61 protein-coding genes (2 of these 61 cut by a window edge) are annotated in these 55,499 nt (G+C 69.1%); 37 read left to right on the top strand and 24 right to left on the bottom strand.

All coding sequences use genetic code 11. The annotated features are described in order from the left end of the window. The 7 genes from ABIE44_RS09155 to ABIE44_RS09125 form a co-directional block, all read left to right on the top strand. Positions 1–390, top strand: the 3' portion of a protein-coding gene (locus ABIE44_RS09155; RefSeq protein WP_354437960.1) for a GspE/PulE/PilB domain-containing protein. 165 nt of this gene lie to the left of the window's left edge; the window shows 390 of its 555 coding nt (coding positions 166–555); the start codon falls outside the window, past its left edge; the stop codon is at positions 388–390. After that, positions 365–1,579: a GspE/PulE family protein gene (locus ABIE44_RS09150; RefSeq protein WP_354437959.1), complete on the top strand. Its 1,215-nt coding sequence runs from the start codon at positions 365–367 to the stop codon at positions 1,577–1,579. Before ABIE44_RS09155 ends, ABIE44_RS09150 begins: the two co-directional genes overlap by 26 nt. Positions 1,580–1,581: 2 nt before the next feature. Continuing rightward, entirely contained in the window at positions 1,582–2,787 is a 1,206-nt protein-coding gene (locus tag ABIE44_RS09145) for a type II secretion system F family protein (protein WP_209719166.1), read from the top strand. Continuing rightward, entirely contained in the window at positions 2,787–3,266 is a 480-nt protein-coding gene (locus ABIE44_RS09140) for a type II secretion system protein (protein WP_209719169.1), read from the top strand. Before ABIE44_RS09145 ends, ABIE44_RS09140 begins: the two co-directional genes overlap by 1 nt. Then, positions 3,263–3,910 carry a PulJ/GspJ family protein gene (locus ABIE44_RS09135; protein ID WP_209719172.1) on the top strand — a complete coding sequence of 216 codons (648 nt, stop codon included), beginning with the start codon at positions 3,263–3,265 and terminating at the stop codon, positions 3,908–3,910. The genes ABIE44_RS09140 and ABIE44_RS09135 overlap by 4 nt, the downstream gene beginning before the upstream one ends. 477 nt (positions 3,911–4,387) lie before the next feature. Then, positions 4,388–6,049 carry a hypothetical protein gene (locus tag ABIE44_RS09130; protein ID WP_354437958.1) on the top strand — a complete coding sequence of 554 codons (1,662 nt, stop codon included), beginning with the start codon at positions 4,388–4,390 and terminating at the stop codon, positions 6,047–6,049. Further along, on the top strand, positions 5,962–6,837 hold the full coding sequence (locus tag ABIE44_RS09125; protein ID WP_354438380.1) for a prepilin peptidase: 876 nt from the start codon (positions 5,962–5,964) through the stop codon (positions 6,835–6,837). The genes ABIE44_RS09130 and ABIE44_RS09125 overlap by 88 nt, the downstream gene beginning before the upstream one ends. Before the next feature lies 1 nt (position 6,838). On the opposite strand, the gene ABIE44_RS09120 is transcribed toward ABIE44_RS09125, so the two are convergent. The 4 genes from ABIE44_RS09120 to ABIE44_RS09105 form a co-directional block, all read right to left on the bottom strand. Beyond that, positions 6,839–7,021 (bottom strand): hypothetical protein, encoded by a 183-nt coding sequence (locus ABIE44_RS09120; protein WP_209719183.1) that lies wholly within the window; start codon positions 7,019–7,021, stop codon positions 6,839–6,841. An 81-nt stretch (positions 7,022–7,102) separates the two neighbouring features. Further along, positions 7,103–7,264 (bottom strand): hypothetical protein, encoded by a 162-nt coding sequence (locus ABIE44_RS09115; RefSeq protein ID WP_209719186.1) that lies wholly within the window; start codon positions 7,262–7,264, stop codon positions 7,103–7,105. A gap of 67 nt (positions 7,265–7,331) precedes the next feature. Then, positions 7,332–7,910: a hypothetical protein gene (locus ABIE44_RS09110; RefSeq protein WP_354437957.1), complete on the bottom strand. Its 579-nt coding sequence runs from the start codon at positions 7,908–7,910 to the stop codon at positions 7,332–7,334. A 261-nt stretch (positions 7,911–8,171) separates the two neighbouring features. Next, positions 8,172–8,765, bottom strand: coding sequence for an RNA polymerase sigma factor (locus ABIE44_RS09105; RefSeq protein WP_209719192.1), 594 nt, complete (start codon positions 8,763–8,765; stop codon positions 8,172–8,174). A 420-nt stretch (positions 8,766–9,185) separates the two neighbouring features. Between ABIE44_RS09105 and ABIE44_RS09100 the strand changes: the two genes are divergently transcribed. The 4 genes from ABIE44_RS09100 to ABIE44_RS09085 all read left to right on the top strand — a co-directional run bounded on the left by ABIE44_RS09100 (position 9,186) and on the right by ABIE44_RS09085 (position 12,423). After that, a complete protein-coding gene (locus tag ABIE44_RS09100) occupies positions 9,186–9,683 on the top strand; it encodes an FBP domain-containing protein (RefSeq protein WP_209719195.1) in 498 nt (165 codons plus the stop codon). Between the two features lie 103 nt (positions 9,684–9,786). Further along, complete coding sequence (locus ABIE44_RS09095) at positions 9,787–10,344, top strand: hypothetical protein (protein ID WP_209719197.1); 558 nt, start codon at positions 9,787–9,789, stop codon at positions 10,342–10,344. A gap of 37 nt (positions 10,345–10,381) precedes the next feature. Next, a complete protein-coding gene (locus ABIE44_RS09090) occupies positions 10,382–11,800 on the top strand; it encodes a sensor histidine kinase (protein WP_209719200.1) in 1,419 nt (472 codons plus the stop codon). Continuing rightward, a complete protein-coding gene (locus ABIE44_RS09085) occupies positions 11,797–12,423 on the top strand; it encodes a response regulator (protein WP_209719203.1) in 627 nt (208 codons plus the stop codon). The genes ABIE44_RS09090 and ABIE44_RS09085 overlap by 4 nt, the downstream gene beginning before the upstream one ends. A 129-nt stretch (positions 12,424–12,552) precedes the next feature. Here the strand turns inward: ABIE44_RS09085 and ABIE44_RS09080 are convergent, their stop codons facing one another. From ABIE44_RS09080 to ABIE44_RS09045, 8 genes are all read right to left on the bottom strand, one after another. Next, a complete protein-coding gene (locus ABIE44_RS09080) occupies positions 12,553–12,951 on the bottom strand; it encodes a GatB/YqeY domain-containing protein (protein ID WP_209719206.1) in 399 nt (132 codons plus the stop codon). A 209-nt stretch (positions 12,952–13,160) separates the two neighbouring features. Further along, entirely contained in the window at positions 13,161–13,301 is a 141-nt protein-coding gene (locus tag ABIE44_RS09075) for a hypothetical protein (protein ID WP_354437956.1), read from the bottom strand. A 2-nt stretch (positions 13,302–13,303) separates the two neighbouring features. Further along, the gene (locus ABIE44_RS09070; RefSeq protein ID WP_354437955.1) at positions 13,304–13,759 is read right to left on the bottom strand and encodes a hypothetical protein; all 456 of its coding nucleotides are present in this window, start codon (positions 13,757–13,759) and stop codon (positions 13,304–13,306) included. Further along, entirely contained in the window at positions 13,752–14,288 is a 537-nt protein-coding gene (locus ABIE44_RS09065) for an RNA polymerase sigma factor (protein ID WP_209719212.1), read from the bottom strand. Before ABIE44_RS09065 ends, ABIE44_RS09070 begins: the two co-directional genes overlap by 8 nt. 60 nt (positions 14,289–14,348) lie before the next feature. Continuing rightward, positions 14,349–15,578 (bottom strand): lipase family protein, encoded by a 1,230-nt coding sequence (locus tag ABIE44_RS09060; RefSeq protein ID WP_209719215.1) that lies wholly within the window; start codon positions 15,576–15,578, stop codon positions 14,349–14,351. A gap of 10 nt (positions 15,579–15,588) precedes the next feature. Continuing rightward, positions 15,589–16,179: an RNA polymerase sigma factor gene (locus tag ABIE44_RS09055; RefSeq protein WP_209719217.1), complete on the bottom strand. Its 591-nt coding sequence runs from the start codon at positions 16,177–16,179 to the stop codon at positions 15,589–15,591. A 102-nt stretch (positions 16,180–16,281) separates the two neighbouring features. Next, positions 16,282–16,542, bottom strand: coding sequence for a hypothetical protein (locus tag ABIE44_RS09050; RefSeq protein WP_209719220.1), 261 nt, complete (start codon positions 16,540–16,542; stop codon positions 16,282–16,284). 6 nt (positions 16,543–16,548) lie between these two features. Continuing rightward, positions 16,549–17,910: an RNA polymerase sigma factor gene (locus ABIE44_RS09045; protein WP_209719222.1), complete on the bottom strand. Its 1,362-nt coding sequence runs from the start codon at positions 17,908–17,910 to the stop codon at positions 16,549–16,551. Positions 17,911–18,108: 198 nt separating this feature from the next. On the opposite strand from ABIE44_RS09045, the gene ABIE44_RS09040 reads away from it, so the two are divergent. After that, complete coding sequence (locus tag ABIE44_RS09040) at positions 18,109–18,429, top strand: hypothetical protein (RefSeq protein ID WP_209719225.1); 321 nt, start codon at positions 18,109–18,111, stop codon at positions 18,427–18,429. 20 nt (positions 18,430–18,449) lie between these two features. Continuing rightward, positions 18,450–19,880: a DUF7933 domain-containing protein gene (locus tag ABIE44_RS09035; RefSeq protein ID WP_502912758.1), complete on the top strand. Its 1,431-nt coding sequence runs from the start codon at positions 18,450–18,452 to the stop codon at positions 19,878–19,880. Here the strand turns inward: ABIE44_RS09035 and ABIE44_RS09030 are convergent. Beyond that, positions 19,864–20,445: a hypothetical protein gene (locus ABIE44_RS09030; protein WP_209719232.1), complete on the bottom strand. Its 582-nt coding sequence runs from the start codon at positions 20,443–20,445 to the stop codon at positions 19,864–19,866. The two genes, ABIE44_RS09035 and ABIE44_RS09030, sit on opposite strands and share 17 nt — an antisense overlap. A 71-nt stretch (positions 20,446–20,516) precedes the next feature. Between ABIE44_RS09030 and ABIE44_RS09025 the strand changes: the two genes are divergently transcribed. From ABIE44_RS09025 to ABIE44_RS09015, 3 genes are read left to right on the top strand one after another with little or no spacing between them, the layout of a single operon-like run. Continuing rightward, positions 20,517–21,140: a maleylpyruvate isomerase family mycothiol-dependent enzyme gene (locus ABIE44_RS09025; protein WP_209719234.1), complete on the top strand. Its 624-nt coding sequence runs from the start codon at positions 20,517–20,519 to the stop codon at positions 21,138–21,140. A 38-nt stretch (positions 21,141–21,178) separates the two neighbouring features. Continuing rightward, entirely contained in the window at positions 21,179–22,009 is an 831-nt protein-coding gene (locus tag ABIE44_RS09020) for an MMPL family transporter (protein ID WP_354437954.1), read from the top strand. Then, positions 21,921–23,378, top strand: a complete 1,458-nt coding sequence (locus ABIE44_RS09015) for an MMPL family transporter (protein WP_354437953.1) — start codon at positions 21,921–21,923, stop codon at positions 23,376–23,378. The genes ABIE44_RS09020 and ABIE44_RS09015 overlap by 89 nt, the downstream gene beginning before the upstream one ends. Before the next feature lie 234 nt (positions 23,379–23,612). On the opposite strand, the gene ABIE44_RS09010 is transcribed toward ABIE44_RS09015, so the two are convergent. Genes ABIE44_RS09010 through ABIE44_RS08995 form a run of 4 tightly spaced genes read right to left on the bottom strand, consistent with a single transcriptional unit; the run spans position 23,613 to position 26,917 of the window. Further along, positions 23,613–24,362 (bottom strand): hypothetical protein, encoded by a 750-nt coding sequence (locus tag ABIE44_RS09010; RefSeq protein ID WP_209719240.1) that lies wholly within the window; start codon positions 24,360–24,362, stop codon positions 23,613–23,615. Between the two features lie 33 nt (positions 24,363–24,395). Beyond that, positions 24,396–25,685, bottom strand: coding sequence for an MFS transporter (locus tag ABIE44_RS09005; RefSeq protein ID WP_209719243.1), 1,290 nt, complete (start codon positions 25,683–25,685; stop codon positions 24,396–24,398). 48 nt (positions 25,686–25,733) lie between these two features. Further along, positions 25,734–26,630, bottom strand: a complete 897-nt coding sequence (locus ABIE44_RS09000; protein ID WP_209719246.1) for an SDR family NAD(P)-dependent oxidoreductase — start codon at positions 26,628–26,630, stop codon at positions 25,734–25,736. After that, on the bottom strand, positions 26,627–26,917 hold the full coding sequence (locus ABIE44_RS08995) for a GNAT family N-acetyltransferase (protein WP_209719249.1): 291 nt from the start codon (positions 26,915–26,917) through the stop codon (positions 26,627–26,629). Before ABIE44_RS08995 ends, ABIE44_RS09000 begins: the two co-directional genes overlap by 4 nt. 156 nt (positions 26,918–27,073) lie before the next feature. On the opposite strand from ABIE44_RS08995, the gene ABIE44_RS08990 reads away from it, so the two are divergent. The 6 genes from ABIE44_RS08990 (at position 27,074) to ABIE44_RS08965 (ending at position 35,590) form a co-directional block, all read left to right on the top strand. After that, positions 27,074–32,062 carry an ExeM/NucH family extracellular endonuclease gene (locus ABIE44_RS08990; protein ID WP_209719252.1) on the top strand — a complete coding sequence of 1,663 codons (4,989 nt, stop codon included), beginning with the start codon at positions 27,074–27,076 and terminating at the stop codon, positions 32,060–32,062. 56 nt (positions 32,063–32,118) lie between these two features. After that, positions 32,119–32,682, top strand: a complete 564-nt coding sequence (locus ABIE44_RS08985) for a nitroreductase family protein (RefSeq protein ID WP_209719255.1) — start codon at positions 32,119–32,121, stop codon at positions 32,680–32,682. Positions 32,683–32,691: 9 nt separating this feature from the next. Next, positions 32,692–33,108, top strand: a complete 417-nt coding sequence (locus ABIE44_RS08980) for a hypothetical protein (protein ID WP_209719258.1) — start codon at positions 32,692–32,694, stop codon at positions 33,106–33,108. 118 nt (positions 33,109–33,226) lie between these two features. Beyond that, complete coding sequence (locus ABIE44_RS08975) at positions 33,227–34,744, top strand: fatty acid desaturase (RefSeq protein ID WP_209719261.1); 1,518 nt, start codon at positions 33,227–33,229, stop codon at positions 34,742–34,744. Next, on the top strand, positions 34,741–34,932 hold the full coding sequence (locus tag ABIE44_RS08970) for a ferredoxin (protein ID WP_209719264.1): 192 nt from the start codon (positions 34,741–34,743) through the stop codon (positions 34,930–34,932). The genes ABIE44_RS08975 and ABIE44_RS08970 overlap by 4 nt, the downstream gene beginning before the upstream one ends. A 4-nt stretch (positions 34,933–34,936) precedes the next feature. Beyond that, entirely contained in the window at positions 34,937–35,590 is a 654-nt protein-coding gene (locus tag ABIE44_RS08965; RefSeq protein WP_209719266.1) for a TetR/AcrR family transcriptional regulator, read from the top strand. On the opposite strand, the gene ABIE44_RS08960 is transcribed toward ABIE44_RS08965, so the two are convergent. Both ABIE44_RS08960 and ABIE44_RS08955 read right to left on the bottom strand, forming a co-directional pair. Then, a complete protein-coding gene (locus tag ABIE44_RS08960) occupies positions 35,579–36,061 on the bottom strand; it encodes an SRPBCC family protein (protein WP_209719269.1) in 483 nt (160 codons plus the stop codon). The genes ABIE44_RS08965 and ABIE44_RS08960 overlap by 12 nt on opposite strands. Continuing rightward, complete coding sequence (locus ABIE44_RS08955; RefSeq protein WP_354437952.1) at positions 36,058–36,435, bottom strand: ArsR/SmtB family transcription factor; 378 nt, start codon at positions 36,433–36,435, stop codon at positions 36,058–36,060. The genes ABIE44_RS08960 and ABIE44_RS08955 overlap by 4 nt, the downstream gene beginning before the upstream one ends. Positions 36,436–36,562: 127 nt before the next feature. Here ABIE44_RS08955 and ABIE44_RS08950 point away from each other — a divergent pair, with 127 nt between their 5' ends. Then, the gene (locus tag ABIE44_RS08950) at positions 36,563–37,741 is read left to right on the top strand and encodes a M15 family metallopeptidase (protein WP_209719272.1); all 1,179 of its coding nucleotides are present in this window, start codon (positions 36,563–36,565) and stop codon (positions 37,739–37,741) included. 34 nt (positions 37,742–37,775) lie between these two features. On the opposite strand, the gene ABIE44_RS08945 is transcribed toward ABIE44_RS08950, so the two are convergent. Continuing rightward, a complete protein-coding gene (locus tag ABIE44_RS08945; RefSeq protein WP_354437951.1) occupies positions 37,776–38,417 on the bottom strand; it encodes a TetR/AcrR family transcriptional regulator in 642 nt (213 codons plus the stop codon). A gap of 65 nt (positions 38,418–38,482) precedes the next feature. On the opposite strand from ABIE44_RS08945, the gene ABIE44_RS08940 reads away from it, so the two are divergent. Continuing rightward, entirely contained in the window at positions 38,483–39,244 is a 762-nt protein-coding gene (locus tag ABIE44_RS08940) for an SDR family NAD(P)-dependent oxidoreductase (protein WP_209719278.1), read from the top strand. Positions 39,245–39,291: 47 nt separating this feature from the next. Continuing rightward, positions 39,292–39,612 (top strand): Imm51 family immunity protein, encoded by a 321-nt coding sequence (locus tag ABIE44_RS08935; RefSeq protein WP_209719281.1) that lies wholly within the window; start codon positions 39,292–39,294, stop codon positions 39,610–39,612. 60 nt (positions 39,613–39,672) lie between these two features. On the opposite strand, the gene ABIE44_RS08930 is transcribed toward ABIE44_RS08935, so the two are convergent. Further along, positions 39,673–40,233: a sugar O-acetyltransferase gene (locus ABIE44_RS08930; protein WP_354437950.1), complete on the bottom strand. Its 561-nt coding sequence runs from the start codon at positions 40,231–40,233 to the stop codon at positions 39,673–39,675. A gap of 45 nt (positions 40,234–40,278) precedes the next feature. After that, positions 40,279–41,037 carry an ABC transporter permease gene (locus ABIE44_RS08925; protein WP_209719284.1) on the bottom strand — a complete coding sequence of 253 codons (759 nt, stop codon included), beginning with the start codon at positions 41,035–41,037 and terminating at the stop codon, positions 40,279–40,281. A 46-nt stretch (positions 41,038–41,083) separates the two neighbouring features. Here ABIE44_RS08925 and ABIE44_RS08920 point away from each other — a divergent pair, with 46 nt between their 5' ends. From ABIE44_RS08920 to ABIE44_RS08880, 9 genes are all read left to right on the top strand, one after another. Further along, on the top strand, positions 41,084–42,061 hold the full coding sequence (locus ABIE44_RS08920) for an NADPH:quinone oxidoreductase family protein (protein ID WP_209719287.1): 978 nt from the start codon (positions 41,084–41,086) through the stop codon (positions 42,059–42,061). Between the two features lie 39 nt (positions 42,062–42,100). Then, positions 42,101–42,565, top strand: a complete 465-nt coding sequence (locus ABIE44_RS08915) for a hypothetical protein (RefSeq protein ID WP_209719290.1) — start codon at positions 42,101–42,103, stop codon at positions 42,563–42,565. A 48-nt stretch (positions 42,566–42,613) separates the two neighbouring features. Continuing rightward, positions 42,614–43,081, top strand: a complete 468-nt coding sequence (locus ABIE44_RS08910; protein WP_209719293.1) for a hypothetical protein — start codon at positions 42,614–42,616, stop codon at positions 43,079–43,081. Between the two features lie 44 nt (positions 43,082–43,125). Next, positions 43,126–43,599: a hypothetical protein gene (locus ABIE44_RS08905; RefSeq protein ID WP_209719296.1), complete on the top strand. Its 474-nt coding sequence runs from the start codon at positions 43,126–43,128 to the stop codon at positions 43,597–43,599. Between the two features lie 81 nt (positions 43,600–43,680). Then, on the top strand, positions 43,681–45,633 hold the full coding sequence (locus tag ABIE44_RS08900) for a M13 family metallopeptidase (protein WP_354437949.1): 1,953 nt from the start codon (positions 43,681–43,683) through the stop codon (positions 45,631–45,633). 7 nt (positions 45,634–45,640) lie between these two features. Further along, positions 45,641–46,933, top strand: coding sequence for an outer membrane protein assembly factor BamB family protein (locus tag ABIE44_RS08895; RefSeq protein WP_209719299.1), 1,293 nt, complete (start codon positions 45,641–45,643; stop codon positions 46,931–46,933). Between the two features lie 46 nt (positions 46,934–46,979). Beyond that, positions 46,980–47,315, top strand: coding sequence for a hypothetical protein (locus tag ABIE44_RS08890; RefSeq protein WP_354437948.1), 336 nt, complete (start codon positions 46,980–46,982; stop codon positions 47,313–47,315). Positions 47,316–47,359: 44 nt separating this feature from the next. Continuing rightward, positions 47,360–49,447, top strand: coding sequence for a RecQ family ATP-dependent DNA helicase (locus ABIE44_RS08885; protein WP_209719305.1), 2,088 nt, complete (start codon positions 47,360–47,362; stop codon positions 49,445–49,447). A gap of 147 nt (positions 49,448–49,594) precedes the next feature. After that, positions 49,595–50,350 (top strand): hypothetical protein, encoded by a 756-nt coding sequence (locus tag ABIE44_RS08880; protein ID WP_209719308.1) that lies wholly within the window; start codon positions 49,595–49,597, stop codon positions 50,348–50,350. A gap of 46 nt (positions 50,351–50,396) precedes the next feature. Here ABIE44_RS08880 and ABIE44_RS08875 read toward each other — a convergent pair whose 3' ends face one another. Further along, on the bottom strand, positions 50,397–52,247 hold the full coding sequence (locus tag ABIE44_RS08875) for an APC family permease (RefSeq protein ID WP_354437947.1): 1,851 nt from the start codon (positions 52,245–52,247) through the stop codon (positions 50,397–50,399). Positions 52,248–52,369: 122 nt separating this feature from the next. Between ABIE44_RS08875 and ABIE44_RS08870 the strand changes: the two genes are divergently transcribed. Genes ABIE44_RS08870 through ABIE44_RS08860 form a run of 3 tightly spaced genes read left to right on the top strand, consistent with a single transcriptional unit; the run spans position 52,370 to position 54,538 of the window. Next, the gene (locus tag ABIE44_RS08870; RefSeq protein WP_209719311.1) at positions 52,370–52,726 is read left to right on the top strand and encodes a hypothetical protein; all 357 of its coding nucleotides are present in this window, start codon (positions 52,370–52,372) and stop codon (positions 52,724–52,726) included. A 31-nt stretch (positions 52,727–52,757) separates the two neighbouring features. After that, positions 52,758–53,861, top strand: coding sequence for a sensor histidine kinase (locus tag ABIE44_RS08865; protein ID WP_354437946.1), 1,104 nt, complete (start codon positions 52,758–52,760; stop codon positions 53,859–53,861). Beyond that, positions 53,858–54,538, top strand: coding sequence for a response regulator (locus tag ABIE44_RS08860; RefSeq protein ID WP_209719318.1), 681 nt, complete (start codon positions 53,858–53,860; stop codon positions 54,536–54,538). The genes ABIE44_RS08865 and ABIE44_RS08860 overlap by 4 nt, the downstream gene beginning before the upstream one ends. 63 nt (positions 54,539–54,601) lie before the next feature. On the opposite strand, the gene phoA is transcribed toward ABIE44_RS08860, so the two are convergent. Further along, positions 54,602–55,499, bottom strand: the 3' portion of a protein-coding gene (phoA, locus tag ABIE44_RS08855; protein ID WP_209719321.1) for an alkaline phosphatase. Its footprint extends 551 nt past the window's final position; 898 of the gene's 1,449 nt are visible here — the last part of the coding sequence; the start codon falls outside the window, past its right edge; it ends in the stop codon at positions 54,602–54,604.

Genomic DNA, 55,499 nt, shown 5'->3' with positions numbered 1-55,499 from the left:
GACCGCCTCGTCGCCCGCGGTGCCATCTCCGACGTGGACCTGGCCAAGTTCCTCTCGTCGAAGTCGGGCTTCCCGCTCCTGGACTTCCGCGACGTCACGCCGGCACCCCTCGCGCTGATGACTCTCACGCCCGAGCGCGCGGCGGAGCTGCAGGCCCTGCCGATCAAGGTCGACGACCAGGCGGTGACGGTCGCCGTCGTCGATCCCGCGCCCGAGCACCTGAACACCGTGGCGGCGGCGATCGGCCGGCAGATCAGGGTCACCGTCGCGTCGCGACGGGACCTTCAGGTCGCCCTCGGCTCGGCGTACAGCGCCACGAAGGACGTCGGCTCGCAGGTCAAGGAGTTCGAGGCTCGCGACGCGCATGCGGCTCGAGGCTTCGCGACTTGAGGAGTCGAGCGCGAGCGACGAGGCACCGGTCGTCCGGGTCGTCCAGATGATCATCACCCAGGCCCTGCGCGACCGCGCCTCCGACATCCACATCGAGCCCTTCGGCGACCGGGTCCGGGTCCGCTACCGGATCGACGGTGCGCTCAACGACGTGCTCGACCTCCCGGGGTCCATCGGACCGGCGATCGTCAGCCGGGTCAAGATCCTCGCCGAGATGAACATTGTCGAGCGGCGCCGCTCCCAGGACGGCCAGATCTCGATGGACGTGGAAGGCCGCGGCGTGGACATCCGGGTCGCCACCACCGCAGTCGTGGGTGGTGAGAAAGTCGTGATGCGGCTGCTCGACAAGAGCCGTCCTCTCTTCCAGCTGGCCCAGCTCGGCATGCCTGCCGAGACGGCTGCCCAGTTCAGCGCCCTGATCAGGTCGCCGTACGGAATGGTCATCTGCGCCGGCCCGACCGGCGGAGGCAAGACCACCACGCTGTACGCGTCTCTCGGCGAGCTCGACAGCGTCGAGCGCAACATCATGACCATCGAGGACCCGGTCGAGTACACGTTCGACTCCATCAACCAGATCCAGATCAACGAGCAGGCCGGGGTCACGTTCTCCGGTGGTCTCAAGGCGATCCTGCGCCAAGACCCGGACGTGATCCTGGTCGGTGAGGTCCGTGACGTCGACACCGCTCGCATCGCCGTCCAGTCCGCGCTCACCGGTCACTTCGTGCTGTCCTCGCTGCACGCCACCGAGTCGGTGTCTGCGCTCTACCGTCTGCTCGACATGGGCATCGAACCGTTCCTGATCGCTTCGTCCGTCACCGCCGTCATGGCGCAGCGTCTCGTCCGCCGCAGCTGCACCTCGTGCCTGGAGACCTATGACCCCACGCCGGAGGAGCTGGACTTCGTGCGCACCTTCGGCGGGCAGGAGCCGCCCGGTGGATACGTCCGCGGCACCGGCTGCAACTTCTGCTCGCACACCGGATACCTGGAGCGGATCGGCGTCTACGAGCTGCTGGTCGTGACCGACGAGGTCCGCGAACTGATCATCGACCGGGTCCCGCACGACGAGATGCGCAAGCTGGCGATCAGCCAGGGCATGCGCACCTTGCAGGAGCAGGCTGTCCGGCTGGTCGTCGACGGCACCACGACGGCCTCCGAGGTCATGCGTTCCATCTACGTCGCAGGAGTCTGACGATGCCCAAGTACGCCTACGTCGGCAGCAACATGGCTGGGGAAGCCGTGAAGGGCACGTACAAGGCCGGAAGCCGCGGCGATGCCGAGGTGGCGCTCTACGAGCAGGAGCTGCGCGACCTGAAGGTGACCGAGAAGGTCAGCATCCTCCAGATGGAGATCACCGGGCCGCGGATCACCAAGGCTGAGGTAATGCACCTGTCTCGGCAGATGGCAGCCTTCCTGCGTGCCGGTCTGCCGATCCTGGACGCGGTGCACTCCATCGGGGCCGAGTCCGAGAACTCTTCGGTCCGTCGGATGATGAACGACATCGAGGACGGGCTCCGGTCGGGAGACCGGTTCTCCGACTGCCTCGACCGGCACCCGAAGATCTTTCCGGACTTCTACCGCGGCATCGTGCGTTCCGCCGAGCTCACCGGCGAGCTCGACACCGTGCTGGCCCGGCTCGCGCTGTACCTGGAACGGGATCTCGAGGCGCGTCGGAAGATCAAGTCCGCGCTCACCTATCCGTTGGTGATCGCTGCCATGTCGATGGTGACCGTCGTCGTCCTCGCCGTGTACGTGCTGCCGAAGTTCAAGGACTTCTTCAACGACCTGGACGCCGAGCTCCCCCTGCCGACCCGGATGCTGCTCGCGGTCACCGACTTCCTCGGCGCCTTCTGGTGGGCGCTCGCCGGCGGCGTTGTTCTCCTCGTGCTGATCGGGTGGGTCGTGCTGCGGTTCGACGGCGGGCGCTACGCCCGGGACGCGTTCCTGCTCAAGGTTCCGGTTCTCGGCGAGACCATCCAGTACGCCCTGGTCGAACGGTTCTGCCGGGTGATGGCCTCCATGGTCAGCGCAGGTGTCAACCTGCCGGACGCGCTCAAGGTGGCCACCGAGTCGCTGCGCAACCGGGTCTACATCCGCCGGCTCACCGAGGTCGGAGACTCGATGCTCGAGGGGCAGGGCATCGCATCGCCCTTGGCGCGCACGCGGCTCTTCCCGGGCTCGGCGACGCAGATGTTGCGCGTCGGTGAGGAGACCGGCTCCCTGGACAGCCAGCTCGAGGTCACTGCCGAGTACTACGAGGTCGAGCTCGACTACAAGATCAAGAAGCTCACGGCGCTCTTCGAGCCGGCGGTGATCATCACCATGGGTCTCGTCGTCGGCTTCGTCGCAGTGGCGCTCGTCTCGGCGATGTACGGCGTGTTCACCCAGGTGGACGTCTGATGCTCGCGATGCGAAGGCGGGTTAAAGACGAGCGTGGGGAGTCCCTCGTCGAGGTCCTCGTCGCGCTCGGAATTCTGGGTATCGCAGCTGTCGCCATTCTGGCTGGCCTGCAGCTTGCGGCGACCGCATCAGACATCAATCGAAAGCAGACGTCAGGGGGCGCCTACGTGCGTGCCTACGCCGAGAAGATTGAGTCTTACCTGAAGACGAACGGGAACTACGTCCCCTGCGCTGCAACCGACAGCTACAAACCCTCGACCGTCGGGTACACCGAGCCGCCGGGCTACTCGGCATCGGTGGAGAGCGTTCAACTCCTGACCGCCACGGGCGCTGTGTTTGCGAGTGGGTCGCCGTGTGGCGACAAGGGAGTGCAACGGCTGCGCATCAAGGTCGTTAGCACCGGAAGTGGAACGGGCGCCACGGAGTTCCTCACGATCGTAGTGCGCAAGAACTGCGGCAAGGGAACGTCATGCGCGTGAGGCGGCGGAGCGGTCGGACCTCAGACGATCAGTCTGGCTTCTCGTTAATCGAACTGATCATCACCGTATCTATCGTTGGCTTCATCGTGGCCGCACTCGCGAACGTGGTTGTCGTGTATTTGCGGACGACAACCGCCACGGAGGCGCGGCTTACCCAATCCCAGGATGTGCAGCTCGTGGCGGCTTACTGGCAACGCGACGTCGCCAGCGTCGGCCTGCGTGATAGTTACGACACAACCAGCAAAACTTTCCCTCTGCTTCCCTCGATCAACACACCGACTCCTGCTGCATGTCAGCTGGCAGGGACTCGCGTGATTTCTCTGGCTTGGAGCAGGTACGGGTCGCTGGACTCGCTCGCACCGACGACAACGATCAGCGTCAGCTACTACGCCCAGCAGGACGGCCAGGTCTACGACCTGATCCGCGTGCGATGCGACGCGGGGGTCATGCACGGGCCCCGAGCGAAAGTGGCCAGCAACCTGAAGGCGGTCCCTGTGCCAAGCTGCGGCGTGCCCTGCACCGGGGTCCCAGGATCTGCTGGCGGACCGAACTATGTGGACCTCCCGCTCTCGGTGATGGATCCCGACGATAAGAACAGCTCGAGCTACGAAATCACGCTTACCGGTGAATTGAGGCAGTCATGACGACACCCGACCAGAGGGCTCGGCGCCTCGATGATGAAGGCGCGATTCTGATCATCGCGATCTTGGTCGTGACGGCGGTCGCGCTGGTCACGGGCGTCGTTCTGACGCAAGGCAATGGAAGTCTTCGAGCGGCGGTCAAGCTGCGCGATGTCGCACGACAGTCCTACACAGCTGAGGCGGCGACCCAGGTCGCGGTCAACGCGCTTCGCACTGGGTACCGGCTGGATCAACCAAACACGCCTTGGTATTACACCAACGCTGAGAACACAGGCTGCTTCGGGCCGAACGCCACGAACGCGTCTCCGGGCACCCTGCCGATGAACGGTCTCATCCCGCAGATCACATCGCTAGATGACAAGGGCCGAGCAGAGACGCAGTCGACGATGTCGGCCGTCGTCGTCTGTGAGCCTGAGAACGATACGGGCGAACGGGGACTCGCAGTTCCGGTCAGCGTCGAGCAACAAGCCGGGGTACGCAGTGGTCGCGCTTGCCGGGGACGTCGACGCTACCGGGAGCAAGGCCCCCGGCCTCCTCGTGCGCGGCGGCATCTACGCCAACGGGTCGGTCAAGGGTCTGGTGAACGTCATTGCAGGTGGAGTTCGAGCAACCGGATCGTGCGACGCCACGGTCACTGCGTCGCCAAAACTTTGCGGGGGCGGGGTGACTCCGGTCCCAGACCCGAACTACTCATCGGAGTTGGGGAACACCGTCCCTGACCTGAGAACCCCACCAACCTCGTGCACGAGCGGGGTAGCGATTTTCGAGCCCGGCTACTACGACAACGCCAAGAAGTTGAATGCGGCTACCAACCTTTGCTCGACGGCTTGGTTCAAACCGGGCGACTACTACTTCGACTTTCACGACCAGGCATGCGCCAACGTGTGCCCGGACAACGTGTTTGATGCGAGCTCCAACGTCTGGACGATCAGCGGGAAGACGGTGGTCGGCGGGACCCCGGTCGACGCGAACGGTAACAACCTGGCTCAGCTCCCGAGCGGAGCGACGGTACCGGGAGCCTGTCGCAATCCGATTACCAATGTGAACACGAAGGGTGTGCAGTTTGTGTTCGGCGGGAGTAGCCGCATCTACATCGACCAGAAGTCCGACGTAGAGCTTTGCGCGACGTATCACCCGGACAGGCCGCCGATCGCAATTTACGGACTGAAGTCTGGGCAGACTCCCACCGCGACTGCGGCCACCGGGCTCACTCTCGGCACTGTTCAGGCATCGGGCTCGTTCGGGGGCACCGCTACCCCCACCAGCCTCGCCCCCGGCGGTTCCGTGGCTAGCTGGACGACGTCGAATGCGAACGCACAGACGACCACCCTCACAGTGAAAGGATTCACCCCAGGCGGTGCTACCCCACCTCCGGTTCCGGGAGCGATTCTGCAATCCGCCAAGCTGCGCATCACCCACAAGGACGCCGACGGGACGGCGAACTCGGCCTCGAGCGCGAAGCTCACGATCGGGTCGTCGACCACCGCGGCGATTGCCGTGCCCGCCTCGGTGTCGACGACGACCACTGAACTAGTCTTCGACGGGTCGACGAACGCTGCGATATTCAACTCCTTACAGACGGAGGTGCACGACAACGGGTTCGGCAATGTCGCCGTCGCCTACACGGCGAACGCGAAGAAACTGAACGGTGTGACCGAAGTTGATGCGATCACGTTCGACCTGACCTACTACCTCCCGGTGCTCAGGAGTCAGGTCGGCACCTGCATCGATGGGACGGCACCAGCCTGTCTGTTCTTGGATATGAAGAACGGCAACAACATGACGAAGGCATACGTGCAGGGGACGACGTACGTACCCAAGGGCGACCTCCAGATGCTGCTGGGGAACGCAGCCTCCGAGATCATGAAGTTCGGCGTCGTCGCACGTCAGGTGTCGTTGCAATTCTGGAACGGGAATTCGAGTCAGACCGATCCGGTCATCGAGGTTCCCAGCGATTCGCCAGGCTTCGGTTTCGAAACGACATTGGTTCGCCTCTCGGTGTACGTGTGCTCTGGTTCGACGTGCAGCGTCGATCCGGCCAATTTGGCGTTGAGATCACGCGTCAAGATCTTCGACGAAGGCGGAACACCTGGCCCGGGGCATCGCCAGATGAGTATCCTGAACTGGGACCACACCCGCTGAGCCCCGACCATGCCCAGCTCCTCACCGCCGCAGCTCTCGCCGGGCTCCTCGGCCTGCTGGTGGGGTCATTCCTCAACGTCGTCGCGCACCGAGTCCCGCGCGGGAAGTCAGTCGTGCACCCACCCTCGGCGTGCCCGCACTGCGGCAACGCGATCCGGAACCGGCACAACGTCCCAGTCCTCGGGTGGCTCATCCTGCGCGGACGCTGCTTCGACTGCCAGGAGCCGATCAGCGTCCGCTATCCCCTGGTCGAGCTCGGCACGGGTCTGATCTTCGCCGGCATCGGCGCGAGGTTCGCCGACGAGCCGCGGCTGCTGGCGGCGTACCTGGCCTTCACGGCCCTCGCGGTCGCGCTCGCCCTGATCGACCTCGACGTCCGCCGGCTCCCCAACGCCCTGGTGCTGCCGGCGTACCCGGTGCTGGCCGGGCTGCTGCTGATCGGCTGGGACGGCCACGCGCTCTGGCGCGCGGGCGTCGCAGGAGCGTCCCTTTTCGCGTTCTACTTCCTCGTCGCGATGCTGGCCCCGGGAGCGATGGGGTTCGGCGACGTCAAGCTGGCCGGGGTCGTCGGCGGGATGCTCGGCTACCTGTCCTGGGGAGCGTTCCTGACGGGAGCGTTCGGCGCGTTCGTGCTCGGCTCGCTGGTCGGCATCGGGCTCTTGGTCACCGGCAGGGCAGGGCGCAAGACGGCGGTGCCGTTCGGACCGTTCATGCTGGCAGCGGCCGTCGCATCGGTCCTGGGCGCAGGCGGCCTCGGGGAGGCCTACCTCAGGTCACTGGGACTGTGACTCAGCGCTGCTCGAAACAGAGCACGCAGGAGTGCGGGTCATGCTCGATGTTGGCCTGGTGGAGTCTGTCGCAGTAGCCGTAGAGATCGGCGAGCTTCCGCTCGGCGGCGGCGATCGCGGAGAGAGCCGCCGGTGCCTGGGTCTCGGTGGCCAGGTCGTGGTGGAGACTGACTGCTGCGCTCATGGGGTTCCCTCCCGCTGTCCGACCGTCGATCCGTGACGGCGTTGGTCCAAGTGTTCCACAAATCGGACAAAAAGGACATGGCTACAGGTCCTGGATCTGACGGCGCGCGCGGAGCCGGGCGATCAGGCGGTCGACGTCGCGCTGGGTCAGGTCGTTGACGCGACCCAGGCCGTTGCGGAGGGCCTGCAAGGGACTGACCGGCACCGGCTCAGCCGCCTCGGCACTCTGCTGTTCGTCGTCCATCGTGGAGCTCCGTTCGAGAAACCACGAAGGCGGCGTCCCCTGGGATCGCCGCCTTCGTGGAAGAGCGTCAGTTCGCCGGAGCCTTCGGCGTCTTCGTGGGCTTCGGCGTCTTGGTCGCGTTGGCGCCCGTCGTGGGGTGCGGCTTCTTGGTCGGGTGAGCCTTCGGAGTCTTGGTCGCGTTGGCGCCCGTCGTGGGGTGCGGCTTCTTCGTCGGGTGCGGCTTCTTGGTCGGGTGCGGCTTCTTGGTCGGGTGAGCCTTCGGCGGCTTCGTGCCGTTGTCGCTCGGGCTGGTCGGGCCGCCGGTCGGCTTGGTGCCGGGGGCGCCGATGAGCGCGGTGCAGTACGCCGCCACGTTATCCTTGCCGCCCGCAGCCTTCACTAGCGCCGCGAAGGCGGGAGTGTCGGCTGCCTTGCCCGGGTTGGAAGTCGCGCCGGCCTGGAACTTGGTGCACTGGCCCTTGAGCGACGGGCTGGGGGACGACTTCGGTCCCTTGGTGGGCTTGGGCGCCTTCGGGGTCTTGTTGTGCCCCGGAGCAGAGGACGACTTCGAGTGGCTCGGCCCGTCGACACCGGGGACGAAGTCCGGCAGGTTCCCGGTGGGACGCTGCGAGCGCGACGCCACCTCCGGCGACGAGGGTGACGGCAACACCGGCGACGAGAACCTTCGCGGCGGCCATGCGGAGACGGATCTGCTGCACGAGGGTGACCTTCGCTGGAGTAGGAGCAACGGCGAGATGAGTGCTCCGGAACATCGCGACGGCGTCGGCTTCCCTGTTCAGCTCGAAGCCGGTCGCGGGAGCGGTGGCCGCAGCCAGGATCGCGTCGACCTCGTCCACGCCGGAGACGCCGGTTCGGTCGAGGGCCTGGGCCGCCGACTTCCGGGTCACTCGCTGCTTGCGTCGCATACTCATCTCACCTCCTCAGCGGTCGTTCCACCAGATTTGTCACTGGACGGCCTGTCAGATCGCTCCGCGAGCGTCTTCAGACCACGGTAGGCGGCGGTACGGACGGCACCGGGGCTCCGTCCCAGGATCTTGGCTGCGGTCTTGGCGTCCAGTCCCATCACGGCGCGCAGGAGCACCGCCTCGGACTGCTCGGTGGGGAGCGAGGAGATCAGCTCGATGGCGTCTGCGGTGGAGACCAGGGCGGCGACGGTGGCTTCGACGTCGTCGTCCGCCGGCCGGTCCGGGAATTCCTCGATCGGTCCGGCCGACTGGGGCCGTCGCCCCTTGGCGCGCAGGTGGTCCAGCGCGCGGTGCCGGCCGATGGTCGTGATCCAGCCGCGGAAACCGTCGGCATCTCCCTTGAAGGAGCTCATGTCCCGGCATGCCTGCGCCCAGGTGTCCGAGGCGACGTCCTCGGCGTCGCTCACTCCGACGAGGCCGGAAAGGTAGCGCTCGAGGCGGGGCTGGATCGTGCGGTAGACGATCCTGAAGGCCTCGTCGTCACCGCGCAGCATGCGCTTGACGACGTCGTCGAGAGGATCAACGGGTCGGCCCACAAGGGAAGTTTCTACGCCATTCGTCCACCTTTGGTGTCGAAACCCCGATGCCGAGGCTTGTTTCCCGTGAACCCGAACGCCCCGCCACCCGGGGATGGGTGGCGGGGCATCCGAGGTCGGGCGCTGGGGGTGGCCTGACCTCCCCGGGTGCGGCGACCCTACGGCTGCGAGCCCGAGTTCGTGGGCGATTCGGAAAGTCCGGAATCTCCATCCCTGCAACGAGAAACGCCCCGCTGCCTCGAAAGGCGGCGGGGCGTTCATGATCGGGTCTCGGGTCCCGATCGAGACGATTAGAGCACCACGAAACAGTTGCAGGAAACCCTCTCGGCGAATCTGGTCTCGAATGTCTAGGCATGCGTGAACGTGCAGTGACACCGAGGTCGAGACGGGCGCTGTTACTGCGAAAGGCACAATCAAGACGTGGAACCGATCACCGAAGCCGAGGCACGAGCGTCGTTCGTCAACTGCTCGAAAGGCGACGCGAAGCGGCTGAACATCCCGCTCGATCTCGACGAGCGCCCGTGGGCCGACCTGGACTTCCTCGGGTGGGTGGACCCGAAGGCGCCGATGCAGAGCTGTCTGGTCGTGCCCACCGAGGAGCACGGCCTGGTCGGTCTGGTGCTCCGTCGCAACACCAGCGCCGGCGGACGCCGCGCCAAGATGTGCTCGCTGTGCACCACGACGCACTCGGGTCAGGGCGTCTCGTTGATGGTCGCCGCCCGTGCCGGAAAGTCGGGGCGCGACGGCAACACGGTGGGCCTGGACATCTGCGCGGAGCTGGAGTGCTCGGCGTACGCGCGAGGACTGCGGTCGGCTCCGGCCATGAGCACGGCGCACGAGACGTTGCTGCCCGAGCAGAAGGTCGAGCGTCTGCAGCGCAACCTGCTCGAGTTCGTCCGTCGGGTGCTGCGGGACTGAGGTCCCGGGAGGTACTAGCACCATGGTCCGATGGCGGTGCGTACCGCACTGCAGGGACCGTAGGACCAGTCAGCAACAACGATCTTGGTAAGGACTGGTTCGGATGATCAAGTACCTCGTAGCGACCGGCGCGCTCCTCGTCGCCGGCGTACCGGCCGCCGTCGGCATGGCCGGCAACGACTCCTTCAGCCGGGACGTCCCGGTCCGGGTCCCTGAGCAGGCACAGACCAGTACGCCGTCGGCAACCCCGAGCTCGGAGGCGGACGACGACGGTACGCCGGACCGCGGACGCGGCGACGACTCGACCGACGGTCCGACGAGCGGGCCCACCTCGGGTCCGACGCCCGACGACCACGGTCGCGGCGGCCACGGGTCGGACGACGGTCCCGGTCACGACGCAGGCGACGACCACGGTGGTCGGTCGGGTCACGGCGGTCGTGACTCCGCGGGCGACGACTCCGACGACGACAACGACCGGGGATCGAACAGCGGACACGGGTCCAGCGGGAGCGGTTCCAGCGGCAAGAGTGGCGGGTCCGACGACGGTGCTGACCACGACGCGGACGACGACCACGGCAGCGGCGGTCACGGGTCGGACGACGGTGCTGACCACGACCTCGACGACGACCACGGCAGCGGCGGTCACGGATCCGACGACTGACCCGACCTGCAAGGTCCCACCACCCACAATGGATTCCATGACCAGCGATCCTCCGGACGCGCGCGCCCCTGAGGGCGGCGTCCACGACGGCGCCACCCGGAAGCTCTCCGGGCGGGCGCCGTGGGTTGTGGTCGCGCAGCGGCGCGGCGACCTCGACGGTGACGTGCCCGCACCGCGCCGGATCGTGCTCACCGTGGCCGGCATCGCCCTGCTCGTCCTGGTCGCCGTCAGCGTCCTCGGTGTCTTCGCCGCTCGGACGCTCGCGGAGCGGCAGTCGGTCAACGACGCTGCGAACACTGCCGATCTGCTCGCCGAAGCCGTCGTGCAACCCGCCCTGCAGAACGGCATCGTCACGGGCGACCCGGCCGCGCTCGCGAGCTTGCAGGAAGCCCTCGAGGACTACCTCTCCTCCTCGTCGCTGATGAGGGTGAAGCTGTGGTCCCGCGACGGGAGGATCGTCTACTCCGACGAGCCTCGGCTGATCGGACGGCAGTTCACCCTGGACGAGGAGGAGCGCGAGGTCTTCGTCCACCCGCGCACCACGGCCGAGGTCTCCGACCTCGAGGAACCGGAGAACGTCTACGAACGCGGGCAGGGCAAGCTGCTCGAGGCCTACCGCCCGGTGTGGACGCCCGACGGCACCCCGATGCTGTTCGAGTTCTACTCGCCGTACGACGAGGTCGACCAGCGCACCTCGCAGCTGTGGCGCGGGTTCGCGGGCGTGACGGTCAGCAGCCTGCTGGTGTTCACCGCGCTGATGATCCCCCTGCTCTGGCAGCTGCTCACCCGGGTCCGTGGAGCTCAGCGGCAGCGTGAGGCCCTGCTGGAGCGCGCGGTCGACGCGTCGGCCGACGAGCGCCGGCGGATCGCCGGCACGCTGCACGACGGAGTCGTCCAGGAGCTGGCCGGCGCTTCCTTCGCCGTGAGTGGCGCGGCGTCGCGGGCCGAGGGACTCGGTGACGAGCAGCTCGGTACGGAGCTCCGCGGCGCGGCCGACACCCTCCGGCTCAGCATCGGCGGACTGCGCACGCTGCTCGTCGACATCTATCCCGAGACGCTCGAGTCGGCCGGGCTCGTCGAGGTGCTGCGCGACCTCTCCACGACGTTGCGCTCGCGCGACATCGACGTGCACCTCGAACTGCCCAAGTCCGACCTCGGCCTGGGCGCGGAGGCGGACCGGCTCGTCTTCCGGATCGTGCACGAGTGCTTCCAGAACGTACGCCGGCACTCAGGAGCCCAGAACGTGTGGCTCCGGCTCGCGGGGACCGAGGGGTCCGGTGCCGTGGTCGAGATCGCGGACGACGGCATCGGCTTCGACGCCGAGGCCGTCCTGGGGCACCCCGAGGAAGGCCACTTCGGGCTGCGCGTGCTCGCCGACCTGGCCAGCGCGTCGGGCGCCGAGCTGGCCGTGTCGTCCGCGCCGGGTGCCGGGTGTCGGTGGAGGCTGACGCTGTGAGCGAGACGATCTCCGTGCTGCTCGTGGACGACCACCCCGTCGTCCGCACCGGCCTCGCCGGCCTGCTCGGCGCTGTCGCCGATCTCGACGTCGTCGGCGAAGCGGCCGACGGCGTGCAGGCCCAGGAGCTGGCGCGAACGCTCGCCCCGGCGGTGATCCTGATGGACATCTCGATGCCCGGAACTGACGGCATCGAGGCGACCCGCCGGATCCTCGACGACGGGTACTCCGGCGCCGTGGTCATGCTGACCTCGTTCTCCGACAAGGCCCGGGTGACCGAGGCGCTGACGGCCGGCGCCGTGGGTTACCTGCTCAAGGACTGCGAGCCCGACGAGGTGGTCGCCGCGATCCGGTCCGCCGCCGAGGGTCACACCCCGTTGGACCCGCGAGTGGCGGGCGCGCTGCTGCCGTCCCGCCGTACCGAGCCTGGCGCGGAGCTGAGCGCCCGGGAGCGTGAGGTGCTCGACCTGGTGGCCGAGGGGTTGGCGAACAAGCAGATCGCACGTCGCCTCGGGATCACCGAGCGCACGGTCAAGGTGCACCTCGGCAACGTCTTCCGCCGGATCGGCGTGGCCGACCGGACCAGTGCCGCGCTCTGGGCCCGCGCCAACCTGCGCCCCTGACGCCGAGCGGGCACAGATGCCCCGCGTGGTCGCGCCGAGCGGGCACAGATGTCCCGCGCGGTCGCGCCGAGCGGGCACAGATGTCTTGCCAGGTCGCGCCGAGCGGACGCAGATGTCCGCTCGTGATGTTCAGGCGAGGTAGCGGTCGAGTACGGCAGCTGCCGCACGCAGTGCATCGGCCGCATGCACCTGACCGTGCCCATCGAGGTCGGCGGCGGCGTTGAGCCGCTCGGCCCGCTCGCCGTCCACGATGCCGCGCACGTCCTCCTCGGTGAGGAGGCGACGCGCGACCTCAGCGGCGCCGAGGCCGTGGACCGCTCCGGCGATCGGGCCTTCGACCAGAGGCAGCTCCGCGTCGCCTACCGGTTGTGCCTCGTCATTGGCGATGGCGGAGAGCACCGTACGCAACACCTGGGCGACGTCCCGGTCGCGGTCGCGCATCGCCTGGGTCAGGTCGGCGCGCAGGCGCTCGACGAGGCTGGTCTCCATGGCGTTGAGGGTAGTGATCTCGACATCCAGGGCGAGCATCTGCGCCCGCTCGGCGTACGGGGGTGGGGCATCTGTGCCCGCTCGGCGTACGGGGGTGGGGCATCTGTGCCCGCTCGGCGTACGGGGGTGGGACATCTGTGCCCGCTCGGCGTACGGGGGTGGGACATCTGTGCCCGCTCGGCGTACGGGGGCGGGGCATCTGTGCCCGCTCGGCGTACGGGGGTGGGACATCTGTGCCCGCTCGGCGGCTACCTCGGGAACGCGGCGTCGTAGAGGGCGCGCAGCTCCTCGCTGGAGGGGCCGCTCAGCCCGCAGATCGACACGTTGCCGTCGGTGGCGCCGACGATGTAGTTCTGGCCGACCTGGAAATCGACGGGCAGCTCGCTCATGTTCAGGTCAGGCTCGTTGACGGTGACTCGGTCGGTGGCCCTTCCCGTGTAGAACCGGGTGGGGGGTCGAGAGTGACCAGCCCGTCTTTGACCGAGACAACACGCCCCTCGAAGGCGACATCCTGGTTTGCGGCCGTCTCGGGTGACGGCACCATGCACTTGCCGAGAGCAGGGCGGGCGCTCAGCTCGGTGACGGTCGAGCTCGTCACATCCGGGCGGTCGCCGGTCTCGGGAGGTTCGCCGTCGTCGTCCAACGTGATCCCGACACCGATGGCGATCGCCACGACAGCCGCGGCGGCTGCGCCGAGCAGCACCACCTTTCGCCTGCCGTCGGGGTTCGTGTCTTCGTTCTGGCCCATCGTGTCCTCCAGGAGCTCGTTCAACGCGGTCGCGTCGAGGGGCGCGAGCGAACGGGCCGGGTCGGCCCGGCCGAGCATCTGCCGGTCGTCGTCAGTCATCGTTCGCTCCCTTCGGTCCTTCATGTCCGGTGACCTCGTCGATCTTTCGCAGCTGCTGCTTGAACTTCCCCCGCGCCCGGTGCAGCCGGATGCTCGCGGCGTTCGCGCTGATGCCGAGCACGGTGGCGATCTCGGCCGGCGCCAGCTGCTCCCAGGCCCACAGCCGGAGCAGCTCCGCCTCGCGCTCACTCATCGCGGCGAGCGCTTCGCGCACCCGTTCGTCGGCCTCGTCGGTCGGCGCCACCTCGACAGGCGGGTCGACGATCGCGATCCGGTTCGCCAGCCGCCGTTGCCGACGTGCACCGCGCTCGGCGTTCGCCAGACAGTTGCGGGCGACGCCGTACGCCCACGGGAGCGGGTCGGAGGGGAGCCCGTCGAGGCGTCGCCAGAGCACGAGGAGGACGTCGCCGAGCACGTCGTCGGCCGTCGACGGGTCGGTACGCCGCGCGAGGAACCTCCGCAGCGGCTCGACGACCTCGCCGACGACCTGCTCGAACGCAGCACGTCGCGCGTCCTGGGTCTGGTCCACGGAGGTCACGTCATCCCATGTCCGGCACGTGCGGTGGTCTTTCGCCCGGTCTCCACCGGCTCACCGGCAGGTGCTCACGAACGGCTTGCCCTTCAACCGGTCGTCGAGGAACGTCACGGCCGCGGGGTACAGGCCGATCGATCCGCCGATGTGCTCGGGGACCAGGGTCGGCACGAACTTCACCTGCCCGCCCCGCGCGCACCAGTCACGATTCAGGTTCACCGCCTGCCGGTAGGGCAGGACCTCGTCGAGCACGCTGTGCCCGAGCATCACCGGCACCGTCGGCGCGGTCCGGCCGAGCTTCATGTCCGCGAGCGCGGCGGCGAACTCGGGCCGGGCGGTGAGCTCCTCGATGGTGCTGCCGTCGGTCGTCATCTTCCGGGTGGGGAAGTACTGCTGGGTCGCGATCGCGTCCGGGATGCAGGTGTCGTTCAGCCGGGCGAACCGCTGCTTCCCGTACGCCGACAGGGAGGAGTCGATCGGCAGGTCGGGCCGGCTCACCCGCAGGCCGATCGTGGTGTAACCGAGCAGGAAGGACTGCAGGTTGCCCTCGAGGTGGTGCGCGAGCATCACGAAGTCGGCGGCGGCAGCCCCCACGAACCCGGCGACCGGCTGCACGTCCGGTGCGTACGTCGGCTGGAGCTCGAGCGCGCCGGCCGCTGCGGTGCCGCCCTCGGAGTACCCGGAGATGACGACGGGCGCCGTACGGCTGACGCCACCGGTGCTCAGGTTGCGCGCGGCGCGGACCGCGTCGAGGACCGCGTGGCCGAGGTCGACCCGCTGGACGTACGGGTGGTCACCGGGCGTTCCGAGACCGGGATAGTCGGTGATCACCAGCGACCAGCCCTTCGCGAGCATCAGCTCGATGAACGGCATCTCGTACTCGGTCCCGAGTGCCATCTGCTTCGAGGGCGCGCAGCGGTCGGCGAGGCCCTGGGTCCCCACGGCGTACCCGACGACGGGGCGCTCGCCCCGACCGCTCCAGCGGGCGACCGGGGTGAGGACGGTGCCGGTGACCGCGACGGCTTCGCCGGCACGGTTGGTGCTGACGTACATCATCCGGCGAGCGGTGACCGGCACACCGATCAGGCCGGTGGGCTCGGCCTTGACGACCGTGTGCTCCTCCTTGACCACGTCGCCGGGCACGGCGCCGGCCAACGAGGTCGGAGGCGTGTAGAAGTCGACCGCGACCTCGGCGACCGAGGGTGCCGGCGCTGCAACGAGCGCGCTCCCGAGGAGCGTCAGGGAGGCGGCGAGAAGGCCGCTCGTGCGTCGCAGGGTCCGAGGCATGCGCCTCAGGCTAGTCCCAGGGATCCCGCTGGCCGGACTGCTGCAGGTGGGCGACACGCAGCCCGCGCCGGGCCCGGAAGGCCAGCGCACCGACCGCGTTGGGCGTGAGGTCGAGCCGCTCCCCGATCCAGGCGGCACTCCGGTCCTCGACCTCCGACCACCACAGCACCCGTTGCCACCGCTCCGGCAGAGCACCGAAAGCGCGGCGCAGGTCGACGAGGTGATCGGCCGGCTCCACGTCGGGCCCGGGCATCTCGGCCTCGTCGGGGACCTGCCGACGGAGCTCCTCCTCGATCAGCCGCCGCTGCCGGATCTCGCGCCGCACGAGGTCGAAGTGCGCGGACCGGACCGCGGCGTTGAGGTAGGCACCGACGTTGCGGTCAGGCCCCTTCCCGGCGCGGATCATGCCGAGCACCTTGGTGAACGCAGTCGAGACGAGGTCGTCGACGTTGTCGGGGCCGGCGAGGACGCGCGCGCAGCGCCGCGCGCTCTCGGAGTGCCGGCGGTAGAGCACGTCGACCCCGGCCGGGTCGAGACGTTCCCGCAGCGCGACGATGATCCGGACGTCGTCGAGATCGTCCCAGGCGATGGTGTTCCTCATGGTGCAGCTCCCCCTTGTTTCCGGTGCACCACGAGTCTTCGATCGGCGGGGTACCCGGCACATCCGCCGAATTGCGTGTTTCCACGGGGCAGGTACCTGCTTTCAGCAGCCGACCGGTGGGTAGAGGGGCGCGATCTTGAAGCGCAGCCGCTCGTCGCAGTCGCGGTCCAGGTCGCGCTCGAGGCCGGCGGCTAGCTCTGCCTCGAGGCGGCTCGGGTAGGGACCGGCGTAGTCGACGGCACCGGTGACGACGTCGCAGCACGACACGATGTGAGGGAGGTCGGCCTCCCGGACGCGCTCCCAGGCCTCAGCCTCGAGCAGTCTGGCCGAGAGGCGTTGGAAGTCGGAGCCGCTCAGTTCCATCGGGACTCACCCGTTCCCTTCCTGGTCGTGATTCCTTTCCCGGCCCAGACGCCCGTCGGGGGTGGTCGATGACGCGACCTCCGTGGTGCGTGCGGAACTCCAGCGTTTCTCCCCGGTACGGCGGACGCGGACCTCGACGAGGACCGGCCGTGCGTCGGGTGCCACGTCGAGCGCGAAGCGGGTGACCTCGGCCGGTGGGACGACGTGGCTCGAGCAGACGACGTGCTGCCGCACCCCTCGGCAGCGCCAACCGCCGGCGGAGGGCTCCCGGTGGACGAAGGTCGCACCGGCACCGGTCACCTCGACACGGACCTGGACCGCGCCGGCAGCACCCTTGATCGGGAATTCCAGGTGGGTCCACCGAGACGCGGTCCCGGAGATCGAGACCGGGACGGGACGGGCCAGTCGGACCGGCCCGTCGGTCCGGAGAGCAGCGGCCGAGGCGCTCGTCGGCGTGCTCGTCGTCCGGGCAGTCGCCCTGGGCGGGGTAGTGACGGGCGGTGTAGTGACGGGCGGGGCCGTGACGGCGGCGGTCGGAGCCGCCCGCGTCGGCCGGGCAGGTGCCTGGAAGTCCGTCCCGGGCCCGCCGAGCCCGAGCGCGAGGGCAGCCACCGCGGCGACGGTGGCGGTCACCGCGACGCCGGCGCCGACCGTCGCGCCCGACGACCAGCCCTGCGGAGGCCGGGGTGACAGCAGCGGCAGGCTGTCGACGTACCGGCCCAACGCGTCGGGGGAGAGGCTGGCGAACGCCGCGAGCGGGAGGATCACCAGCCCTCGCACGCTCGACCGCTTCTCGGGCTCGTGGTCGTACTCCATCTCGCGGAAGTACGCGTGCCGCAGTCCCTCGCGCGCCCGGAAGGCGAGCGCGGCGACGGCGTTGGGCTTGATGCCGAGCAGCTCGCTGATCTGGTCGTGCGAGGCGTCCTCCACCGTGGAGAGCCAGAGCACCGTCTGCCACCGCTCGGGCAGCGACTTGAGCGCCTTCTCCATCACCGCGCTCTCGACGACCCGCTCGTCCGGGCCGGGAGCGTGGTCGGCACGGTCGAGGGCCTCCAGGTCACCGACCGGCGTGGTCCCCGAGTCGCGACGTATCAGGTCCACGTGCGCGTGCCGGATCGTCATGATCAGGTACGCACGGAACGCCTGGGTCGGTCCGCCGCCGCGCGACATCGCCGACCACACCCGCGCGAACGCGTCGCTCACCAAGTCCTGGGCGTGGGCGTGCCCGGCGAGCGTGATCGCGAAGGCGCGGGCGGAGTCCTCGTGGCGGCGCCACAGCTCGGCGTACGCCTCGGCGTCGCCGGCGCGGGCCTGCTCGGAGAGCTCCTGGTCGGTGGCGGTCGGGTGACTCGAGGGGCCGGGGTGCATACGGGACTGACGGTGTCGCGTCGCTTTCCCTTATGGCGGCACCGTAAGCAACCGCCCCGCGGGAGCGTCTGGGACCTGTGAACCCGGGTCGGCAAGCCCATCGGGTTCATGTGCCGGGGCCCACAACCCGGCACGGACGGAGGGGATGCCACCCCCGGCCATCCCCTCCGTCCTCGGGCGCTAGCGAGGAGTAGTTGCATGAAGGACCTGGCGAGCTCGGGCGAACGACGCCGGCCGTCCGACGAGTGGCCGCACGGCACCGGTCTGTACGCCGTCCCGGACTTCGACCGGCTCGCCCCCGAGGACGTGCTGGCGCTGATCGTCCGGTGCGCCCAGGAGCCCGACGTGCACACCCCGCACGTCGTGGTGCTGCGTGAGGTCGACGGCGAGCGGATGGAGATCCACGGGCCGTACGCCGGCGGCAGCGAGGCGGTCGCCGTCGCCTACGACCTGCTCGAGACCTGCACACCGGGGAGCGGGGTCTGCCCGTTCGAGATCGCGGTGGTCCCCGCGACGTGACGGCGAGCGTCGTGACAAGGATGGATGTCGCCCGCGTCACGACGATCGTGGCGCTGGTAGGAGCGGCCGTGGTGACCGGTACTGCGAGCGGGCCGAGCCGGGCGCAGGGCGCCGCGCTCGTGAGGTCCGTCTCGAGCCCAGCCGCGGAGCGGGTGCTGTTCCGCGAGGACTTCGAGGACGGAGGTCCGAGCCCGACGCTGGTCACCGCGTCCGGCCGGTACGCCGCCGACCCGGCCTGGACGACCGCGTGCAACGGAGACGTGGTCGCCCACGCGATGCCGGCCTCCGAGGTCTCCGCCACCACCTGCACCGAGAAGTCCGCGGCGTCGAACGCGGCGGCGTTCGCCCAGATCCGTGAGCTGGCACGGGCGCTGGGCACCGGCCCGGTCGGGGAGCGCTCAGCCAACCACGCGCTCGCGGGCTACACCGACGGTGCCGATCCGGGCGCTGACCGCCTCGTGCTCGGCACCCGGCAGCCCATCGCGCTGCCGTCCGGTGCGGACGCGCACTTCCTGGCGGTCCGGCTGAGGACGGCGGCGGTGAATTGCGACCACCCGGGGCCGCGCTACCGGATCGAGGTCGTCGACGGGGCGGGCCACCCGCACGAGACCGGAGAGCCGCTCGACGGATGCGCGGGCCCAGGACCGGTCGTCGTCGGAGAGCACCGGACCGGAGCCGTGCTCGTCCCCGGTCGCACCGCTGGTCTCCACCTCCGCAACGCCAACGGCAGCGGCACCGGCAACGACGGGGCGATCGACGACCTCGCCCTGCTCGACGTCACGCCGACGCTGCGGCCGAGCTTCAGCCCGACGTCGGTTGCCCCGGGCGGGTCCAGCACGTTGACGTTCACGGTGCTCAACACCTCCGAAGCCGGCACCAAGCCGGGCTTCTCCGTGATCGACGAGCTGCCGGCCGGCCTGCGCGTGGACGCGGTCCCGGCGTTCGCCACCACGTGCACCGACGCCGACCTGACCGCGGTGGGTGCGAGCACGCTGCGGTTGCACGGATCACTGGCCGAGGGTCAGGAGCTGTGCACGTTCTCGCTGCGGGTGCGTGCCTCGGTGCCCGGGTCGTCCGTGATCGGCGCCGGGTATCTCCACGACGCCGCCGGTCTCGAGCCGGTCGGCTCGGCGACGCTGCAGGTGCGGCCGGTGCTGGAGCTCCGCACGTCGGCACGCACGGTCAGCGCCGTCGAGGTGGAGTGGACCTTCGAGGTCACCAACACCGGGCCCTCCCGGATCGCGACGATCTGGGTCGTCGACGACACCGCCGGACCCGTGGTCTGCCCGACAGGTCCGGTGCTGCCGGGGCGGACGGTCGCGTGCCGGGCGCACGCGCCGTACGTGCCGAGCGCCGGTGACGTCCGCCGGGGCGTGGTGCGTCGCACGACCGCGGCTCGCGGGCCGGGCGTCTCCTCGGTCGACGTCCGGACGGTCACCCGGTTGCGCTGACCCGCGGGGTGCGTGCAGCGCCGAGCTCGCCGAGGACGGCGGCGGTGACCCCGAACGCGAAGTACAGGCCCGGCAACCACGGAGCGACACCGCCGAGGCTGTCCGCGTCGCTGGCGTACGAGAACAAACCCGTTGCCGCGCCGATCATCTCCAGCACCGGGCCGACCAGGGCAGCGACGAGACCGACGTACGCCGCCTGGACGTCGCCGAAGGTCGCCCAGGTCAGGGCACTCAGCGCGAGGATCAGCACGGTCACCGAGAAGAGGGACGACCCGTGCAGGATGCCGGTGAGCGCGTAGATCGCCAGCACGGCCGCGACCGCTCCGATGCCCTGCTGGAGGCTGCGGTCGGTCCGCGGGCTCGGGAGTCGCAGCCGCGTCTCGGCGAGCACCACGGTGGCCACGCCGGTGGCGAGCGGGAACCACAACGGGCTGCTGCCGATGACCGGGACGGCGGAGTCGGCGTACCGGGTGGTGAAGGTGTCGACGTGCACGCGGTCCCCGACCAGGCCGGCGACGGCACCGAGGGCGAACAGCAGACTGCGGGTGTTCCAGGAGAGGCTCACGGGGGTCACCGTAACGAGAGATTCACACGCAGCGTCTTGCCCCACCGGTGGCACCTCGGGAGGATCAGCAGATGGTCGACCTGTGGAACGTGATCGCGGCCGAGCGGGGCGCGCTCGCCGACGACCTCGCCGCTCTCACCGACGAGCAGTGGAAGGCACGCTCCCTCTGCACCGACTGGACCGTGCGCCGGGTGGTGGGTCACCTGACCGCGACCGCACGCCTGACGCCGCGCCGGTTCGTCAGCTCCTTCGCCCGCTCGGGGTTCAGCATCAACCGCTTCGCCAACAACGAGATCGACAAGCACCTCGGTCCGGGCAACGTCGCGACCCTCGCCAACTTCCGCGGTGTCCAGGACCTGACCACCTCTCCGCCCGGACCGAAGCAGTCCTGGCTCGGTGAGGTGATCGTGCACGCCGAGGACATCCGACGACCGCTCGGGATCGCGCACACCTACCCCGGCGACGCCGTGCAGGAGGTCGCCGAGTTCTACAAGACCTCGAACGCTCTGATCGGGACGAAGACCAGGATCTCAGGGTTGTCCCTGATGGCGACCGACGCCGATTTCCGGCACGGTACGGGTGAGGAGGTCGCCGGGCCGATGCTGTCCCTGGTGATGGCCATGACCGGGCGCTCCTCGACGTGCGACGACCTGACCGGCCCCGGGGTGGAGACCCTCCGCTCCCGAGGCCGCTGACCTCCCTCCCTGCAGCACCCCGATCACAGGAGTCCCTGATGGAACGCTGGGCCGAAATCGTCCTCCGCCACCGCAAGTGGGTGGTGGCCTTCTGGTTGGTGATCATGGCGAGCGGCATCGCCGTGTCCCAGACCGTCACCGAGCGGATGACCGTCGACTTCAAGCTGCCCGGTGAGCCCGGCACGAAGGCCGCGGACCTGATCGTCGCGAACTACGGCAACGGCGGGCACACCAGCCCGGCGCTGGTCTCGATCACGGTGAAGAAGGGCGAGACGGTCGAGCAGAACAAGGCCGCCATCCACGCCGCGTTCGAGCAGCTCGTGCCCGACCTCGCGAAGCCGTCGAAGCCCGGCGAGAAGGACGCGCAGCCGGTGCGGGTCGTCGACCTCACCGACACCGTCGACGTCACCAACCCCGCGGGCGACCCGGCGTTCACGACGAAGGACGGTCGCACCACCTTCGCCTACGTGTTCTACCCGTTCCCCCGCGACGCGACCTCGGTCGTGCCCACCGACCGGATCCAGGACTCGGTCGACGCGTCGATCGCGAAGTCCCTCCCGGGGGCGAAGGCCGGCGTGACGGGTATCGACCCGCTGGCCGTCGGCGACGAGCAGTCAGGACCGGGCGTCCTGGTCGAGACGTTGATCGGCGCCGTCGGCGCGCTGGCGGTGCTGGCGTTCGTGTTCGCGTCGTTGCTGGCGCTGCTGCCGCTCCTCATCGCGGCGGGTCTCGATCCTGACGACGTTCCTGCTGCTGCTCCCGCTCACCTACGCGACCGACGTGTCCTTCATCGTGCAGTTCCTGGTCGCGCTGATCGGCCTCGGTGTCGCGATCGACTACTCGCTGATCCTGGTCACCCGGTGGCGTGAGGAGCGCGACCACGGCAAGGACAACCACGACGCCGTCGTCGAGGCGATGAAGCACGCCGGGCACGCAGTCCTCTTCAGCGGCATCACCGTCGCCATCGGCCTGCTGGCGCTGGTCGTGCTGCCGGTGCCGTTCATGCGCAGCATCGGGATGGGTGGTGCGCTGATCCCGTTCGCGAGTGTCGCGGTGACGCTGTCACTGACCCCGGCGATCCTCGGCGGGATCGGCCCGAAGATCGACTGGCCGAAGGTCCGTCACGAGAACACCGCCAGCCGGTTCTGGAGCCGGTGGGCCGCGATGGTCGTCCGCCGCCGCTGGTTCGCCGCGGGCGGGGCGTTCCTCCTGCTCGGCGCGCTGATCGTGGCGTTCGCCGGCATCAAGATCGGTGCGCCGTCCTCGGACTCGCTGGCCAAGAACGGGCCGGCGTACGACACCGTGCAGCTGCTGGAGCAGGGCGGGGTCTCCACCGGCTCGCTCACGCCGATCGAGGTGCTCGTCGGCACCGACGAGGCCACCACGGTGGCGACGAAGCTGGGTGAGGTCGACGGCATCGAGCGCGCGCTGGTGCCCAGCGGGACCAGCGAGAAGAACGGCAAGACCGTCGTGCTGGTGATCCCCGAGGACGAGACCGTCAACAGCAAGACCGTCGAGCCGGTGCGGGACGTGAAGAAGGTCGCCGACGACCTGCCCGGCGTGATCGGGGTGACCGGCTTCGGCATGGCGCAGGTCGACTTCCTGCACGGCGTCTACGGCAACTTCCCGCTGGTGCTCGCCATCATCACGCTGCTCACGTTCGTGCTGCTGGTGCGCGCGTTCCGGTCGTTGCTGCTGCCGCTCAAGGCGGTCCTGCTGAACCTGGTCTCGCTCGCGGCCGTGTACGGCGCGATGCGCCTGTTCTGGCAGGACGGCTTCGGGTCCGACGAGCTCTTCGGGATCCAGGAGACGGGCGCGATCACCTTCTGGGTGCCGCTGATGCTGTTCGCGTTCCTCTTCGGGCTGTCCATGGACTACGAGGTGTTCATCCTCGCCCGGATCCGCGAGGAGTACGACAACGGGCACAACACCGACGAGGCCGTGATCGAAGGGATCGGACGCACGGGCCGGCTGGTCACGAGTGCTGCGCTGATCCTGTTCCTGGCCTTCGCCGCGCTCGCCTCCGGACCCGGGACGGATCTCAAGATCATGGCGACCGGACTCGGTGTCGGCATCCTGCTCGACGCGACGGTCGTGCGGTCGCTCCTGGTGCCGTCCCTGGTCTCCCTGTTCGGCAAGTGGAACTGGTACCTGCCCGACTGGGTCGCCAAGGTCCTGCGCGTTCCCCCGTCGGTCCTGCACGACGAGACCCCGACCCGGGCCCCGGAAACAGTCTGACGACACGCCGCATGACCTGCGGGTGTTCGGGTAGTGACGGGAGGACCGTAGAACTCAGCCGCCACGGGTTTTCCCGTGCACTGTCCGCCAGGAGCTCACCATGGCAATTGGACTCGGGATCGGCCTCTTCCTCATCGTGCTCGGCATCGCCTGCGAGTTCGTCGTCGCACACCTCGATGCGCCCACGGCGCCTCGACCGGCAGTTCCGGCAGGGCGCTAGCCCCGTCGTACGGATCAGCTCTCGGGGCTGATCTGTCGAAGCTCGTAGCGGGTCGTGTACCTGTTCTTCGGGTCCAGCTCCTTGATCAGCGCGATCAGCTCGGCGTGGATCTCGATCAGGCGCCCGTAGTTCTCGGACTCCGCGATGTGCTCGATGCCGGCCACGACCGGTTTGAACCAGCGGCGGAACGACTCGTCCTTCTCGAACTTCGCGACGAACTCGGCGTACCCCATCACCCGAGGGAGGCGGCCGATGTCCTCGATGACGTCCCAGCTGAACATCAGCTCGCCGATCGCGCGCTGCTCGACGTTGAAGAACAGGAATCCCTCGTCGTACTGGCTCTCGCGGAGCGTGGAGCGGACGGCGTGGATCAGCTTCGAGACCCTCGGGTCCCGGTCGCCCTCGCCGCTGGAGCTGAGCACCACCTGGCGGCGCGCTTCGATCCAGCCGAAGTAGTGCGCGAACAGGAACGAGGTGCTGGTGACGACGTAGTCGCCATGCGACTGGTAGCGCTCGACCAGCGGCACCCACCCGGTCCGCACGATGTTGTAGATGCGTGACTGCAGCTCGGCGGCCGCCTGCGCCAGCGGCTCGTAGACCCGGCCGGCCGCCTCCTGCGCGGTCGCCTGCCGGAGGTCGCGCTCGCGCTGGTCCTCCAGCTCGTGCCGGATCTTGATCGAGCGGTTCGTGAACCAGCCGGACAGCACCACGCTCGCGATGCTCAGTGTCATCGCGGCGACGGCGAGGCCGGTCTGAGTCGACATGGCCGGAGCCTAGGCCGCACCGGTGGGCGATGCCTAGGTCAGCGGGTTCGCGATCTCGTCCTCGGGCAGACGCCAGAGCAGGATCGCTGCGACCGCGAACACCGTGGGCGCGATGCCCGCGATGAAGAACGTCGTGCGCAGACCGATGAGGTCGGCGACCGGACCGGCCAGCGCCATCGACACCGGCATCAGGCTGACCGAGACGAAGAAGTCGAGCGAGGCGACCCGTCCCAGCAGGTCGGGCGGCACCCGGCGCTGCAGCAGTGTCCCCCAGATCACCATCGGCCCGGAGAAGAGCACGCCGAGCACGAAACCGCAGGCGACCACGACCCAGATGTGCGAGGTCACGCCCATCACGACGAACGGAACGCAGCCGACACCCCACATCAGGTTCATCACCGTGAGGTAGCGCCGTGGCATCGGGCGCGACGCCATGATGATCGAGCCGATAGCGCCGCCGACGCCGAAGGCGGCGAGCACCAGGGCGTGGTCGCGCGGGCCGCCACCGAGCTTGTCCTTGATGAGGAACGGCACCAGCACCTCGAGCGGACCCATCATGACCAGGACCATGAGGGAGGCGAACAGCAGCGTGGCGAGCAGCCAGGGCGTGCGCACCATGTAGCGGAACCCCTCGGCCATGTCGCTGATCGCGGAGGCGACCGGGTGCTGCTCGGTGAGGGCCTCCAGGTCGCGGCGTACGGGTGTCTTCGGCACCACCGCGAGGGCGAGCACCCCGGCGGCGGAGCAGACCGCGGCGACGGTGAAGGCGCTGCCCGGTGACGCGGCGCCCACGATGACCCCGGCGAGGCCGGGACCGATCGCCTGGCCGATGGTCGGGCGGACCATGCCCTCGAATCCGTTGACGGCGAGCAGGTCCTCCTCGGCGACCATGGCGGGCAGCCACGCCGAGTACGCCGGGTAGTAGAACGCCATCCCGGCGCCGCTGACGAACGAGACCACCGCGAGGTGCCAGATCTCGGTGGTGCCGGTCAGGGACAGCAGCGCGACCAGGGCCATCCCGGCGAGCTCGATGGTCGCGACGACGAGCAGGATCGACTTCTGCGGGATGCGGTCGGCGACCACGCCACCGAGGAGGGCCGGCAGCACCACGCCGACCGCGGCGCAGGTGGAGACGATCGAGAGCTGTCCCGGTCCGCCACCGATCCGGATGACCTCCCAGACCAGCGCGACCACCCAGACGCCGGCCGCCAGCGTCTGGAGCACCAGTGCCAGCGCGAGCTTGCGGTACGACGGAGACCGGAACGGCGTCAGTGCGCGGGGGAGCGGACGCCCCTGCTGGGTCACCTCGGCCTGCTCGGTCATGCGTTCAGTGTCACCGCCGCGACCGACAACCGCGAGCGAGTTACCGGCTCAGAACGCGAACGTCACCCCGGTCGCAGCCTCGCTCTCCTTCCAGAGGCGGGCAGCGAGGTCGTCGTCCTCGGCGTACGGGTTGAGTCGGGCGGGTCCGATCGGTCCGCGGCTCTCGCCGATCCACTGCGGTCCGGTGTAGGACCCGGGCTCGGCCAGCGTGGCGGCGTACAGGGTCGGGTTCGCTCCGGCGGCCGCCGGCTGGAAGAGCAGCGGGAGGATGAACGGTCCGACGGTGCGGAAGATCCAGTTCGCGCCCATGCCGTCGGGGTCGATGATCAGGCCCGTCGAGGAGACGCCGGGGTGGGCGGCCGTCGAGGTCAACGGGCTCCCGGCAGCGGCGGCGCGCTTGTGCAGCTCACGGGCGAACATCAGGTTCGCGAGCTTGCTCTGGGCGTAGTACTTGTTGGCGTCGTAGGTCGCCTCGGGGTTCGCGTCGACGACGCCGGCGTCCCCGCCCAGGTGGGCGATCGACGCGATCGTGACGACCCGCGGGGCGGGCGCGGCCAGCAGCGCGGGGAGCAGCCGACCGGTCAGGGCGAAGTGTCCGTAGTGGTTGGTGCCGAACATCAGCTCGTGGCCGTCCTCGGTCTCCCGGTACGCCGGCGGCCGCATGATGCCTGCGTTGTTCACCAGCAGGTCGAGCGGACCGGTCCAGCGCTCGGCGAAGGCCGCGACCGAGGCCTGCGAGGCCAGGTCGAGGTGCTCGACCTCGGTGTCGCCGGGCATCTTCGCGGCAGCCTCGGCGCCGGCCTGCAGGTCGCGGACCGCGAGCACGACCCGGGCGCCGTGGTCGGCGAGGTGCCGGGAGGCGTGGAAGCCGATCCCGGAGTTGGCGCCGGTGACGACGGCGATCTTCCCGGAGAGGTCGGGAAGGTCGGCGGGCTTGAAGCTCACGGCTGGTGGACCAGGTCGGCGTAGTCGGGGTGCTTGCCGATCCACCCCTTGTAGAACGGGCAGATCGGGACGACGTCGTACTGGCCCGCGGCGCGGATCTCGTCGAGCGACTGCCTGACGATGGCGCCGCCGATGCCCTGACCCTCGAATTCGTCGGCCACCTCGGTGTGGGTGAAGACGATCGACGAACCGCGCAGGTGGTACTCGGCGAAACCGGCCAGCCGACCGTCGACGTGCGCCTCGTAGCGGCTCAGCTCGGTGTTGTTGGAGACCTCGACATCGCTCATGGGGACCACGCTACTCAGCAACGTTTCAAACGCGTGACGCGGGGAAGTCATCTCCTGATCGCCCTCCCTTTACGACCTCGCAAACTGCTGATATCCATGATCCGGGGGACTGTCACCAGCGTTGTTTTCTTACTCGGACGAAAGCAGGCCCCCTCCATGCGGATCTCGGTCAACGGTGCTGCCCGCGCCACCATCCTCAGCGCGATCGCAGCGCTGTTCCTCGCGCCCCTCGCGATCGCGCCGACCGCCCAGGCCGCCGTCAACCACCTCGTCATCAACGAGGTCTACGGCGGCGGCGGCAACACCGGCGCGCAGTACTCCTACGACTTCGTCGAGCTGTACAACCCGACCGACCAGGCGATCTCGCTGAACGGCAAGTCCCTGCAGTACCGCTCGGCGACCAACACCGGGACCGGCCTGACGACGCTGTCCGGCTCCGTGGAGCCGCACGGGTACTTCCTCATCCAGGGGGCCGGTGGGACCTTCACGCCGGCCGACCTGCCCTCGCCCGACGCGGTGAGCAGCATCAACCTCTCCGGGACGAACGGGACCGTCTTCCTGGCGAGCACGACCTCCCTGGTCACGCTGACCGCGGGATCGTCGGTCGCGAACACCAGCGTCATCGACCTCGTCGGGTACGGGAGCTCGAACACCTTCGAGGGCACCGCGGCCGGGGCGCTGTCGAACACCACGGCAGCCTCCCGCAACGCGCAGCACGACGACACGGACGTCAACAGCGCCGACCTCACCGTCGGTGCCCCCGCACCCCAGAACTCCGACGACAACCCGGTCGGCTCCGAGCCCGCGGTCGAGAAGACCATCCCGGAGATCCAGGGGAGCGGCTCCGAGAGCCCGCTGGTCGGGAAGAAGGTCACCACCCGGGGTGTCGTCACCGCGGCGTACCCGACGGGCGGGCTCAAGGGCTTCACGATCCAGGTGCCGGGGACCGGCGGTGACCTCGACCTGTCCGAGCACACCACCTCCGACGCCGTGTTCGTGTACGCCGGCAACATCGCGCCGGCGTCGTACCCGGAGATCGGTGACTACGTCGAGGTGACCGGTGCGGTCAAGGAGTTCAGCGGACTCACCGAGATCCGCCCGGTCGTGGTCGACAACATCACCGAGCTCCCGGACAACGTCGCGGCGCCGACGCCCGCCGTGGCGACGTGGCCCGGCGGCGCTGCAGCGCGGGAGTCGCTGGAGAGCATGCTGTTCGCACCGAGCGGGCCGTGGACGGTCGCCGAGGTCTACAACCTGAACAGCAGCGGGCAGATCGACCTGGCCCGCGGCACCACCCCGCTGCGCGTCCCGACCGACGTGGCCCGGCCGAAGACGGCGGCAGCTGCTGCGGTCGCCGCGCAGAACGCCGCCAAGTCGGTGACCCTGGACGACGGCGCCACCCTTGACTTCTTCGGTGCCGCCAAGAACACGGCGCTGCCGTGGATCACCCAGACCAGCTCGGTCCGGGTCGGCGCCTCGGTCGACTTCACCAAGCCGGTGATCGTCAGCCAGTTCGACGGCTGGAAGTTCCAGCCCACCGAGCAGCTCAACGCGGCGGACACCAACAACGTCAAGCCCGCCTCCTTCGAGAACACCCGCACCGCCCACCCCGACCCGGTGGACGGCCAGCTCAAGGTCGCCAGCTTCAACGTCCTCAACTACTTCACCCAGACCGGACCCGCCTGGATCGCGGCGGCGCAGGGGAACACCTGCACGTCGTACAAGGACCGGGCCGGGACGCCGATCGCCACCGACACCTGCAGCGGTGACGGTCCGCGCGGTGCCTGGGACGACACCAACCGGCTGCGCCAGCAGGCCAAGATCGTCAAGGCGATCAACGCCCTCGGCTCGGACGTCGTCTCGCTCGAGGAGATCGAGAACTCCCGCAAGTACGGCCCGAACCGCGACGCTGCGCTGAGCACCCTGGTGGACGCGCTGAACGCCGACGCCGGGAGCGACCTCTGGTCCTTCGTCCCGACGCCGACCGCGGCGCAGCAGCCCTCGCTCGCCGAGCAGGACGTGATCCGGACGGCCTTCATCTACAAGAAGGCCAAGGTCGAGACGGTCGGCAAGTCGCGGATCCTGGTCGGGAACGCGGCGTTCAACAACGCGCGCGAGCCGCTGGCGCAGGTGTTCAAGCCCAAGAACGGCACCCTGTCGCAGCAGTTCCTCGTCGTGGTGAACCACTTCAAGTCGAAGAGCTCCGGTTCCGGCGCCGACGCGGACCAGGGCGACGGGCAGGGCGGGTCCAACGCCTCGCGCGTCGCGCAGGCCAAGGCGCTGGTGACGTTCGTCGACCAGCTCAAGACGTCGACCGCGACCAAGCGGGTCTTCCTCACCGGTGACTTCAACTCCTACACCCAGGAGGACCCGATGAAGGTCCTCTACGACGCCGGCTACACCGACATCGGATCGACCTTCGCCGACGAGTACACCTACGTCTTCGACGGCGAGGTCGGCTCGCTCGACCACGTGCTCGCGAACAACGACGCCGTCGCCGACGTCCAGGGTGCTTCGATCTGGAACATCAACTCGGTCGAGTCGGTGGCCTACGAGTACAGCCGGTACAACTACAACGCGACCGACTTCTACGTCGCCGACCCGTACCGCAGCAGCGACCACGACCCGCTCGTCGTGGGCTTCGACAACCCGTCCTCGGCGGCGTCGGTGGTGCCGCTGAACCTGCTCGGCATCAACGACTTCCACGGACGCATCGACACCAACACGACGGCGTGGGCGACCACGGTCGAGCAGCTGCGCGAGGCCGGTGGCGAGGCCAACACGCTGTTCCTCTCGGCGGGAGACAACATCGGCGCCTCGTTGTTCGCGTCCTCGACCGCTGACGACAACCCGACGATCGACACCCTGAACGCTCTCGGTCTGGACACCTCGGCTGTCGGCAACCACGAGTTCGACAAGGGCTTCTCGGACCTGACCGGTCACGTGACGACCCGTGCGGACTGGGACTACCTGGGCGCGAACGTCTACCAGAAGGGCACCACGACGCCGGCCCTGCCGGAGTACAAGGTGTTCACCCGCGGCGGGATCAAGGTCGGCGTCATCGGCGCGGTCACCCAGGAGGCACCGTCCCTGGTGACCCCCGGCGGCATCGCCACGCTCGACTTCGGTGATCCGGTCGTCGCGATCAACCGGGTGGCCAACCAGCTCACCGACGGCAACGAGGCCAACGGCGAGGCTGACGTCATCGTCGCCACCTTGCACGAGGGCGCCGGCGAAGGTGCTCCGGACGGCGCGACGCTGGCTCAGGAGGTGGCCGAGGGCGGGGCCTTCGCGCACATCGTGAACGACACCAGCGCGAAGGTCGCCGCGATCTTCACCGGGCACACCCACAAGCAGTACGCGTGGGACGCACCGATCCCGGGCCAGAGCGGCAAGACCCGCCCGATCGTGCAGACCGGTGAGTACGGGAACAACGTCGGTCAGGTGCGCCTGCTCGTCGACCCGACCACCAAGCAGGTGACGTCGTACTCGCAGGCCATCGTGCCGCGCGGCGCCGTGGTGGACACCGACTACCCGCGGGTGCAGGCGGTCAAGACCGTCGTCGACGCGGCGCTCGCCCAGGCAGCGACGATCGGCAACGTGGTCAAGGGCAAGGTGTCCACCGACATCACCACCGCGTTCGGTGGGGGCTCGTACGTCGACGGCAAGTACCAGGGCTCGAACGCGAACAACGACCCGAAGTCGGGCCGTGACCAGCGTGACCTCGAGTCGACCCTGGGCAACCAGGTCGCCGACGCGCTGCTGGACAACCTGAGCACCAACGGGGCCCAGATCGCCATCATGAACCCGGGCGGTCTGCGCGACGAGCTGTTCTACAAGCAGAGCGTCGTCAACGAGGGCGACGGCAACGTGACCTTCGCGGAGGCCAACGCGGTGCTGCCGTTCGTCAACAACCTCTGGACGGTGAAGCTCACCGGCGCCCAGCTGAAGAAGGTGCTCGAGCAGCAGTGGCAGCCGGCCGGCTCGCAACGGCCGTTCCTGCACCTGGGACTGTCGAAGAACGTGTCGGTGCAGCTCGAGCCGTCGGCCGCGGCCGGCGACCGGGTGAAGTCGATCCGGGTGAACGGCGCGGTCGTGAAGCCCACCGACGTCTTCACCGTCGGGACGTTCTCGTTCCTGGTGACCGGCGGCGACAACTTCACCGAGTTCAAGAACGGGACGAACGCCGTCGACACGGGCAAGGTCGACCGGGACGCGTGGATCTCCTACATCACCGACCACAGCCCGCTCGCGCCGCGCTTCGACCGTCGCGAGGTGGAGGGCACCGGTTTCCCGGCGTCCATCGCCCCGTCGGCTGCGGTGAACTTCTCGCTGAGCCGTCTCGACCTGACGTCGATCGGCAGCCCGTTGAACACGACGGTCGCCGGCGTCCTCAAGACGCCGTCGGGCGAGACGTCGGTGGGCTCTTTCCCGGTGACCGCCGGGGCGGCGACGATCGCCTTCACCGCGCCGGCCTCGGTGCCTGAAGGCTCGTCGTACGTGTTCACGGCGCAGCCGAGCGGCACGACGGTGACGATCCCGGCCGAGCCGAGCCCGGTGGTCCCGCCGGGTCCGAAGGCCACGACGACCAAGGCGTCCATCTCCACGCCGACCACGGTGGTCAAGTACAACCGGCCTTATCTCCAGGTCACCGTGTCGAGCACGGGAGCGACCGTCGAGGGTGGCACCGTCCAGGTCCTCGACGGGGACTCGGTGCTGGCGACCGGGACGGTCAGTGCCGGCAAGGCGACGATCCTGCTGCCGCAGTTCCGGGCGACCGGGACGTACTCGCTCGTGGTCAAGTACCTCGGGAACGACGCGTTCAGCCCGTCGCAGGGCACCGCGAAGCTGACCGTCGTCACGGCGGGCGCGACGGTGCGCGGGTCGGTCACCCCGAACCCGGTGAAGGTGGGGAGGCAGGCCACCCTCAAGGTGACGGTGCAGTCGGTGCTCCCCGCGAACGGGTACATGAAGATCACCCGGAGCGGGAAGCTGCTCGGTCTCATCCAGATCAAGAACGGCGTGGGCAGCTTCAAGCTCCCGGCGTTCAAGACCAAGGGCACCAAGGGGGTGACGGCGACGTTCCTCGGGAACGACTTCGTCGGGTCCGACGACGCGAAGATCTACTTCACCGTCAAGAAGTAGCGCGAGAGCGAGCGGCGGCCCGGGAAGTTCCCGGGCCGCCGCTGCGTTGCGACCCCATGGCCGTCCCCGAGCTGCACCCGCTGCTGCGCGACCGTCGGAGCACGCGGCAGTACGACCCGACCCACGAGCTCGACGACGGGGTGCTCGTGCAGCTGCTCGAGGCGGCGCGGTGGTCGCCGAGCGCGGGCAACTCCCAGCCGTGGGCGTTCCTGGTCGCTCGTCGTGGCGACGAGGCGCACGACAAGCTCGTCGGGACGCTGAGCCGCGGGAACACCTCGTGGGTGCCGACGGCGAGCGCGGTCCTGATCTCGCTCTTCCGGGCCGGCGCCGACGAGGACCCGACGTTCGCCTACAGCGACTACGCGGCGTACGACCTCGGGCAGGCGGTCGCGCACCTCACGGTGCAGGCGCAGGCGTCGGGGTTGTCGGTGCACCAGTTCGCCGGGTTCGACCACGCCCGGGTCGCCGAGCTCTTCGCCGTCCCGCCGGCGTGGCAGGTGACGACCGGCATCGCGATCGGGTTGCACCAGCCGCGCGAGGAGGAGAGCCGACCTCGGGTACGCCGGGAGATCGGCGAGTTCGCCTTCAGCGGGACGTTCGGGACGCCCTTCACGCCGTAGTTTGGCCGGATGCGTGTCCTCTTCTTCGTCGTCCTCGCCGTGCTGGTGAACCTGCCGTACGTGCACGAGAGCTGGACCGACCACCGGGTGCGGTCGCAGGGGCGGGACGTCGAGGCCGTCGTCCTGAAGGTCCAGCAGGTCGACGACGGCTACCTCGTCGACTACCGGCTGCCCCGGTCGGTGGACCGCGAGCAGCGCACCTACTCGGCGTCGATCGACGTGGAGACCTACGAGCAGGCCGACGACAGCGACCGCATCGCCGTCCGGGTGGTGCCGGGAGAGCCGAACGCCAACCGCCCGCAGGGACTGGTCGAGAGCTCGCTCTTCCAGGTCATCGCAATCGTCGGCGACGTGACGCTGCTGCTGGCCGCCGGGTTGCTCTGGTACCGGCGCCGGAATCCCGGTGCGCTGCCGTCGGCACCGTGACCCAGGCCACGAAAGTTTACAAGTAGCAGGGTCTTGTCAAATCGCTTTACATTCCTTACGGTTGTGTCAAGTGGTCAGGACATTCACCGGTCCCGGCCTGTGGCGTAAGGAGAGATCGATGGCGATCAGCGACATCCCCAACTCGACGGTCCCGGAGGGGTCGACCGAGGTCTGGAAGGACAGCAAGCGCTACCTCTGGCTGATCGGCCTGGTGGTCCCGAGCCTGGCGTTCGTCGCGGCGATCGCCTACATCGTCACCGGCGTCGGGGCGGTGCTCTGGATCGGGCCGATCATCGTGCTCGGCGTCGTTCCGGCGATCGACCTGGTCGTCGGCCTCGACCGCGCCAACCCGCCGGACGACGCCATCGAGGCGCTCGAGAACGACAAGTACTACCGGTGGATCACCTACCTCTTCCTGCCGATCCAGTACCTCGGCTTCGTGGCGGCGATGGCCGTCGTCGCCGACCAGAACCCCGCCGGCTGGCTGGTGAACACCCTCGGCCTGCACGACTGGGGCGTCGGTCTGCCGTTCGGCGACCGGCTGATGGCCGAGAGCCTCGGCCTGTCGGTGGTCGACAAGATCGGTCTCGCGATCTCGATCGGCGTGATCGGTGGCATCGGCATCAACACAGCCCACGAGCTCGGTCACAAGCGCGAGGAGAACGAGCGCTGGCTGTCCAAGATCGCCCTGGCGCAGAGCTTCTACGGCCACTTCTACATCGAGCACAACCGCGGCCACCACGTCCGCGTCGCGACTCCCGAGGACCCGGCCTCCAGCCGCTTCGGCGAGAGCTTCTACGCCTTCTGGCCGCGCACGGTGGCCGGCTCGCTGAAGAGCGCGTGGCACCTGGAGAAGAAGCGGTACGCCCGCAAGAACAAGCACCCCTTCCGGATCGGCAACGACGTGCTCAACGCCTGGCTGATGTCGGCCGTGCTGTTCGGCGCGATCATCGTCGCCTTCGGCTGGGAGGTCACGCCGTACCTGCTCATCCAAGCCTTCATCGGGTTCTCGCTGCTCGAGGTCGTCAACTACATGGAGCACTACGGCATGCTGCGCCAGAAGGTCGGCACCGGTGACAAGCAGCGCTACGAGCGGGTCGACCCGAGCCACAGCTGGAACTCCAACAACATCGCGACCAACGTGCTGCTCTACCACCTGCAGCGGCACAGCGACCACCACGCGAACCCGACCCGTCGCTACCAGACGCTGCGCGACTTCGAGGAGTCGCCGGTGCTGCCGACCGGGTACGCCGGGATGATCGTCCTGTCGCTCTTCCCGCCGCTCTACCGCCGGGTGATGGACCCCCGGGTCCTGGCGCACTACAACGGCGACCTGACGCTGGCGAACATCCAGCCGAGCAAGCGGGCGAAGATCCTCGCGAAGTACGGCCTGACCGAGCACGAGCACGAGCTGGGAGCCGACCTCACGGTGGCCGACATCGCGAACGCGGAGGTCCTGGCTGCCAAGTGCCCCGGCTGCGGCTACACCTACGAGGTCGCGGTCGGCAACGAGCTCGAGGGCTTCGCCGCCGGCACCGCCTGGGCCGACATCCCGGCCGACTGGTGCTGCCCCGACTGCGGTGTCCGCGAGAAGGTCGACTTCGTCCCGACCGAGCCGACCCGGGTGCAGTCGTGAAGATCGTCCTCGATCGCGACCTCTGCGACGGGCACGGGATGTGCGAGGCGATGGCGCACGACTACTTCGAGCTCGACGACGACGAGATGCTGACCATCCTCAACGACTCGCCGCCCGAGGAGGACCGGGCCAAGGTGCACGCCGCTGTCCAGTCCTGCCCCGCCCTTGCGCTGACCCTGCAAGACTGACGCCATGAGTGCCGACACGACGATCACCCCGCGGGCGGGCCTGACGACCCTGCTCCCGGGGCTCGCCGGCGGTGCGTCGGGCGGCACCGGGAGCACCTGGCGCGAGCGGCTGATCGTGGAGGCCGCCGAGCTCACCAAGGCCGGCGGCTGGCAGGCCATCACCATGGCCAAGCTCGCCGACCGGGTGGGCGTCAGCCGGCAGACGGTCTACAACGAGATCGGCTCCAAGCAGCAGCTCGCCGAGGCGATGATCATGCGGGAGCTCGAGGTCTTCCTGCGCGGCGTCGACGCGGCGTTCGCGGCGAACCCCGACGACCTGGTCGAGGCGATCCGGCAGGCCGCAGCGGCGGTGCTGACCAACGCCCGGTCCAACCCGCTCCTGCACGCGGTGCTCTCGGCGAGCCACGGCGCGGAGAGCACGCTGCTGCCGCTGCTCACCACGCAGGTCGAACCAATCATCTCGGCCGCCGGGGTGCTGATCCGCGGCCACCTCGCCGCCTACCGGGTGGACCTGGCAGAGGACCGGATCGATGCCCTGGTGGACATGGTGATCCGGCTCCTGCTCAGCCACGTCACGGCGCCGAGCGGCACGCCCTCCTCGACGGCGGACGACATCGCGTACATCGCCGAGAAAGTCCTGCACGGCTCAGGGAAGTAGAGCGTCCATCTGGCCCATCGCAGCGGTGAGGCCCTCGACCATGCCCATCTCGACGGCCTTCTCCATCTCGGCGCGGTTCGCGTAGACCGAGGTCATCAGCAGCCGCGTGCCGCCCTCGAAGCTGCTGAGGCGCACGGCGCACTCGCAGACCGGCATGTCGTCGATCGGGGTGCCGGACTCGTCGGCGAACCCGTCGTTGAACTCGAACCCGTGCGGGGCATCGACGTCGGTGATCCGCCACCAGCCGCGGTACTTCTCGCCCTCCGGACTGGTCATGTAGTACGCCGCGGCGCCGCCGGGTGTGAGGTCGTGCTCGTCGAACGTGGCCGGGTACGTCGGCGGACCCCACCACTTCTCGAGCTTGCGCGGGTCGGCCCACAGCTGCCAGACGTCCTCGAGGTCGGCCGCGAACTCCGCGGTCGCGGTCAGGGTGAAGGTGTCGTAGTCCTTGGTGATGTCGATGACGGTCATCGGTCAGTTCCCTTCGGTCGTTCCTCGGTGTCTTCGTTGCCTGCCAGCAGGTCGGCCATCCGGTCGAGCCGGCCACGCCAGGTGGCCTCGAGGTGGTCGAGCGCGAGGCGGGCCCGCCGTACGGCGTCGGGGTCGGTGTGCACCACGGCTTCCCGTCCCTTCCTCTCCTTGGTGACCAGCCCCGCCCGCTCGAGCACCGCCACGTGCTTCTGCACGGCGGCGAAGCTCATCGGGTAGGCGTCGGCCAACCGGGAGACCGACAGGCCGTCGGTCGCCGAGCGGCGCAGGATGTCGCGCCGGGTCGCGTCGGCGAGCGCGTGGAACAGCTGGTCCACGACCTCGTCGGGAAGCGCCTCGGGTCCGGCGGTCAGCACAGTCGGTCTCCTCTATGTACAACCAGTTAGTTGTAGGTTAGCGAAACACCGCGACGCGGTCAAGGGTCTGATTCCTGTCGGGTATGTCCGGTTCCTGGCTAGCATGGCTCCGGTGAGGGGGGCTCGGATGGGAACGACGACGCGTTGGTGCGCGCTCGCGCTGGTCGGCGCGCTTGCTGTCGCCGGCTGCGGTGGCGCGCCCGCGAAGTCAGCCGCGAAGCCGAGCTCGTCCACCTCGACCACGTCCTCGGGCTCCGAGGTCGCGATGCCGCGGCCCGGGAAGTTCGACCCTCCGATCCAGTCGCCCGACATCCTGATCCAGAGCGGTGAGCCCCTGTCGAAGGACGTGCTGACGACGGCCAGGTCCACCAAGGGCGTCGTCGCGATCGAGCAATTCTCGATGGCGACGTTCTACGCCGAGGAGAACGAGATCACCTACGCGGCCGTCGACCCGGCCACGTTCCGCACGTTCACCCTCGGGCCGACGGCGGCGCTCAACGAGGTGTGGGACCGGGTCGCCGACGGCGAGATCGCGGTGCGACCCGACCTGCAGAAGTCCGTGGTCGGCGCCGACGACTACGTGACCATGGGCAACGACGACGACGCCGAGAAGGTGCACGTCGGCGCGTTCGCCCCGCTGGTCGACCGGTCGAAGATCGGCGCGATCGTCAACGAGCGCTGGGCGAAGAAGCTGCACATGCCGCAGGGGAACGCCCTCGTGCTCTCGACCGGCAACGGATCACCGGCGCCGGTGCTCAAGGCGCTGCGCACCGCTCTGGGCAACCGGGCGACGGTGACGCTGCTGGCACCGAACATCGACCCCGGCGCGGCCCAGCTCGCCGTTCTGACCGGTGGTTCGGTCTCCCGCGCCGTCGGGTCGTTCACCTACACCGCGAACAAGAACGGGTCGGTGAACCCGGACCCGCGCTGGGTCAACGCCTACATCCGCACCGAGCAGGTGCCCATCCTCGGGACCGTCCGCTGCAACAAGGCCATGCTGATCCAGCTGCGGGCGGCGCTGACCGACGTGGTCCGTGCAGGACTGGCCAAAGCGATCCACAAGAACGAGTACGGCGGCTGCTACGTGCCGCGGTTCATCGCCAGCGACCCGTCCCGCGGGCTGTCGTTCCACACCTTCGGCACTGCCATCGACCTGAACGTGCCGGGCAACCTGCGCGGCGTCCCGGGGGACATCAACCGAACCGTGGTGAAGATCTTCAAGCGCTGGGGCTTCAACTGGGGCGGCGACTGGAACTACACCGACCCGATGCACTTCGAGCTCGCCCGGATCGTCGCGGTCCGCTAGCTGTTGCGTCTCGGCTCGTAGGCAAGCGGCGCACTCATCGCGGCAGGCCCTGACGTCCGCCTGAGTGGTGACCGGCTCGAGGTTCTGGGGGTGTCTTGAGCCCGGCGAGCGTGAGGTCCAACGCGGTTTCAAGGTGCTGGGCATCCCCGGTTGCCATCAGGACCTGGACGCCGCCCTGGATGACGGCGACGATCGCTTTCGCAGCGGCGGCAGGGTTGTGACTCCGGTCGATCTGGCCCGTTGCCTGCATGGTTTCGATTCCGTCCCGAAGTGCCTGCTCCCAGGCGCGCATCAGCTCGATAATCACGGCGTGGGAGCCGGGCGAGCTCACGTTGACCTGGACCATCAGGGCGTGGAGAGGGCAGTCGGGACCCTGGGCCTTGTAGCGGGAGACGACCGCGTGCCGCCAGGCATCCCACGCGGGCCACGAGTCGAGGCGCGAGAGGTGCGGCTCCTGGTCGGACAGGACACGAGCTGCTTCGAGTTCAGCGATGGCGAGCAGCAGCTCCTCGCGACCACCCGGAAAGTAGTGGAACAGCTGACCCTTGCTGGTGCCGGTACGAGCGAGCACATCATCGAGGGTGGTGTTGACGACGCCCTCGGCGCGCATGAGTTCCGAGGCCCCCTCCACCAGGCGTGCGCGGGTCGCTGCGCCCTTGGCACTCAGTCCAGTCACGCTTCGAGGATGGCAGCAAGATTCTGGACTTGGAAGTCCATTTTCTAGTTCCTACCGTCCTCGGTATGGACAAGCTCAGCGGTAAGACTGCACTCATCACCGGATCCACCAGCAACATCGGCCGCGCCATCGCGCTGCGGTTCGCAGCAGAAGGTGCGCACGTCGCAGTCTCAGGCCGCGACCCTGATCGCGGAGCAGCTGTCGTTGCGGAGATCCGCGCCGCCGGCGGTCGCGCTGACTTCGTGGCAGCGGACCTGGACGGCAGTCCTGACCGTTCCCAGAAGCTTGCCGACCAGGCCATCGCGGCGCTTGGCCGTGTCGACATCCTGGTCAACAACGCTGGCATCTATCCGGCCGGCACGACGCTCACCACCGACGCCTCGACCTTCGACCAGATCTTCGCCGTCAACGTGAAGGCTCCGTACTTCCTGACCGCGGCGCTGGTGCCGAGCATGGTCGAGCGCGGCAGCGGTGCCGTGGTCAACCTGGGCTCGTGGATCACCAGGCTCGGTGTCCCTTCGGGCTCGGCCTACTCTGCATCCAAGTCAGCGGTCGAAGGCCTCACCCGAGCCTGGGCCGCCGAGTTCGGACCGCAGGGCGTTCGGGTCAACGCAGTCTCACCCGGCGTCGTCGCCGAACCTGGTTCCGAGCTCGCACGCCTCGCGGTCGGCATGATGCGGGGAACCCCCGCCAACGAGGTCGGCCACCCCGGTGCGATCGCCGGGGCTGCGGTCTACCTCGCCTCGGACGACGCCGCTTTCGTGCACGGCACGGTCCTCGATGTCGACGGTGGTCGACTCGGGGTGGCGGTCGTCGCGAGCAGCTGATGCTCGGTCGCGCGCCGGTCGGGGCAGACCGTGCTTGAATTTCGCCCATGGGCGATCTTTCGAAGATCGAGAAGTTCGTCGGTGAGTACTCCCTGAGCTTCGAGTGCCGCACCCCGGTCGATGACGTCGTGCGGGAGCAGGGCGACGAGCCGAACGGTCACTTCTGGGAGACCGTTGCCGAGTTCCTTGCGCCGGTGGAGTTTGCGGAGCTGGAGCCTGATTCCGAAGGTTCCATGTTCTCGGTGTCAGGAAAGAAGCGCCATCTACGCCGGTTGCAGAAGCGGCTCGAACCGGTACTTCAAGATCCGGTGCGCCTGCGCGAGGTGCTCGCTGCCGCGAAGGCGGCAGGTTTTCAGATCGAGGGCTGACGACCCGGGTCTCGACAGATCCGGTCGTTCGTGCGGCCCGGGACCTCGTAAGGTTCGACGCTAGTCCTCTGCGGGCGACCTCAGCCGGCGCCGCTCGAGGTGGCTGGTCCCGGTGACCACGCTCAGCGGCGGCACGTCGGACGCCACCACGGCCCCCGCACCGACCACCGACCCGCGACCGATCCGCACGCCGGGGGTGACGGTCGCGGCGGCACCGATCCAGACGTCGTCCTCGATCACGATCGGCGCATGGGTGAGGAACTCGTAGCGCTCGTCCAGCTCGACCGGATGCCCGCCGGTGCTCAGCGTGACGCCAGGGCCGATCATCACCCGGTCACCGAGGGTGATGCCGCCCAGGTCGAGGAAGTAGCAGCCCTGGTTGATGAAGACCTTCTCGCCGAAGGACGCGTTCATTCCGTGGTCGCAGTAGAAGGGCGGAAGGATCGTCAGCGAGTCGGGGATGCCGTGGCCGAGGATCTCGCGGAGAAGCGCACGGCGCTGGTCGACGTCGTCGTACGGGAGGGAGTTGAGGCGGGCGCTCAGGGCCATCACGACCCGGACCCGGTCGGCGACCGCCTTCGACTCCGGTGTTCCTCGGGGGATCCTCTGCTCGCCGCGCACCACCCGATGCTGGCACACGGCACAGGTCCAGTGCTGCCCGGCGCCTCAGTCGATCAGCGCGACCTTGAGGTCGGCGGGGACGAGCAGGCGGCGGGTGATCAGGCGTTCGGCGACGAGCACGGTGAACGTCTGCGCGGCCATGATCCCGAAGAGCACGAGCGCCTGCGCCGTCGCTGCCATCACCGGCGTACCGCCGCCGAGCATGACCCCGATGAAGGCGCCGGGCAGGGTCACGACTCCCGTCGTGGTGACCTGGTCGAGGCCCGGCAGCAATGCCTCCGGTGCGCGGGGGTGAACGATCTCGCGCGCCGAGTCGCCGGGGGACATGCCGAGGGCGAGGCCGGCCTCGTAGAGGTGGTGCTCCTCGCGCAGCGCGGGGTACGCGCGCCTCCCGACCAAGGTGTTCGCGGTCATCGCGTTACCGATGACGATGCCGGCCACCGGGATCACGGCGATGCCCTTCATCGGCACCGCACCGGTCGCGAGGATCACGGTGAGCGCGGGAACGACACCCGCGGCGATCGCCAGAGCCGCCCAGTGCCAGGTGCCCGGTGAGCCCGTACGCCGCGACGTGGTCAGCACGGCCATCGCGAACATCAGGGCGACGAAACCGAAGGACAGCGCGAGGTCCTCGATCACCCAGCGGATCAGCAGCGCCACGACGGTGAGCTGGAGGAGAGCGCGTGCGCCCGCGATCGCCGAGGGCCACGCCAGCTGGTAGCCCGCGACCTGGTGGGCGAGCAGGGTGATGAGCATCAGGATCGCCAGCGCGATGGCCACCGGCCAGCCGGGTTCGATGCTCACGTGAGCAAGCGTAGGGCGGCGACGGCGTGCCGGTAGGGTCCGAAGCATGCGCGCAGCCCAGGTAGTCCGGCTCGACGGCCCGCTCGCCGTCGAGATCAACGAGATCGAGGAACCGACCGAGGTCGGTGTCTTCGGCCCGCAGATCCTCGTCGAGGTGCACGCGGTCGGGGTCTCGTTCCCCGACCTGCTGATGAGCAAGGGCGAGTACCAGCTGAAGCCCGCCCTGCCGTTCACCCTCGGGGTCGACTTCGCCGGCGTGGTGCGCAGCGCTCCCGAGGGCACCGGCTTCGCCGCAGGGGACCGGGTGGCGTGCGTCGGAGCCAACGGCGGGGCGACCGAGCTGGTCGGTCTGGGCAAGGACACCGTGTTCCCGCTTCCCGGCAGCTTCACCTTCGCGCAGGGCGCGGCGCTGCCGATGAACTACCTCACGGCACAGTTCGTCCTGAAGGAGCGCGGCCAGCTGCTCCCGGGCGAGACCGTGCTCGTCAACGGCGCCGCCGGCGGCGTCGGCACGGCGACCATCCAGGTCGCCAAGGGGTACGGCGCCCGCGTCATCGCCGTCGTCTCCAACCAGGAGAAGGCCGACTTCGCTCGCGCAGCCGGGGCTGACGAGGTCGTCCTGGTCGACGGTTTCCTCGCTGCGGTGAAGGAGCTCACCGGTGGCGCCGGCGTCGACCTGGTCGTCGACGTCGTCGGCGGCGACATGTTCAAGGACTCGCTGCGCTCGCTCGCCACCCAGGGCCGGCTGCTGGTGGTCGGCTTCGCCGGCGGCTCGATCCCCGAGGTGAAGATCAACCGGTTGCTGCTCAACAACACCGACGTCCGCGGCGCCGCCTGGGGCGAGTACGCGATGACCCGTCCCGGGTACATGACCGCGCAGTGGCGCGAGCTCGAACCGATGATGGCCTCCGGCGTGATCGACCCGCCGATCGGCGCGACGTACCGGCTGGAGGAATTCGGCCGGGCGCTGCAGGAGATGGACGACCGCCGGACTCTCGGCAAATCCGTTCTCACCGTGCGCTGAGTCCCTACGATCTTCGGGACCCCTCCGGAGGAGACACCGATGAAGCGCATCCTGTTCCGCACCTGCACCGCTGCCGCTGCCGCCTTCGCGCTGGCTCTGTCGCTTGCCGCCTGCGGGGGTGACGACGACTCCCCGAAGGCCAGGAAGGAAGCGCGGGCGGACTTCAAGAAGGACGCCGAGAAGATCTGCACGAAGGCAGTCGCCGACATCAAGAAGCTGCCCGAGGAGCTGGGACCGGACCCGTCGCAGGCCCAGATCGCCAAGATCCTCGACAAGGTCGGCGACGGCTTCCTCGCCGAGGTGGCCGCCCTGCGGAAGCTGGACCCGCCCAAGGCCCAGGAGAAGGCGGTCGAGGAGTGGCTCGACGCGTTCGCCGCGGCGGCGGAGGAGACCAAGAAGAAGGGCGCGAAGCTGCTCGACAACGGTGCGGCGTCGCCGTACGCAAAGCCGGACGAGCTGGCGCGCAAGCTCGGCATCGACGGCTGCCTGAGCAGTGCCAGCTGATCCCCGGGCGACCCCTTAGGCTCGGAGCACCACATCCAAGGAGAGTCCATGAGGAACACCACCATCCGCACGTTCGCCGCCGTGGCGTGCTCGGTCGCGCTCGCGACGTCGTTCGCCGGCTGCGGCAGCGACAGCAAGGACGACAAGGGTGACTCCAAGTCGCTGTCGGTCGCCGAGTTCAAGGAGCAGGCCAACAAGCTCTGCAAGGAGGCCGACGAGGACGTCAAGGAGATCGGGACGACCCTCAGTGCCACCTCGGGCAAGGACGAAGTCACCGACGCACTGAAGAAGGCAGCCGACCGGGTCGACGACGAGGTCGACGACATCAAGGACCTCGGCATCCCCAGCTCGATCGAGGACGACGTCGAGGACATGCTCGACGCGGTCAACGACGCCACCGACACCATCCGCGAGAAGGGCGCCGCGCTGCTCAACGAGCAGCAGTCGCCGTTCGCTGCCGCCAACGAGAAGGCCAAGGCCCTCGGCCTTGACGACTGCGCCGACAGCACCCAGTGACTCTCCCGCACCACCCCTCCAGAGACCGCCGAGAAGGAGACTTCATGAAGAACACCACCATCCGCTCGCTCGCCGCCGTGGCGTGCTCCGTCGCGCTGGCGACGTCGTTCGCCGGCTGCGGCAGTGACAGCAAGGACGACGACAAGGGCGAGTCCAAGACGCTGTCGGTCGCCGACTTCAAGGAGCAGGCCAACAAGCTCTGCAAGGAAGCCGGCGAGGACACCGCGAAGTTCGGCGAGGACATCTCGGAGAGCTCGAGCGACGCCGACGTGTCCGATGCCATCGACAAGACCGTGGACCGGAACAAGAAGCTCGTCGAGGACATCGACGACCTGGAGGCGCCCGACTCGATCGAGGACGATGTCGACAGCATGCTGGACAGCGTCGAGGACGGCCTCAAGCAGATGGGCGAGGTCTCCTCGCTCCAGGACCTGATGGCCTTCGACCCCACCGGCGGTTCGTTCAAGGACGCCAACGACAAGGCCACCGCGCTCGGGCTGCCCGACTGCGCCGGCTGACGTTCGCACCACCCGGATGAGGAGACCTGAGAGGGCCCGCGCTGCGCGCCCCTCTTGGGTCTCCTCATCTAGTCTTTCCCCGTGACGATTCTCGATGACGCCCGCGAGGGCATGGACCTCAGCATCCGCCCGCAGGACGACCTGTTCGGTCACGTCAACGGGACCTGGCTCGACACCTCGGAGATCCCGTCCGACCGCGCCTCGTGGGGCCCGTTCGTGATGCTCGCCGACGTGGCCGAGGAGCAGGTCCGGGTCATCATCGAGGACTGTGCCGCCGGGCGCATCGAGGGCGAGGACGCGAAGAAGATCGGCGACCTGTACGCCAGCTTCATGGACGAGGCCCGCGTCGAGGAGCTGGGGGTGAGCCCGCTGACCGGGGTCCTCGCTGCGATCGACGGCCTCGACAGCCTGCTCGACCTGGCGTCGTTCCTCGGTGACTTCGAGCGCACCGGCGGAGGCGGCATCTTCGGCTCGTTCGTCGACACCGACGACCGCGACTCCGACCGCTACCTGGTCAACATCAGCCAGGGCGGCATCGGCCTGCCCGACGAGTCGTACTACCGCGAGGAGAAGTTCGAGGAGATCCGCGGCAAGTACGTCGACTACCTCACCACGCTGCTCACCCTCGCCGGCCGGCCCGACCCCCGCGCGACGGCCGAGACGGTGTTCGCGCTGGAGAAGCGGATCGCGGAAGGGCACTGGGAGCGCTCGGAGACCCGGGACGTCCTGAAGACCTACAACCTGACGTCGTACGCCGATCTCACGGCGTCCCTGCCGTCGTTCGACTTCGAGGTCTACGTCCGCAACCTCGGCGGCGACGAGAAGACCTTCGCCGAGACGGTCGTCCGACAGCCCTCCTTCCTGTCGCACCTGGAGACGGTGCTCGCGGAGACCCCGATCGAGTCGTGGCGCGCGTTCCTGGCGGTGCGCGCGATCCGCTCGGCCGCGGGCTACCTGCCGGACGCGTTCGTGCAGGCGAACTTCGACTTCTACGGCCGCACCCTGTCCGGCACCCCTGAGCTGCGGGCGCGCTGGAAGCGCGGTGTCGGCCTGGTCGAGGGCGGGCTCGGCGAGGCCGTCGGTCGCGAGTACGTCCAGCGGCACTTCCCGCCGCGCAGCAAGGAGCTGATGGACGAGCTGGTGGCCAACCTCCTCGAGGCGTACCGGCAGAGCATCACCGCGCTCGACTGGATGAGCGAGGAGACCAAGCAGCGGGCGTTCGAGAAGCTCGACACCTTCGTGCCGAAGATCGGTTACCCGGTGAAGTTCAAGGACTACTCCGAGCTGTCGATCAGCGCCGACGACCTGGTCGGCAACGTCCTGGCGATCACGGCGTTCGAGACCGACAAGCAGCTGAAGAAGATCGGAGCACCGGTCGACCGTGACGAGTGGTTCATGCTGCCGCAGACGGTCAACGCGTACTACAACCCGGGCACCAACGAGATCTGCTTCCCCGCAGGCATCCTGCAGAAGCCGTTCTTCGATCCCGACGCCGACCCGGCCGAGAACTACGGCGGCATCGGCGCGGTCATCGGCCACGAGATCGGCCACGGTTTCGACGACCAGGGCGCCCAGTACGACGGGCACGGCAACCTCAACGACTGGTGGACCGCCGAGGACAAGGCTGCCTTCGAGGTGAAGTCGAAAGCCCTCATCGCCCAGTACGACGGCTTCGAGCCGCGCAACCTGCCGGGTGAGCACGTCAACGGCGCCCTCACGGTCGGCGAGAACATCGGCGACCTCGGTGGCCTGACGATCGCGCACAAGGCCTACGAGATCTTCCTCGACGGCGCCCCGGTGCCGGAGGCCGACGGCGAGACCGGCTACCAGAAGCTGTTCCTCAACTGGAGCTACGTCTGGCGGACCAAGCGGCGGATCGAGCTCGAGCAGCAGTACCTGACCACCGACCCGCACAGCCCGCCGGAGTTCCGCGCCAACATCGCGCGCAACCTCGACGAGTTCCACGCGGCGTTCGGCACCCAGCCCGGTGACGGGCTGTGGCTCGACCCCGAGGACCGCGTCCGGATCTGGTGACCGGGCGGTGATCCGTCGCCTGGCCTTCCTGCTGATCGGCGTCCTCGCGGTCGCCGGCGGGATCGTCGTCGGCGTCCGGGTGCTGGGCGGGGACGCCTGCGCGGTCGAGACCGTCGAGGACCCCCGGAGCCCGCTGCAGAGCGTGGCCCGGATGAAGGCTGCGCCGGACGAGGACCGGGACGCGCTGGCGACGGCGCTCGGCTCGGCCCCCGAGCCGTTCGGTGAGCTGCGTGCCGGGTTGGACTACTACTACGACCAGTACCTGCACCTGTACGGCGTGAACGGCGGCGTGCTCGCCTGGACGAACGACAACGCGCCGGTCACCTACCTCGACGACGGCACGTTGAAGCCGCGCTGGTCGCTGCGCCCCGCGACCAAGCGCACGGCCTGGGACACCTCGCAGGACCGGTTCCTGCTGCTGGGGTTGTCGAAGTCCGCGCCCGTGACGGTGTCGTCGCACGACCTGAGGTCCGGTGAGCAGAAGTGGTGCGCCGAGCTGTCGGGGAAGCAGCGGGCGGGCGAGCCGGTGGGGACGGCGTTCCTGCCGGGCGGCGACGTGGTCGTCGCGCTGCCTGCGACGCGTGACCGGATCCAGGTCAGTCGTCTTGCGGGCGACGACGGGAAGGAGCTCTGGTCGCGCACGGTCACGGCTGGGCGCGCGGACTTCGTGGACCTGGTCGGCGACGTGCTCGTGGTCGGCGGTGAGGAGGAGTTCCGACTCGCCGCGGCCCCTTCCGGCAAGCAGGTGGACAACGCCGTGGTCACCCTGGACCCGTCGAGCGGTCGCCAGGTCGTCGCCTGGGGTGGCGGCGACGCCGGCCTCGCGCACGTCGTCGGAGCCACCGGCTCGACGATGGTGGTGACCACCCGCCTCGGGGAGGGCGTCGACCTGGCGGCGGTCGACGATCAGCTCGCCGAGAGGTGGACAGTGCGCCTGCCCGACGGGGCCTACGAAGCCACCCTGCGCGGCGACGTCGTCCTCACCCGGACCCGCACCAGCCTGGACGCGTACGACGCCGGGAGTGGCAAGGTCCTCTGGCGCCGGGCCCTCCCGCAGGACCGCACCTACTTCCCCTACGGCTTCGCGCTCGGGCAGATGCCGTCGCTCGACGGGACACACGTGCTGGTCCCGACCACGAGCTCGCTGGAGATCCTCGACGTGACGGACGGGACCTCACGCTCGGTGCCGTTGCCCACCGACGGGGTGTCGTCGACGTACTGGCCCTACCAGCTGCTGGCCACGCCCAAGCACCTCGGTGTGCTCACCAACACGGGCACCGCGGTGGTGACCCGGGACTGACTCGGTCGTTAGACCGTGCGTGAGAAATCGGGGAGCGGGCCTTGCCGTGCTGCTGGCGATCACGGTGGCCGCGTGCGGTGGCATCGACCCGGGCCGGGCGCCGCTGAACGCGAAGACGGACGACTTCTGCGCGGCGTACAGCAGGGTCGCGAAGGCGACAGCGAGCACGTCCAGCGACAAGCTCGAGGACTACCTCAATGAGCTCGCCCGGTTCGGCACGCCACGGGGGATCCCCACGGCGGCGCGCAACGGCTTCGAGTACGTGATCGACCCGGACCACAAGTTCTCCGACGGCGGTCAGCTCAACGACCTCGCGGCGCAGACCTCGGCCGCCGGTCAGGACGCGGCCGCCCTGAAGGCCTACGCCCGGACCACCTGCTGACCGCCCCGCCGAGCCCTGTCGGCGTCGTGGGATAGAACTGCTGCATGGACCGAGCCGAGGTACGCGCAGAAGCCGAGAAGCACCTGCGGGCCCTCGTCGGGTCCGACGACGCCACCCTGTACGACGACCAGTGGGCGGCCATCGAAGCCCTCGCCGTCGACCGCCGTCGGGCCCTCGTCGTGCAACGCACCGGCTGGGGCAAGTCGGCCGTCTACTTCGTCGCCACGGCGCTGCTGCGCGCCCGCGGTGGTGGTCCGACGGTGATCATCTCGCCGCTGCTCGCGCTGATGCGCAACCAGATCGAGGCGGCCGAGCGCGCCGGCATCCGTGCGGTGACCATCAACTCCACGAACATCGAGCAGTGGCAGGAGTCGCACGCCCAGATCGCGGCCGGCGAGGTCGACGTGCTGCTGGTCAGCCCCGAGCGGCTCAACAACCCGGGCTTCCGCGACGAGGTGCTGCCGCGCCTGACCGAGTCCGCCGGCCTGCTCGTCATCGACGAGGCGCACTGCATCTCCGACTGGGGCCACGACTTCCGCCCCGACTACCGGCGGATCCGGCAGATGCTCACCGACCTGCCCGCGGGGATCCCGGTGCTGGCCACGACGGCGACCGCGAACGCGCGCGTCACCACCGATGTCGCCGAGCAGCTCGGCGAGGGCGTTCTCGTGCTGCGCGGCGAGCTCGACCGCGAGTCCCTCGACCTCGCGGTGATCCAGCTTCAGCGACCCGAGGAGCGACTGGCGTGGTTGGCCGACCACCTCGGCGAGCTGCCCGGTTCGGGGATCATCTACACGCTCACGGTGGCCGCGTCCCAGGAGATCTCCGGCTTCCTGCGTGACCGGGGGTACGACGTCGCGGCGTACTCGGGGCAGACGGAGACCACCGAGCGCCAGGCCCTCGAGCAGGACCTGGTCACCGGTCGGCTCAAGGCGCTGGTCGCGACCAGCGCGCTGGGCATGGGTTTTGACGCGAAGCTCGGGTTCGTCATCAACGTCGGGGCACCGTCGTCACCGGTCGCGTACTACCAGCAGGTCGGTCGTGCGGGCCGTGGACTCTCGGGCGACGCGCACGCGAGCGTGGTGCTCCTGCCGGCGTACGAGGACCGCGACATCTGGCGCTACTTCGCCTCGCTCGCGTTCCCGCCCGAGCAGCACGTGCGCACGGCTCTGTCCGCCCTCGACGCGCACGGCGGGGCGATGTCGACGGCGCAGCTGGAGACGTACGTCGACCTGTCCCGCAACCGGCTCGAGATGATGCTCAAGGTGCTGGACGTCGACGGAGCCGTCCGGCGGGTCCAGGGCGGGTGGACCTCGACCGGGCAGGAGTGGGTCTACGAGCAGGAGCGCTACGACCGAGTCGCCGCGGCCCGTCGAGACGAGCAGGCGCTCATGCTCGAGTACGTGAGCACCGACCGCTGCCGGATGCGGTTCCTGCGCGAGGCGCTCGACGACCCCGGCGCGAAGGACTGCGGCCGCTGCGACAACTGCGCCGGTCCGACGCTCTCGTCCTCCGTCTCGCAGGCGAGTGTCGCGGGTGCCGGCGACCGCCTGACCCGGCCGGGTGTCGCCGTTCAACCGCGCAAGATGTGGCCGACAGCGTTGGCCAACCTGGGCATCGACCTCAAGGGCAAGATCGCCGAACCCGCGGAGGAGGGTCGCGTGGTCGCGCGGCTGACCGACCTCGGGTTGGGTCAGGCGTTGCGCGACCTGTTCCGACCCGGGAGCCCCGACCAGCCGGCACCCGCCGACCTGGTCCAGGGTCTGATCGCCACGCTCAGCGACTGGCAGCCGAAGCCGGACGGCATCGTCGGGTTCGAGTCCCGAAGTCACCCGTTGCTCGTCGGCAGCCTGGTCGAGGGGCTCTCCAAGGTGGGCCGGATCCCGGTGCTGGGTCGCCTCGCGATCCGGGACGACTCGATCGGCACCGGGCACGGCGCGACCAACTCGGCGCAGCGGATCGCGGCGGTGTCCCGTCGCTACGAGCTGGTCGACGACGGGGTCGCCGGCCGGCGGGTGCTGCTGATCGACGACCTGATCGCCTCGGGTTGGTCGATGACGATGGCGGCGCACTGGCTGACCCAGGCGGGCGCGGCGGCGGTGCTGCCGCTGGCGCTGGGGTCGGAGACCTAGGCAGCGACGCTGCTCAGCGCCACGGTCGCGGGAACTGTCACAGGTAGCCCGCGCCTGTCCAGACGATCTGCCGAGCGAGGTGACGCGTACCCGTCGGCGAGCCGCTGAGCGAGGTGGAGAGGGATCCCACCACGTCAGGAGTCACCCATGCTCAGCCCCCAGAGGCTTGCGGCGGCCTTCGCCTGTGCCGCCGTCGCGCTGGTCGGTCCGGCCGCGTTCGCCGACACCGTCTACAACGACCTCGACAACAGCATCGACACCGGCCTGGAGTCGCTCGCCCTGACCTACGACACGGTCGCGGCGACCGGGACCAGCGGAACGGCCACCCTGGCCATCCAGGTGAACGGCAAGCCGGACCACCCGGGCTGCAACATCCAGGGCGGGGCGCACTACATCGCCCTGAACCCGGTGGTCGCCAACCCGGCGGTGGCGTCGGTGATCCTTTCCAACGACGGCGTTCTCGACGCGTGCACCGACACGCTCACCGCGACGGTTCAGGCGCTCGGCCTCGGGTCCACGAACGTCTCCTTCGTCATCGACGACGCCCGCACCAACAACGACCCCAAGCTGACCTTCCGGCTCGACGAGTCGGCGTTCACGGTCAACGTCACCGCGGGCAGCACGCCGCCGCCCCCGGTCGGCTGCGACGCCGACCCGGCCGCACCGGCCTGGGCGAACGCGATCCTGCAGAAGGCCGGCATCAAGGCGAAGGCGGGCAGCACCAACTACGTCTCGACGATCGCTCAGGAGATGGGCAAGGGCGCGACCTTCGGCGGCTTCGCGAAGAACGCCCACCCGCAGTACGAGAACGCCGTCCACGCCCGGCTCCAGCAGCTGACCGGCAAGACGCTGCCGTCGGCTCAGGCCTCGGCCCGTCCCGGGTGGGAGTGCGCTTCGCAGTAGGGAGTCGTACCAGGGTCCGCCGCTCCTCGGCAGCGGCGGACCCTGGTCACCCGACGTGCACGTGCGGGCGCTGCTCGCGGTCCTTCTCGGCACGGCGGATCACCTCGCGAGTTACCGGCGCCACCTCCCCTACCCCGAACAGCAGGAACCGGAGGAGGTTGGTCGCCGGACTGCCCTCCGTCCACTCGAAGTAGACGTGCGGACGCACGCCGGTCCGGTCCCGGATGTCGAGGAGCAGCGCGGCGATGGCGTTGGGCACCGATGGTGACTCCATCCGGATGACGCGGTAGCGGTCGTGCACCACCTCCCCGCGTGCCTCCAGGACACTCTCGAAGTCCGACGGGTCGGTGACCGTGACCTCCACGAAGATCACGTCGGCTCCGTCGGGCAGGTCGTTGTCGAGAAGGATCTGCTCCCGTTTGAGCTGGTACTCCTCGGGACCGCCGTGGTCGGGCTCGTGGGCGAGGATCCGGATGTCGCGGCGGGCGCAGTCACGCAGGAACATCTCAGCGGTCGCGTCGATCTCGACCTTCGTGGTGCGCAGCTCGAAGGCCCGGCGGACCCGCGAGAGCACCGAGCTGACCACGATGGCGAGGATGAACAGACCGCCGATCTTGGCACCGTCGGGGCGCTCGATGACGTTGTCGACGGTCGTGTAGGCGAAGACCGCGGCGATCAGCGCGAACACGACCGTCTGCTTGCGCTGACCCGCTCGACGAGCCGACAGCGTCACGGCGACCGCGGCCGAGGTGATGAGCACGAGGACGCCTGTTGCGTAGGCACCGGCCTGGGCGTTGACGTCGGCCTTGAAGATCCAGGTGATCGCGAACGCGGTCGCGGTGAGCACCATGACCAGCGGCCGGATCGCGCCGGCCCACTCCGGCGCCATCCCGTAGCGGGGCAGGTAGCGCGGGATCAGGTTCAGCAGTCCGGCCATGGCCGAGGCGCCGGCGAACCAGAGGATCGCGATCGTCGAGACGTCGTACACGGTGCCGAAGCTGTTGCCTAGATAGCCGTGGGCCAGGTACGCCAGAGCACGCCCGGATGCCTCTCCGCCGTCCTCGAACTCCGCCGGAGGGATCAGCCAGGTGGTCACCAGGCTGCTGGCGATCAGGTAGGTGCTCATGATCGCGGCGGCCGCCAGCAACAGCTTCTTGGTGTTGCGGATCCGGCCGACGGGCCGTTCCTCGGTGTCACCCGGGTGGCCTTGGACGTGGGTCATCACTGCGACGCCGGTCTCGAAGCCCGACAACCCCAGCGCCAGCTTGGGGAACACCAGCAGTGACATCCCGATCATCGCGAGCACGCTGCCGTGCTCGACCTGGAGCAGGTTCGTCCAGTCTCCGACGACGTGCGGATTCGCGAAGACGTGGCCGAGACTGACGGCGATCACGACGAAGTTCAGCGCCAGGTAGGTGGTGACGAGGAAGACCGCGACACCGATCGCCTCACTGAATCCGCGGAGGAAGACGCCGCCGAGGATCGCGACCAAGCCGATCGTGATCGCCAGCTCGTGGCCGTGGATGAACGACGGCACGTGCGGGTTCTCGACGACGTGGGCGCTGGCGTCAGCGGCCGACAGCGTGATCGTGATCATGAAGTCGGTCGCGGCGAAGCCGAGGAGAACCAGGACGAACAACTTGCCGCGCCAGAACGGCAGCAGCTTCTCCAACATCGAGATCGAACCCTGCCCGTGCGGGCTCTCGGCGGCGACGCGTCGGTAGACCGGCAGCGCGCCGAAGAGGGTCAGCAGGACCAGCACGACGGTGGCGATCGGCGCGAGGGCGCCGGCGGCCAGGGCTGCGATGCCGGGTTGGTAGCCGAGGGTGGAGAAGTAGTCGACCCCGGTCAGGCACATGACCTTCCACCAGGAGTGCTTGCGCTCAGTTGTACTCACGCTGGTCATGCAAGCACCGGGACCGGCCTGTCCCGACCGCCCTAACAGGTCCCTAACGAGGCGCGCGTTAGGAAGTCGTCAGGGACGCCGCCGGCCGCCTGGACCTGGGTTCGACTGGAACCGTGAAGACGTTCGAACCCTCCCGTACGACGACCCGGATCCCGGTCCGCACCGACCCGGGGCTCCGTTTCGCGTGGGCGCACGCCGTGCTCGCGGTCGTGCTGCTCCTCGCTGAGGGGATCCGCCTCGGCGTCGTACCGACCGAGGTCTCGGCCGCCTCCGCGATGGTCCTCGTGGGCGCCGGGCTCCCGCTGCCGTTGCGCCCCGTCCTCGGACTGGTGACGTGGGCGTTCGTCACCGGCTTCGTCGTGAACGAGCTCGGTGAGCTCACCCTCGCTGCCAGCGACCTCTACCGGTTGGGCGCGCTGGTCGCAGCCGTCGGCCTGGTCCCGACCCTCGTACGGCGCCTCCGGCGATGAGCGGACGACGATGAGCGTGCACACTGATCGGGTGGCACGACGACGCGAACGCGGTGAGCTCGACCGGGGACGTCGGCTCGCGGGCTTTGCGATGGCACTGATCTCGCCGCCCCTGCTCGCCCTCGTCCTGCACCCGCTGTCCGACCGGGTGAACCTGGTGAGCGACATGCTGCTCTTCCTGCTGCTGACGGTCCTCGTGTCCCGTGTCGGTGGCCTGCTGCCCGCTCTGGTCGCCGCCGCCGTCGGGTCGTTGCTCATCAACTACTACTTCACCCCGCCGTTCCACACCCTGGAGGTGCGCGACGCCAACAACGCGCTGGCGATCGGTGTGTTCATCGCGGTCGCGATCCTCGTGAGCTCGGCCGTGGACCTGGCCGACCGGCGTACGCGACAGGCTCAGTACCTGGCGCCGCTCGCCGAGGCGAACAAGATCCGCACCGCCCTGCTGGCCGCTGTCGGGCACGACCTCCGCTCGCCGCTCGCGGCCGCGAAGGCGGCGGTCTCCAGTCTCCGGTCGCGTGACATCGACCTCGTCGCCGAGGACCGCGACGAGCTGCTCGCTGCTGCGGACGAGTCGCTCGACCGCCTGGCGGGCCTGGTCGACAACCTGCTCGACATGAGCCGGCTGCAGGCCGGGGCGCTGGCGATCCAGCTGACCCCGACGGCGACCGACGAGGTGGTGGCGCGCGCGCTCGAGGACATCGGTCCCGCCGGGACCCGCTTGGTGCTCGACCTCGGCAGCCCGTCGCCGGTGGTGCTCTGCGACCCCGGTCTGCTCGAACGTGTGCTGGTGAACCTGGTCGACAACGCCTTGAGGTACTCCCCGGACCACCCGCCGCAGGTGCACGCGTCGACGGCCGACGGGACCGTTCAGCTGCGGGTCGTCGACCACGGGCCGGGCATCCCCGTGGCCGAGCGCGATCGCGTCTTCCTGCCGTTCCAGCGCCTCGGTGACACCGACAACACCACGGGCATCGGCCTGGGTCTCGCGCTCTCACGCGGGCTCACCGAGGCGATGGGCGGGACCCTGGAACCCGAGGAGACCCCAGGCGGCGGACTCACCCTGGTGATCACGCTCCAGGCCGGTGACGAGTCCGTCGCAGAGCCGGGTCTCGTCGAACGGACGACGTCATGACCACGGTGCTCCTCGTCGAGGACGACCCGCAGATCCTGCGCACCCTGGCGATCACCCTGCGGGCGCGTCGGTACGACGTGCACACGGCGACCACCGGCGCCACCGCCCTCGCTGCGGCCGCAGCGCACCCGCCGGACCTCGTGATCCTCGACCTCGGGTTGCCGGACATGGACGGGACCGCCGTGGTCGCCGGTCTGCGTGGATGGACCAGTGTCCCGGTCCTGGTGCTCTCCGGCAGGTCGGACAGTGCCGACAAGGTCGACGCCCTCGATGCCGGCGCCGACGACTACGTGACGAAGCCGTTCGGTATGGATGAGCTCCTGGCACGCCTGCGTGCGATGGAGCGCCGCGGTGGTTCGGTCACCGAGGACCAACCGGTCGTGCCGTTCGGGACGAGCTCCGTCGACCTCGCTCTCCGGCGGGTCACCGCAGCGGACGGGACCGATGTGCGTCTCACCCCGACCGAGTGGCACCTGCTGGAGGTACTGGTCCGGAACCCCGGAAAGCTGCTCAGCCAGAAGCAGCTGCTGCTGGAGGTCTGGGGACCCGGATACGAGACCGCCCAGGGAAACCTGCGGCTCTACATGGGCCAGCTCCGGCGCAAGCTCGAGGCCGACCCCGCGCGACCGGTGCACCTGCTCAACGAGCCGGGGATGGGCTACCGCTTCGAGCCGTAGAACGCCGAACGGCCCGGCACCGAGGGGAGGTCGGTACCGGGCCGCCCGAAGGGGCTGAGTCGATCAGCCGAATGCGCGACGGATGATGAAGTTGATGTCCGTCTGGTCGATCAGGCCCACCAGGTTCGCTGCCCCAGGGCCGTAACCGGCGACGCGGAGCTGGCTGCCGGTGTGCTGCTGGCTGCCGCCGGCAGCGGCGGTGCCGTAGGCCACGATCATCTCGGAGCCCTCGTTGGTGGCGAGCTTCACCGTCAGGCCGGGGGTGTTGCCGTCGACCAGCTGGCTGGTGTGGGCGTGGTCGGCGGTGACGATGACCAGGGTGTTGCCCTGCTTGCGCGCGAAGTCGAGAGCGCTCTTCACGGCCTCGTCGAGCTGCTGGGTCTCACCGATCTGGCCGCAGGCGTCGGCGGCGTGGTCCTGCTTGTCGATCGACGCGCTCTCGACCTGGAGGAAGAAGCCCTTCTTCTTGCCGTTGGCGTTCTTGGTGAGCAAGTCGATCGACTTGTTGGTCATCTCCTTGAGCGTCGGCACCGCGGCGAACGCCGGGTTGTCGGTGCAGGCCGCGGCCGGGAGGTTCGCCCCACCGCTCGTGGCGGCCGGACCGGTGAGCTTGACCGGCAGGTTGCCCGGCGCGAAGAGCGCGAGCAGCGGCTTGTTCTGGTTCGCGGCGGTGACGCCGGCCAGCGCGGACTTGTCGGTGATCCAGTTGTAGCCGCGGGCGACGGCCTGGGCCTGCAGGGTCTGGCCGACGTACGGGCCGGCCTGGGCGAGGTCGGCCGGGGTGCTCGCGGTGAAGGTCGCCGAGCCGCCACCCATGGTCACGTCGGGGCGGGTGGTCAGCAGCTGCTCGCTGATCGAACCCTTGCCGCCGTTCTGGAGCGCTGCCTCGGGGCAGTTCGCCGTGGTGGCCTTCGGTCCGTAGCAGGACCGCAGGCTGATGTGCGCCTCCTGGACGGCCGGG

The sequence above is a fragment of the Marmoricola sp. OAE513 genome (assembly GCF_040546585.1).
Taxonomy (GTDB): domain Bacteria; phylum Actinomycetota; class Actinomycetes; order Propionibacteriales; family Nocardioidaceae; genus Marmoricola.
This window is presented reverse-complemented; position numbering and strand designations above follow the sequence as displayed.

Coding starts and splice junctions, on each gene's coding strand:
- ABIE44_RS09150 (WP_354437959.1), top strand. CDS start 365: ATGCGGCTCGAGGCTTCGCGACTTGAGGAGTCGAGCGCGAGCGACGAG.
- ABIE44_RS09145 (WP_209719166.1), top strand. CDS start 1,582: ATGCCCAAGTACGCCTACGTCGGCAGCAACATGGCTGGGGAAGCCGTG.
- ABIE44_RS09140 (WP_209719169.1), top strand. CDS start 2,787: ATGCTCGCGATGCGAAGGCGGGTTAAAGACGAGCGTGGGGAGTCCCTC.
- ABIE44_RS09120 (WP_209719183.1), bottom strand. CDS start 7,021: ATGAGCGCAGCAGTCAGTCTCCACCACGACCTGGCCACCGAGACCCAG.
- ABIE44_RS09115 (WP_209719186.1), bottom strand. CDS start 7,264: ATGGACGACGAACAGCAGAGTGCCGAGGCGGCTGAGCCGGTGCCGGTC.
- ABIE44_RS09095 (WP_209719197.1), top strand. CDS start 9,787: ATGATCAAGTACCTCGTAGCGACCGGCGCGCTCCTCGTCGCCGGCGTA.
- ABIE44_RS09090 (WP_209719200.1), top strand. CDS start 10,382: ATGACCAGCGATCCTCCGGACGCGCGCGCCCCTGAGGGCGGCGTCCAC.
- ABIE44_RS09080 (WP_209719206.1), bottom strand. CDS start 12,951: ATGCTCGCCCTGGATGTCGAGATCACTACCCTCAACGCCATGGAGACC.
- ABIE44_RS09075 (WP_354437956.1), bottom strand. CDS start 13,301: ATGAGCGAGCTGCCCGTCGATTTCCAGGTCGGCCAGAACTACATCGTC.
- ABIE44_RS09070 (WP_354437955.1), bottom strand. CDS start 13,759: ATGACTGACGACGACCGGCAGATGCTCGGCCGGGCCGACCCGGCCCGT.
- ABIE44_RS09060 (WP_209719215.1), bottom strand. CDS start 15,578: ATGCCTCGGACCCTGCGACGCACGAGCGGCCTTCTCGCCGCCTCCCTG.
- ABIE44_RS09055 (WP_209719217.1), bottom strand. CDS start 16,179: ATGAGGAACACCATCGCCTGGGACGATCTCGACGACGTCCGGATCATC.
- ABIE44_RS09050 (WP_209719220.1), bottom strand. CDS start 16,542: ATGGAACTGAGCGGCTCCGACTTCCAACGCCTCTCGGCCAGACTGCTC.
- ABIE44_RS09045 (WP_209719222.1), bottom strand. CDS start 17,910: ATGCACCCCGGCCCCTCGAGTCACCCGACCGCCACCGACCAGGAGCTC.
- ABIE44_RS09040 (WP_209719225.1), top strand. CDS start 18,109: ATGAAGGACCTGGCGAGCTCGGGCGAACGACGCCGGCCGTCCGACGAG.
- ABIE44_RS09035 (WP_502912758.1), top strand. CDS start 18,450: ATGGATGTCGCCCGCGTCACGACGATCGTGGCGCTGGTAGGAGCGGCC.
- ABIE44_RS09025 (WP_209719234.1), top strand. CDS start 20,517: ATGGTCGACCTGTGGAACGTGATCGCGGCCGAGCGGGGCGCGCTCGCC.
- ABIE44_RS09020 (WP_354437954.1), top strand. CDS start 21,179: ATGGAACGCTGGGCCGAAATCGTCCTCCGCCACCGCAAGTGGGTGGTG.
- ABIE44_RS09010 (WP_209719240.1), bottom strand. CDS start 24,362: ATGTCGACTCAGACCGGCCTCGCCGTCGCCGCGATGACACTGAGCATC.
- ABIE44_RS09005 (WP_209719243.1), bottom strand. CDS start 25,685: ATGACCGAGCAGGCCGAGGTGACCCAGCAGGGGCGTCCGCTCCCCCGC.
- ABIE44_RS08995 (WP_209719249.1), bottom strand. CDS start 26,917: ATGAGCGATGTCGAGGTCTCCAACAACACCGAGCTGAGCCGCTACGAG.
- ABIE44_RS08990 (WP_209719252.1), top strand. CDS start 27,074: ATGCGGATCTCGGTCAACGGTGCTGCCCGCGCCACCATCCTCAGCGCG.
- ABIE44_RS08985 (WP_209719255.1), top strand. CDS start 32,119: ATGGCCGTCCCCGAGCTGCACCCGCTGCTGCGCGACCGTCGGAGCACG.
- ABIE44_RS08980 (WP_209719258.1), top strand. CDS start 32,692: ATGCGTGTCCTCTTCTTCGTCGTCCTCGCCGTGCTGGTGAACCTGCCG.
- ABIE44_RS08975 (WP_209719261.1), top strand. CDS start 33,227: ATGGCGATCAGCGACATCCCCAACTCGACGGTCCCGGAGGGGTCGACC.
- ABIE44_RS08965 (WP_209719266.1), top strand. CDS start 34,937: ATGAGTGCCGACACGACGATCACCCCGCGGGCGGGCCTGACGACCCTG.
- ABIE44_RS08960 (WP_209719269.1), bottom strand. CDS start 36,061: ATGACCGTCATCGACATCACCAAGGACTACGACACCTTCACCCTGACC.
- ABIE44_RS08950 (WP_209719272.1), top strand. CDS start 36,563: ATGGGAACGACGACGCGTTGGTGCGCGCTCGCGCTGGTCGGCGCGCTT.
- ABIE44_RS08940 (WP_209719278.1), top strand. CDS start 38,483: ATGGACAAGCTCAGCGGTAAGACTGCACTCATCACCGGATCCACCAGC.
- ABIE44_RS08935 (WP_209719281.1), top strand. CDS start 39,292: ATGGGCGATCTTTCGAAGATCGAGAAGTTCGTCGGTGAGTACTCCCTG.
- ABIE44_RS08920 (WP_209719287.1), top strand. CDS start 41,084: ATGCGCGCAGCCCAGGTAGTCCGGCTCGACGGCCCGCTCGCCGTCGAG.
- ABIE44_RS08915 (WP_209719290.1), top strand. CDS start 42,101: ATGAAGCGCATCCTGTTCCGCACCTGCACCGCTGCCGCTGCCGCCTTC.
- ABIE44_RS08910 (WP_209719293.1), top strand. CDS start 42,614: ATGAGGAACACCACCATCCGCACGTTCGCCGCCGTGGCGTGCTCGGTC.
- ABIE44_RS08905 (WP_209719296.1), top strand. CDS start 43,126: ATGAAGAACACCACCATCCGCTCGCTCGCCGCCGTGGCGTGCTCCGTC.
- ABIE44_RS08885 (WP_209719305.1), top strand. CDS start 47,360: ATGGACCGAGCCGAGGTACGCGCAGAAGCCGAGAAGCACCTGCGGGCC.
- ABIE44_RS08880 (WP_209719308.1), top strand. CDS start 49,595: ATGCTCAGCCCCCAGAGGCTTGCGGCGGCCTTCGCCTGTGCCGCCGTC.
- ABIE44_RS08860 (WP_209719318.1), top strand. CDS start 53,858: ATGACCACGGTGCTCCTCGTCGAGGACGACCCGCAGATCCTGCGCACC.